General features: G+C 47.8%; 51 protein-coding genes, 9 tRNA genes, 1 rRNA gene, 1 other RNA gene and 1 riboswitch (1 of these 63 running past the window's edge). Of the genes, 53 read left to right on the forward strand and 9 right to left on the reverse strand.

The window, feature by feature from the left end; all coding sequences use genetic code 11:
* Window positions 1-78: 78 nt before the first annotated feature.
* The 9 genes from ACKTT9_RS01250 (at window position 79) to ACKTT9_RS01290 (ending at window position 3,958) form a co-directional block, all read left to right on the forward strand.
* Window positions 79-2,996 (forward strand): 23S ribosomal RNA (locus ACKTT9_RS01250).
* A 117-nt stretch (window positions 2,997-3,113) separates the two neighbouring features.
* Window positions 3,114-3,205, forward strand: a tRNA-Ser gene (locus ACKTT9_RS01255).
* Between the two features lie 29 nt (window positions 3,206-3,234).
* Window positions 3,235-3,311, forward strand: a tRNA-Met gene (locus ACKTT9_RS01260).
* A gap of 16 nt (window positions 3,312-3,327) precedes the next feature.
* Window positions 3,328-3,403: transfer RNA gene (locus ACKTT9_RS01265), tRNA-Val, on the forward strand.
* A 46-nt stretch (window positions 3,404-3,449) separates the two neighbouring features.
* Window positions 3,450-3,525, forward strand: a tRNA-Thr gene (locus ACKTT9_RS01270).
* Between the two features lie 27 nt (window positions 3,526-3,552).
* A tRNA-Asp gene (locus ACKTT9_RS01275) sits at window positions 3,553-3,629 on the forward strand.
* A gap of 45 nt (window positions 3,630-3,674) precedes the next feature.
* Window positions 3,675-3,747 (forward strand) — tRNA-Phe (locus ACKTT9_RS01280).
* A 47-nt stretch (window positions 3,748-3,794) separates the two neighbouring features.
* A tRNA-Tyr gene (locus ACKTT9_RS01285) sits at window positions 3,795-3,876 on the forward strand.
* A 9-nt stretch (window positions 3,877-3,885) separates the two neighbouring features.
* Window positions 3,886-3,958: transfer RNA gene (locus ACKTT9_RS01290), tRNA-Lys, on the forward strand.
* A 111-nt stretch (window positions 3,959-4,069) separates the two neighbouring features.
* On the opposite strand, the gene ACKTT9_RS01295 is transcribed toward ACKTT9_RS01290, so the two are convergent.
* The 4 genes from ACKTT9_RS01295 to ACKTT9_RS01310 form a co-directional block, all read right to left on the reverse strand.
* Complete coding sequence (locus tag ACKTT9_RS01295; RefSeq protein ID WP_127458386.1) at window positions 4,070-4,372, reverse strand: MTH1187 family thiamine-binding protein; 303 nt, start codon at window positions 4,370-4,372, stop codon at window positions 4,070-4,072.
* 93 nt (window positions 4,373-4,465) lie between these two features.
* The gene (locus ACKTT9_RS01300; protein ID WP_407870204.1) at window positions 4,466-6,028 is read right to left on the reverse strand and encodes a GMC family oxidoreductase; all 1,563 of its coding nucleotides are present in this window, start codon (window positions 6,026-6,028) and stop codon (window positions 4,466-4,468) included.
* Window positions 6,025-6,621: a gluconate 2-dehydrogenase subunit 3 family protein gene (locus ACKTT9_RS01305; protein ID WP_407870205.1), complete on the reverse strand. Its 597-nt coding sequence runs from the start codon at window positions 6,619-6,621 to the stop codon at window positions 6,025-6,027. The genes ACKTT9_RS01300 and ACKTT9_RS01305 overlap by 4 nt, the downstream gene beginning before the upstream one ends.
* A gap of 6 nt (window positions 6,622-6,627) precedes the next feature.
* Window positions 6,628-7,020: a hypothetical protein gene (locus ACKTT9_RS01310; protein ID WP_407870206.1), complete on the reverse strand. Its 393-nt coding sequence runs from the start codon at window positions 7,018-7,020 to the stop codon at window positions 6,628-6,630.
* Between the two features lie 235 nt (window positions 7,021-7,255).
* Between ACKTT9_RS01310 and ACKTT9_RS01315 the strand changes: the two genes are divergently transcribed.
* The 24 genes from ACKTT9_RS01315 to ACKTT9_RS01430 all read left to right on the forward strand — a co-directional run bounded on the left by ACKTT9_RS01315 (window position 7,256) and on the right by ACKTT9_RS01430 (window position 31,170).
* A complete protein-coding gene (locus ACKTT9_RS01315) occupies window positions 7,256-8,107 on the forward strand; it encodes a C40 family peptidase (RefSeq protein WP_315955111.1) in 852 nt (283 codons plus the stop codon).
* Between the two features lie 131 nt (window positions 8,108-8,238).
* Window positions 8,239-9,354: a PucR family transcriptional regulator gene (locus tag ACKTT9_RS01320; RefSeq protein WP_407870207.1), complete on the forward strand. Its 1,116-nt coding sequence runs from the start codon at window positions 8,239-8,241 to the stop codon at window positions 9,352-9,354.
* Between the two features lie 113 nt (window positions 9,355-9,467).
* Complete coding sequence (locus ACKTT9_RS01325; RefSeq protein ID WP_157323753.1) at window positions 9,468-10,589, forward strand: ABC transporter ATP-binding protein; 1,122 nt, start codon at window positions 9,468-9,470, stop codon at window positions 10,587-10,589.
* Window positions 10,590-10,781: 192 nt separating this feature from the next.
* Window positions 10,782-11,723 carry an HPr(Ser) kinase/phosphatase gene (gene hprK, locus ACKTT9_RS01330; RefSeq protein WP_145668175.1) on the forward strand — a complete coding sequence of 314 codons (942 nt, stop codon included), beginning with the start codon at window positions 10,782-10,784 and terminating at the stop codon, window positions 11,721-11,723.
* 42 nt (window positions 11,724-11,765) lie between these two features.
* Window positions 11,766-12,743, forward strand: a complete 978-nt coding sequence (gene lgt, locus ACKTT9_RS01335) for a prolipoprotein diacylglyceryl transferase (protein ID WP_407870208.1) — start codon at window positions 11,766-11,768, stop codon at window positions 12,741-12,743.
* Window positions 12,721-13,380 (forward strand): pyrophosphatase PpaX, encoded by a 660-nt coding sequence (gene ppaX, locus ACKTT9_RS01340; RefSeq protein ID WP_407870209.1) that lies wholly within the window; start codon window positions 12,721-12,723, stop codon window positions 13,378-13,380. Before lgt ends, ppaX begins: the two co-directional genes overlap by 23 nt.
* Window positions 13,377-13,853: a DapH/DapD/GlmU-related protein gene (locus tag ACKTT9_RS01345; protein ID WP_127458376.1), complete on the forward strand. Its 477-nt coding sequence runs from the start codon at window positions 13,377-13,379 to the stop codon at window positions 13,851-13,853. Before ppaX ends, ACKTT9_RS01345 begins: the two co-directional genes overlap by 4 nt.
* A 232-nt stretch (window positions 13,854-14,085) precedes the next feature.
* Window positions 14,086-15,297, forward strand: a complete 1,212-nt coding sequence (locus tag ACKTT9_RS01350) for an ATP phosphoribosyltransferase regulatory subunit (protein ID WP_407870210.1) — start codon at window positions 14,086-14,088, stop codon at window positions 15,295-15,297.
* A 73-nt stretch (window positions 15,298-15,370) separates the two neighbouring features.
* A complete protein-coding gene (hisG, locus tag ACKTT9_RS01355) occupies window positions 15,371-16,009 on the forward strand; it encodes an ATP phosphoribosyltransferase (RefSeq protein ID WP_127458374.1) in 639 nt (212 codons plus the stop codon).
* 18 nt (window positions 16,010-16,027) lie between these two features.
* Entirely contained in the window at window positions 16,028-17,314 is a 1,287-nt protein-coding gene (hisD, locus tag ACKTT9_RS01360; RefSeq protein WP_407870211.1) for a histidinol dehydrogenase, read from the forward strand.
* The gene (hisB, locus tag ACKTT9_RS01365) at window positions 17,315-17,923 is read left to right on the forward strand and encodes an imidazoleglycerol-phosphate dehydratase HisB (RefSeq protein WP_407870212.1); all 609 of its coding nucleotides are present in this window, start codon (window positions 17,315-17,317) and stop codon (window positions 17,921-17,923) included.
* A gap of 1 nt (window position 17,924) precedes the next feature.
* Complete coding sequence (hisH, locus tag ACKTT9_RS01370; protein ID WP_407870213.1) at window positions 17,925-18,530, forward strand: imidazole glycerol phosphate synthase subunit HisH; 606 nt, start codon at window positions 17,925-17,927, stop codon at window positions 18,528-18,530.
* A 48-nt stretch (window positions 18,531-18,578) separates the two neighbouring features.
* Complete coding sequence (gene hisF / locus ACKTT9_RS01375) at window positions 18,579-19,337, forward strand: imidazole glycerol phosphate synthase subunit HisF (RefSeq protein ID WP_127458370.1); 759 nt, start codon at window positions 18,579-18,581, stop codon at window positions 19,335-19,337.
* A complete protein-coding gene (hisIE, locus tag ACKTT9_RS01380; protein WP_127458369.1) occupies window positions 19,334-19,990 on the forward strand; it encodes a bifunctional phosphoribosyl-AMP cyclohydrolase/phosphoribosyl-ATP diphosphatase HisIE in 657 nt (218 codons plus the stop codon). Before hisF ends, hisIE begins: the two co-directional genes overlap by 4 nt.
* A gap of 26 nt (window positions 19,991-20,016) precedes the next feature.
* On the forward strand, window positions 20,017-20,823 hold the full coding sequence (hisJ, locus tag ACKTT9_RS01385) for a histidinol-phosphatase HisJ (RefSeq protein ID WP_127458368.1): 807 nt from the start codon (window positions 20,017-20,019) through the stop codon (window positions 20,821-20,823).
* A gap of 75 nt (window positions 20,824-20,898) precedes the next feature.
* On the forward strand, window positions 20,899-21,849 hold the full coding sequence (locus ACKTT9_RS01390; RefSeq protein ID WP_127458367.1) for a ribose-phosphate pyrophosphokinase: 951 nt from the start codon (window positions 20,899-20,901) through the stop codon (window positions 21,847-21,849).
* A 103-nt stretch (window positions 21,850-21,952) separates the two neighbouring features.
* On the forward strand, window positions 21,953-23,689 hold the full coding sequence (locus ACKTT9_RS01395) for a tetratricopeptide repeat protein (protein WP_407870214.1): 1,737 nt from the start codon (window positions 21,953-21,955) through the stop codon (window positions 23,687-23,689).
* 101 nt (window positions 23,690-23,790) lie between these two features.
* Window positions 23,791-24,738: a thioredoxin-disulfide reductase gene (gene trxB, locus ACKTT9_RS01400; RefSeq protein WP_157323739.1), complete on the forward strand. Its 948-nt coding sequence runs from the start codon at window positions 23,791-23,793 to the stop codon at window positions 24,736-24,738.
* 154 nt (window positions 24,739-24,892) lie between these two features.
* On the forward strand, window positions 24,893-25,840 hold the full coding sequence (locus ACKTT9_RS01405) for an ROK family glucokinase (RefSeq protein WP_157323796.1): 948 nt from the start codon (window positions 24,893-24,895) through the stop codon (window positions 25,838-25,840).
* 83 nt (window positions 25,841-25,923) lie between these two features.
* Window positions 25,924-26,811 carry an RNase adapter RapZ gene (gene rapZ, locus ACKTT9_RS01410; protein WP_127458363.1) on the forward strand — a complete coding sequence of 296 codons (888 nt, stop codon included), beginning with the start codon at window positions 25,924-25,926 and terminating at the stop codon, window positions 26,809-26,811.
* Between the two features lie 31 nt (window positions 26,812-26,842).
* A complete protein-coding gene (gene yvcK, locus ACKTT9_RS01415) occupies window positions 26,843-27,826 on the forward strand; it encodes a YvcK family protein (protein WP_127458362.1) in 984 nt (327 codons plus the stop codon).
* A 5-nt stretch (window positions 27,827-27,831) separates the two neighbouring features.
* Entirely contained in the window at window positions 27,832-28,764 is a 933-nt protein-coding gene (gene whiA / locus ACKTT9_RS01420) for a DNA-binding protein WhiA (RefSeq protein ID WP_127458361.1), read from the forward strand.
* 148 nt (window positions 28,765-28,912) lie between these two features.
* A complete protein-coding gene (locus ACKTT9_RS01425) occupies window positions 28,913-29,182 on the forward strand; it encodes an HPr family phosphocarrier protein (RefSeq protein ID WP_028555561.1) in 270 nt (89 codons plus the stop codon).
* Window positions 29,183-29,400: 218 nt separating this feature from the next.
* The gene (locus ACKTT9_RS01430) at window positions 29,401-31,170 is read left to right on the forward strand and encodes a stalk domain-containing protein (RefSeq protein ID WP_407870215.1); all 1,770 of its coding nucleotides are present in this window, start codon (window positions 29,401-29,403) and stop codon (window positions 31,168-31,170) included.
* Between the two features lie 434 nt (window positions 31,171-31,604).
* Here the strand turns inward: ACKTT9_RS01430 and clpP are convergent, their stop codons facing one another.
* The gene (gene clpP, locus ACKTT9_RS01435; RefSeq protein ID WP_157323735.1) at window positions 31,605-32,186 is read right to left on the reverse strand and encodes an ATP-dependent Clp endopeptidase proteolytic subunit ClpP; all 582 of its coding nucleotides are present in this window, start codon (window positions 32,184-32,186) and stop codon (window positions 31,605-31,607) included.
* A gap of 225 nt (window positions 32,187-32,411) precedes the next feature.
* Window positions 32,412-32,483, reverse strand: a tRNA-Arg gene (locus ACKTT9_RS01440).
* A gap of 233 nt (window positions 32,484-32,716) precedes the next feature.
* Between ACKTT9_RS01440 and ACKTT9_RS01445 the strand changes: the two genes are divergently transcribed.
* The 18 genes from ACKTT9_RS01445 (at window position 32,717) to ACKTT9_RS01530 (ending at window position 52,977) form a co-directional block, all read left to right on the forward strand.
* Entirely contained in the window at window positions 32,717-33,739 is a 1,023-nt protein-coding gene (locus ACKTT9_RS01445) for a sugar-binding transcriptional regulator (protein WP_407870216.1), read from the forward strand.
* 78 nt (window positions 33,740-33,817) lie between these two features.
* The gene (gene gap, locus ACKTT9_RS01450; protein WP_127457105.1) at window positions 33,818-34,822 is read left to right on the forward strand and encodes a type I glyceraldehyde-3-phosphate dehydrogenase; all 1,005 of its coding nucleotides are present in this window, start codon (window positions 33,818-33,820) and stop codon (window positions 34,820-34,822) included.
* Between the two features lie 136 nt (window positions 34,823-34,958).
* Window positions 34,959-36,140, forward strand: a complete 1,182-nt coding sequence (locus tag ACKTT9_RS01455) for a phosphoglycerate kinase (protein WP_407870217.1) — start codon at window positions 34,959-34,961, stop codon at window positions 36,138-36,140.
* Between the two features lie 26 nt (window positions 36,141-36,166).
* The gene (gene tpiA, locus ACKTT9_RS01460) at window positions 36,167-36,919 is read left to right on the forward strand and encodes a triose-phosphate isomerase (RefSeq protein ID WP_407870218.1); all 753 of its coding nucleotides are present in this window, start codon (window positions 36,167-36,169) and stop codon (window positions 36,917-36,919) included.
* A gap of 1 nt (window position 36,920) precedes the next feature.
* Window positions 36,921-38,459, forward strand: a complete 1,539-nt coding sequence (gpmI, locus tag ACKTT9_RS01465; protein WP_407870219.1) for a 2,3-bisphosphoglycerate-independent phosphoglycerate mutase — start codon at window positions 36,921-36,923, stop codon at window positions 38,457-38,459.
* A 37-nt stretch (window positions 38,460-38,496) separates the two neighbouring features.
* Window positions 38,497-39,789 (forward strand): phosphopyruvate hydratase, encoded by a 1,293-nt coding sequence (gene eno, locus ACKTT9_RS01470; RefSeq protein WP_127457101.1) that lies wholly within the window; start codon window positions 38,497-38,499, stop codon window positions 39,787-39,789.
* 88 nt (window positions 39,790-39,877) lie between these two features.
* The gene (locus ACKTT9_RS01475; protein WP_407870220.1) at window positions 39,878-40,594 is read left to right on the forward strand and encodes a M50 family metallopeptidase; all 717 of its coding nucleotides are present in this window, start codon (window positions 39,878-39,880) and stop codon (window positions 40,592-40,594) included.
* Between the two features lie 112 nt (window positions 40,595-40,706).
* Window positions 40,707-40,943: a preprotein translocase subunit SecG gene (secG, locus tag ACKTT9_RS01480; RefSeq protein WP_029196004.1), complete on the forward strand. Its 237-nt coding sequence runs from the start codon at window positions 40,707-40,709 to the stop codon at window positions 40,941-40,943.
* Between the two features lie 75 nt (window positions 40,944-41,018).
* Window positions 41,019-41,816, forward strand: coding sequence for an alpha/beta hydrolase (locus tag ACKTT9_RS01485; protein ID WP_407870221.1), 798 nt, complete (start codon window positions 41,019-41,021; stop codon window positions 41,814-41,816).
* A gap of 44 nt (window positions 41,817-41,860) precedes the next feature.
* Window positions 41,861-44,833 carry a ribonuclease R gene (gene rnr / locus ACKTT9_RS01490; protein WP_407870222.1) on the forward strand — a complete coding sequence of 991 codons (2,973 nt, stop codon included), beginning with the start codon at window positions 41,861-41,863 and terminating at the stop codon, window positions 44,831-44,833.
* A 94-nt stretch (window positions 44,834-44,927) separates the two neighbouring features.
* The gene (gene smpB, locus ACKTT9_RS01495) at window positions 44,928-45,410 is read left to right on the forward strand and encodes an SsrA-binding protein SmpB (protein WP_167053092.1); all 483 of its coding nucleotides are present in this window, start codon (window positions 44,928-44,930) and stop codon (window positions 45,408-45,410) included.
* Window positions 45,411-45,584: 174 nt separating this feature from the next.
* Window positions 45,585-45,949, forward strand: a transfer-messenger RNA (tmRNA) gene (gene ssrA, locus ACKTT9_RS01500).
* A gap of 347 nt (window positions 45,950-46,296) precedes the next feature.
* Window positions 46,297-46,399, forward strand: a riboswitch (purine riboswitch).
* A 215-nt stretch (window positions 46,400-46,614) separates the two neighbouring features.
* Window positions 46,615-47,430, forward strand: coding sequence for a 5'-methylthioadenosine/S-adenosylhomocysteine nucleosidase (locus ACKTT9_RS01505; RefSeq protein WP_407872936.1), 816 nt, complete (start codon window positions 46,615-46,617; stop codon window positions 47,428-47,430).
* A gap of 192 nt (window positions 47,431-47,622) precedes the next feature.
* Window positions 47,623-48,372 carry a hypothetical protein gene (locus tag ACKTT9_RS01510; protein ID WP_407870223.1) on the forward strand — a complete coding sequence of 250 codons (750 nt, stop codon included), beginning with the start codon at window positions 47,623-47,625 and terminating at the stop codon, window positions 48,370-48,372.
* 160 nt (window positions 48,373-48,532) lie between these two features.
* The gene (locus ACKTT9_RS01515; protein ID WP_407870224.1) at window positions 48,533-50,275 is read left to right on the forward strand and encodes an SWIM zinc finger domain-containing protein; all 1,743 of its coding nucleotides are present in this window, start codon (window positions 48,533-48,535) and stop codon (window positions 50,273-50,275) included.
* Between the two features lie 31 nt (window positions 50,276-50,306).
* On the forward strand, window positions 50,307-51,119 hold the full coding sequence (locus ACKTT9_RS01520) for a helix-turn-helix transcriptional regulator (RefSeq protein ID WP_407870225.1): 813 nt from the start codon (window positions 50,307-50,309) through the stop codon (window positions 51,117-51,119).
* 120 nt (window positions 51,120-51,239) lie between these two features.
* Window positions 51,240-52,253: an ABC transporter substrate-binding protein gene (locus tag ACKTT9_RS01525; RefSeq protein ID WP_407870226.1), complete on the forward strand. Its 1,014-nt coding sequence runs from the start codon at window positions 51,240-51,242 to the stop codon at window positions 52,251-52,253.
* 190 nt (window positions 52,254-52,443) lie between these two features.
* Entirely contained in the window at window positions 52,444-52,977 is a 534-nt protein-coding gene (locus ACKTT9_RS01530) for a DUF3231 family protein (RefSeq protein ID WP_407870227.1), read from the forward strand.
* Window positions 52,978-53,061: 84 nt separating this feature from the next.
* On the opposite strand, the gene ACKTT9_RS01535 is transcribed toward ACKTT9_RS01530, so the two are convergent.
* The 3 genes from ACKTT9_RS01535 to ACKTT9_RS01545 all read right to left on the reverse strand — a co-directional run bounded on the left by ACKTT9_RS01535 (window position 53,062) and on the right by ACKTT9_RS01545 (window position 56,156).
* Window positions 53,062-53,925 (reverse strand): DNA-primase RepB domain-containing protein, encoded by an 864-nt coding sequence (locus ACKTT9_RS01535; protein WP_407870228.1) that lies wholly within the window; start codon window positions 53,923-53,925, stop codon window positions 53,062-53,064.
* A 171-nt stretch (window positions 53,926-54,096) separates the two neighbouring features.
* Window positions 54,097-54,504: a CHRD domain-containing protein gene (locus ACKTT9_RS01540; protein WP_127457095.1), complete on the reverse strand. Its 408-nt coding sequence runs from the start codon at window positions 54,502-54,504 to the stop codon at window positions 54,097-54,099.
* A gap of 383 nt (window positions 54,505-54,887) precedes the next feature.
* A complete protein-coding gene (locus ACKTT9_RS01545) occupies window positions 54,888-56,156 on the reverse strand; it encodes an MDR family MFS transporter (protein WP_407870229.1) in 1,269 nt (422 codons plus the stop codon).
* A gap of 233 nt (window positions 56,157-56,389) precedes the next feature.
* Between ACKTT9_RS01545 and ACKTT9_RS01550 the strand changes: the two genes are divergently transcribed.
* Both ACKTT9_RS01550 and ACKTT9_RS01555 read left to right on the forward strand, forming a co-directional pair.
* On the forward strand, window positions 56,390-56,881 hold the full coding sequence (locus tag ACKTT9_RS01550) for a CcdC protein domain-containing protein (protein ID WP_157323701.1): 492 nt from the start codon (window positions 56,390-56,392) through the stop codon (window positions 56,879-56,881).
* Window positions 56,882-57,058: 177 nt separating this feature from the next.
* Window positions 57,059-57,671, forward strand: the 5' portion of a protein-coding gene (locus tag ACKTT9_RS01555) for a response regulator (protein WP_407870230.1). The gene runs 2,042 nt beyond the window's last position; only the first 613 of its 2,655 coding nucleotides appear in the window; it begins with the start codon at window positions 57,059-57,061; its stop codon lies off the right edge, out of view.

The following is a 57,671-nucleotide window of genomic DNA, read 5'->3' on the forward strand; positions in this document are numbered from 1 at the left end:
AACGAAATGAAACGTAAAGTAAGAACTTAGGTAGCATGATCTTTGAATCTTGCGAAATTTTCAAATGTATTTTTTCTAGGTTAAGCTAGAAAGAGCACACGGAGGATGCCTAGGCACTAGGAGCCGAAGAAGGACGTGGCGAACGACGAAATGCCTCGGGGAGCCGTAAGCAGGCTTTGATCCGGGGATGTCCGAATGGGGGAACCCAGCTGTGGTAATGCGCAGTTACTCAATAGTGAATACATAGCTATTGTAGAGGCAGACCCAGGGAACTGAAACATCTAAGTACCTGGAGGAAAAGAAAACAAAAGTGATTCCGTCAGTAGCGGCGAGCGAAAGCGGAATAGCCCAAACCAAGGAGCTTGCTCCTTGGGGTTGTAGGACCTCATCATGGGGTTAGTTTGGTAGGCGAAGTGATCTGGAAAGGTCCGGCATAGAAGGTAAAAGCCCTGTAGCCAAAATCGAACGAATCTCCTAGAGGTATCCTGAGTACGGCGGGTCACGTGAAACCCCGTCGGAATCCGGCAGGACCATCTGCCAAGGCTAAATACTCCCTAGTGACCGATAGTGAAGCAGTACCGTGAGGGAAAGGTGAAAAGCACCGCGGAAGCGGAGTGAAAAAGAACCTGAAACCGTGTGCTTACAAAAAGTCAGAGCCCTCTATATGGGTGATGGCGTGCCTTTTGTAGAATGAACCGGCGAGTTACGTTCCCGTGCGAGGTTAAGTCGAAAAGACGGAGCCGCAGCGAAAGCGAGTCTGAATAGGGCGCTTGAGTACGTGGACGTAGACCCGAAACCGTGTGATCTACCCCTGTCCAGGGTGAAGGTGAGGTAACACTCACTGGAGGCCCGAACCCACGAATGTTGAAAAATTCGGGGATGAGGTGGGGGTAGCGGAGAAATTCCAATCGAACTCGGAGATAGCTGGTTCTCCCCGAAATAGCTTTAGGGCTAGCCTCGGATGTTGTGAGTTGTGGAGGTAAAGCACTGATTGGGTGCGGGGCCCGCCAAGGGTTACCAAGTCCAGTCAAACTCTGAATGCCACAAACTTAAATCCGGGAGTCAGACAGTGAGTGCTAAGATCCATTGTCAAAAGGGAAACAGCCCAGACCATCAGCTAAGGTCCCCAAGTGTGTGTTAAGTGGGAAAGGATGTGGAGTTGCACAGACAACCAGGATGTTGGCTTAGAAGCAGCCACCATTGAAAGAGTGCGTAATAGCTCACTGGTCGAGTGACTCTGCGCCGAAAATGTAACGGGGCTAAACACGCCACCGAAGCTATGGCTTGCACGTATGTGCATGGGTAGGGGAGCGTTGTATGTACGTTGAATTCTGACCGTAAGGACAGGTGGAGCGCATACAAGTGAGAATGCCGGTATAAGTAACGAAAAGATCAGTGAGAATCTGATCCGCCGAAAACCTAAGGGTTCCTGAGGAAGGCTCGTCCGCTCAGGGTAAGTCGGGACCTAAGGCGAGGCCGAAAGGCGTAGTCGATGGACAACAGGTGGAAATTCCTGTACCACCGTAGCCGTTATGAGCAATGGAGTGACGCAGAAGGATAGTGACGCGAGCTGATGGATGCTCGTCCAAGCAGTGAGGCTGGTTAGTAGGCAAATCCGCTAACCGTAAGGCTGGGCTGTGATGGGGAGGGAAATTTTAAGTACCGAAGGTCATGATTTCACACTGCCAAGAAAAGCTTCTAGCCAGGCGAAGGTGCCCGTACCGCAAACCGACACAGGTGGGTGAGAAGAGAATTCTAAGGCGCGCGGAAGAACTCTCGTTAAGGAACTCGGCAAAATGACCCCGTAACTTCGGGAGAAGGGGTGCCTCGGTAGGGTGAATAGCCCGAGGGGGCCGCAGTGAAAAGGCCCAAGCGACTGTTTAGCAAAAACACAGGTCTGTGCGAAGCCGCAAGGCGAAGTATACGGGCTGACGCCTGCCCGGTGCTGGAAGGTTAAGAGGAGTGGTTAGGAGCAATCCGAAGCTATGAATTGAAGCCCCAGTAAACGGCGGCCGTAACTATAACGGTCCTAAGGTAGCGAAATTCCTTGTCAGGTAAATTCTGACCCGCACGAATGGCGTAACGACTTGGGCGCTGTCTCAACGAGAGATCCGGTGAAATTTTAATACCTGTGAAGATGCAGGTTACCCGCGACAAGACGGAAAGACCCCATGGAGCTTTACTGCAGCTTGATATTGGACTTTGGTACGATCTGTACAGGATAGGTGGGAGCCTTTGAAGCCTGAGCGCCAGCTTGGGTGGAGGCGCCGTTGGGATACCACCCTGATCGTATCGGAGTTCTAACCTGGTACCGTGATCCGGTATGGGGACAGTGTCAGGTGGGCAGTTTGACTGGGGCGGTCGCCTCCTAAAATGTAACGGAGGCGTTTAAAGGTTCCCTCAGAATGGTTGGAAATCATTCGCAGAGTGCAAAGGCATAAGGGAGCTTGACTGCGAGACCTACAAGTCGAGCAGGGACGAAAGTCGGACTTAGTGATCCGGTGGTACCGAATGGAAGGGCCATCGCTCAACGGATAAAAGCTACCCTGGGGATAACAGGCTTATCTCCCCCAAGAGTCCACATCGACGGGGAGGTTTGGCACCTCGATGTCGGCTCATCGCATCCTGGGGCTGAAGTAGGTCCCAAGGGTTGGGCTGTTCGCCCATTAAAGCGGTACGCGAGCTGGGTTCAGAACGTCGTGAGACAGTTCGGTCCCTATCTGTCGCGGGCGTAGGAAATTTGAGAGGAGCTGTCCTTAGTACGAGAGGACCGGGATGGACGTACCGCTGGTGTACCAGTTGTCTCGCCAGAGGCATCGCTGGGTAGCTATGTACGGAGGGGATAAGCGCTGAAAGCATCTAAGCGCGAAGCCCCCCTCAAGATGAGATTTCCCAGTATGTAAGACCCCTTGTAGACGACGAGGTTGATAGGTTCGAGGTGGAAGTGCGGCAACGTATGCAGCTGACGAATACTAATCGGTCGAGGGCTTAACCTAATATAGGGATCTTTAATCGAAGATTAAAGTCTCTCTGCTTGAAACCTAAGAATTCAACTTTACGCAAGTTTCGTATCTAGTTTTCAGGGAATAATAATTCCTGAGTATATATGTCTTGGAGAGATACCCAAGTGGCTATAAGGGGACCCTCTGCTAAGGGGTTAGACTGCGTAAGTGGTGCGAGGGTTCGAATCCCTCTCTCTCCGCCAGTTCCAAACATATATAACACCTTTTATGTGGCGGCGTAGCTCAGCTGGCTAGAGCGTACGGTTCATACCCGTAAGGTCGGGGGTTCGAGCCCCTCTGCCGCTACCATAAAACCATTCCAGATGGAGGCTTAGCTCAGCTGGGAGAGCATCTGCCTTACAAGCAGAGGGTCGGCGGTTCGATCCCGTCAGCCTCCACCACTTTACTCTAAAAAGTGAATTGTTTCCAAGTTGGAGTTTCCGATACGCCGTTGTAGCTCAACTGGTAGAGCAACTGACTTGTAATCAGTAGGTTGGGGGTTCAAGTCCTCTCGACGGCACCATTCACTTGGTGCAAATTGAATTGTCATGGAGCCGTGGTGTAGAGGCCTAACATGCCTGCCTGTCACGCAGGAGACCGCGGGTTCGAATCCCGTCGGCTCCGCCATTCATCTTTTTCGTTGAATGGGACAAACTAAAAAGAAGTACATAAGGCTCGGTAGCTCAGTCGGTAGAGCAGAGGACTGAAAATCCTCGTGTCGGCGGTTCGATTCCGTCCCGAGCCATTGAGATGGTTGTGCTGCTGCAACGCAGCACGGTTATCTCGCAATCTGGAGGCTTAGTGAAGTGGCTAAACACGGCAGACTGTAAATCTGCTCTCTCCGAGTTCGGTGGTTCGAATCCATCAGCCTCCATTTTCCTAAGAGCCATTAGCTCAGTTGGTAGAGCACCTGACTTTTAATCAGGGTGTCGTAGGTTCGAATCCTACATGGCTCACTTTTATAAGCAAACACTCAAGGCCGCGAGGGTCTTTTTTTGTTTTTACAATACTGATTACTTTTAACCGCTCATAATACAAAAAAGCATCCCTGGCGAGGGATGCTTTTTTTATTTCAACTTTTCTGCAACCGACTGCATTTTTTGAGACATGGAGGCCGCTTTATCACGGCGATCGTCGATTTTAATGGAGGTGGATACACGCTGTGCGCCATTCGTGAAAGGAACCTCATGTACAGCACGAATGACCTCCAGAATTCGATCTAAGGAGCCTTCTAGAATAGTTCCCATGGGTGTCATTTCGAAGGTAATATCCGCGTGTTTTTCTAGTTCTTTGTGAAGATCAGCCACATATCCGCTAAGACTTGTTGTTGCTGTCCCGATTGGGATAATCGTGAATTCTGCAATAGCCATGTATGTTGACGCGCTCCTTTCGTCTTGCCTGCTATGCTCTATTGTAGATGTTGGAAGATAGGAGATGCAACTAAACGATAGAGCAGCGCTGTCTTAAATGCTTGCAAGTTCTATAATATAATCCGCAGTCCTTGCAGCAAGGGCCATAACCGTGTTGGTCGGATTGCAGCCACTGGAGGTCACGAAGAGACTTGCATCGCAGATGAAAAGATTCGGTATATCATGGCTTTGGCCGTACGTGTTGACGACAGATGTAGCCGGGTTATTTCCCATGCGGCATCCCCCCATGAAATGCTGCGTATCCGGTACAACGAAAGCAATTTCGCCTCCAGCTGCTTTGAGGATAAGCTGCATGTTGTCTACTGCGTGATCAATGAGTTTGCGATCATTATCTCCGTAATTAAAGGTGACAGCGGCACGTGGCATACCGTAGTCATCTTTTTCGTCAGATAAGGAGATATGGTTATCCCATTGAGGAAGAACCTCTCCTACCATCGTGAGCCGTCCGTAGTGATTGTAGTTAAGCATAGCTTGTCTTAGCCCTGATCCCCAAAGAGGATCTTGTGTCGATTTGCTGATCCCTTCGGCCATATCTATAGGTCTGGAACCGTGAGAATGAATCGTATAGCCGCGAGCATAACCACGCCGAGGATCCGTCTCATAGAAATCCTGAGTAGATGCTAGCACAGGAGTCCCTTTATAAAGACGAACCTCTTGTTCAAATTTGGCATACACATCGTTGCTGCTATGCGTCATAATAGCACGGCCTACCCATCCGCTAGAATTAGCTAGACCGTCAGGAAATTGTGGAGACGCGGAATGAAGCAGCAAACGAGGTGTTTCGACGGCATGTGCGGATAAAATAACCGTTTTGGCACGCTGCCTGTACTCCGTTCCCTGGTGGATGAAGAGCACACCGCTGGCATGACCGTTTGCGTCAACTTCGATCTGCGTGACCATGCAATCGGGGAGGATCTCTGCGCCAGCTTTCACAGCTTTGGGGATATGTACGGTCAAGGTGCTGAATTTGGCATTCGGCATGCAGCCTTGGATGCAGAAACCGCGGTTGATGCAGGGAGGACGACCGTCAAAGGGAGCAGACAGAATGGCAAGCGGAGTAACTGCAGATTGAATGCCGAGTGCTTCACAGCCCTTTTGAAACAGATAGGCGTTGGGACTTAAAGGGTCTCGCTCCGGATAGGGATAAGGCCCCCGAAAGTTGCCCCATGGAAAGTGTTTAGGTCCGGAAACGGCAATTTCTTTTTCAATCCGATTATAGTAAGGTTCAAGATCTTTGTAATGAATGGGCCAGTCTTCTCCTACCCCATCGATGGATTTGGTTTTGAAATCCGATTCATGAAATCGTAAGAAAACGCCCGTAAAGTTTTGCGTTCCCCCGCCGACTCCTCGTCCCGAATTAGAGTAACCCATGCCTAATGGAACTGTCCCGTCTACAAGCCGGGTATCTTCCCATCCCAACTGCCGCATACTCAACTCGTCACTAGCAAAATTCTTCTGAGGATCTCGCCAAGGTCCGGCATCCAATACAACGACACTGAGACCGGCTTCACTCAGTTCTTTGGCCAGAACGCCGCCAGCGGCGCCTGCTCCCACGATTAAGATATCAACCTCGTCTTGCTCGTATCTCCTCTTCATTGCTCCTTCACAGCCTCCCAGGGGTCAAGCTGGCCTGTTTCTGCGCGAACATAACCACGCGGATAGGCAGGACCGCCAAACCCAATCTCCGACCATACCAAAGGATGAGAATAATAAGCCTCGACACTGAGCTTCAGCAGTTTTTGAAACAAAGCTTTCTGCGGTACGCCTTCCCAATTTTCAGTCAGAGGGTAACTGTCGCTGCTGATTTGCAGCATAATGTGTCGCTGAGACGTCTCATCCAGTTGAAAAAAAGGTTTGCTGCTATCAATCCAGCCAGTCTCATCAATGGCTTTAAGCCCTTGACGTAAAAGTGTGCGCGAAGGGGGGACATTCATTTTTCGCTGCCCCTCGCCTTTGTCCTGTGTGAGAACCTCGTCGATATGACAGAGGACGTACTGAATGATTTCACCTCGATTATCATCCATAAGCAGCGAACACCAAGTCCGCAATGTTTCTGCCTCTACCTGTGTGAGGAACTGATACATGGTTTCACGCTGTAAACGTGCATTTACAATAGCCCGAGTGTTGGCATCCCATTCCTTTTGCTCATCCATGACGTTATAAGTCGGATAATAGCTATGATTTGTCATCGTCAATCAACCTCCATAAATGGCAGCAAGACCAAGAATACTTAAAAAAGAAAATAGTAGAGGCATCAGCACCGGCGGTCCTGTGAGAAAATTTCGTAAAGCAAAGCCGCCTACTCTTTTACGTACACCACTTAGATGAAAAGCAAAGCCGATTAATCCTTGAAGGACCCCAAGCCAAAAGATGAGATGCACAGCCGTATACCAACCATGGCGATTGACCAGCGTGCACAGAATGGAGACAAAACTGATAAGAAAAGACAGAATGACTGGACTCCACATTATTTTCTTATGAAAGTTTTGACGATAGTGCGATAAAGTCACTTGAATCCATAAGAGGAGATAGGCGACCCCAATCAAGAGTATAATGACTCGGTCCAAAGACCATTGCGTCCAAACCATATGTAGTACCTCCCTATAGGACGAATATCCCTTGTACAATTATTTCCAAAAAAACGAAGTTTATGAGCACGTTGTCCTTAATGACGCACGGATGAAAGATTTGTTAGCATTACCAATCATGTGTGTGTAAGGAAACATTTTAGGAATGAAAGTCTTTTCATAGACATGGTAATCTTGTACTAGATTAAATGGACTTTTCCATATCTACTAACAAATACGTACTGGAGGATTTAAGATGATAAAGATTCTTGCAAGACGCACAGTTGGAATAACGGCAGCGGTAACGATTGCACTGTCAGCAACAACAGCTATTTCCGCATACGCCGCTAATGATGATATGGATGCAGTTTCACTAGCGAAGAAAATGGTAGGAGTCGATTATTCCAAAGGTAGCGAAACGCCTGGTGCGGGGTTTGATTCCTCGGGCTTGATTTATTATGTCTACCAAACGCTGGATTACTCGATTCCAAGAACGCTTGCGGATCAATTTAAAATGAATAAAAAGACAATCACGGATATGTCCAAAGCGGAACCAGGTGACGTCTTGTTCTTTGGCAGTGGTAAGAATCCATCTTTTGCTGGGATCTATGTCGGTCAAGGGAAAATGGTTATGTCTTCCCAAAGCAAAGACGAAGTCGTCACTCGTAGCGTAAATGACTATAAGAGCAGTTTCATTGGCGGTAAAAGTCTTCTTTCCTCCAAGGATCGGTTGAAAGCTGAACTTATTTTGACTGCTCAGAAATACTTGGGTACACCATACGTTTTTGGTGCGAAATATGGACAAACCAAAACGATGGATTGCTCGTCATTTGTGAAAACCGTATTTGCTGAGTACGACATCACGCTGCCGCGGGTTTCTCGCGATCAAGCAAAAGAAGGTAAGTTTGTCAGCAAAAGCGACTTGCAGACCGGCGACTTAGTTTTCTTTACAACTGTGGATTCAGGTAAAAATATTGGACATGTCGGGATTTATGTAGGGGATGGCATGATGATCCATACGTATGGTGAAGGCGGCGTGAAATTCACCTCGATTAACAAAGAGTGGTGGGCGGATCATTACGTGACGGCACGTAGGGTTTTAAACTAGAAGAATAGCTACCATTGAATGGAACCCTTATGCAGCCTAGTTGCAGGAGGGTTCTTTTCCATGAAACCTGCCAAATATGGTACAATAGGGAGATAGAGATAGAAGAAAGCTAGGACTAAGGAGAGACGCAGATGGATTGGGAGCGCATAAAAGAACGTTTGGAAGCGGTTTTACAGACACCTATGCACATTGGTTTGATCTCTGAAGCAGATTGGTTGCACTTATCCGAAGAACAAGCCGAACACCCGGCGAGCTTTTGTCGAAGTATTGAACGTGGGCAAGATGTGTTGTTTTATTTAGCTAAGGAACATAAGGATATACGCGTTTTACAGATTGCTGGAGGCAAGCTGACGGCATCTGAGCGTAAACTCGTTGAAATGACAGTTGAGTCCAAACAAACACAGGAAAAGAAACAACGTGGTATTTATCTGTCTGAAGATGAAAGAAGAGCTCATCAGTTAAGGGATTGGCTGCTTCAGCAAATGGAACTCGGTTCAACTTACGCGGAGCTTCCAGATGCGCTTGCTTCACAATCCTCACTGTATTCAACGAAAATTCCGCTGCTTTTGTACGGGGATTACTCTCAAAGCCAGAGCGTTTCTTACGCGGAGCTGAAGAAGCTGCTGGAATCTTTCTTTGAATCGGAGATTATTCTGATTCCTCTCATGGATAAAGAATGGCTGATTCTAGCGCCGGAAGGTTTGCTAGCGAGCGGGAGCGAGGAGCGCGAGGGTGACGAAGAAGAAAGTGTAGAACAAATTCTAGATGCCCTGGGTTCAGGTTTATATGAAATGCTCGCGAATGAGTGGGTGGGAGAATGCCATCTAGCCATCGACTATCCGGTGAAACCCGCGAAATCGCTGTTTGCTACGATTCTCAAACTAAGGGAAACGATCATGCTGGGACGCTCTTTTCACGTAGGCAGCTTCATTCATCTTCGATGGGAGCTTCGTTTGGAAAAGCTTCTGCATCTGATTGAGGAAGAAGAGAAAGCGGAATTCCTGGAGCAGGTGCTGCGCGGCACCGACCATGCGTTGGACGCAGAGACGGTTACAACCCTTGAACATTTCTTCACACTAGACTGCAATGTTAGTGAAACGGCGAAGAAGCTTTATATTCATAGGAACACACTATTATATCGGTTGGACAAGTTCAAAAATGAGACCGGACTGGATGTTCGAACGTTTAATCATGCGGTATTAGTGAGACTTGCACTATTATTGTACAAAGTAACGAAAAGAAAGTGATTTTTTTGTAGGTATTGTGCATAGTCAGTCCGGGCTTCGTGGGGTAAGATGAGTATAGTCAAAAGTTGATGAACAAGTAGTGTACATCGATAAACCGTAGGGGGAATGAACACATGGCAGGCGTACGTTTAAATCATATCGTTAAAAGATATTCTGGTGCAGAAGAATCTACAGTTAAAGATTTCCATCTTGAAATTGCAGATAAAGAGTTCGTCGTATTGGTTGGAGCTTCCGGTTGCGGAAAATCCACAACTCTTCGTATGATCGCAGGATTAGAGGAAATCACTGAGGGTGAACTTTACATCGGAGACCGCCTAGTTAATGATGTCGCTCCTAAAGACCGCGATATCGCGATGGTTTTCCAATCCTATGCCCTTTACCCGCATATGACTGTTTATCAAAACATGGCATTCGGTTTGAAACTTCGTAAATTCAAAAAAGCTGATATCGATGCTCGCGTTCGCGAAGCAGCGAAAATCTTGGATATCGTTCACTTGCTGGACCGCAAACCAAAAGCTCTTTCCGGTGGTCAACGCCAACGTGTTGCTTTGGGTCGTGCGATCGTTCGTGAGCCACAAGTATTCTTAATGGATGAGCCGCTTTCCAACTTGGATGCGAAACTTCGCGTACAAATGCGTGCGGAAATCACAAAATTAACAAAACGTCTTGGTGTTACGACAATCTACGTAACGCATGACCAAATCGAAGCAATGACAATGGGCGATCGCATCGTTGTTATGGATAAAGGTATCATTCAACAAGCAGCTACACCTGAAGAAATCTACAACTTCCCAGTGAACATCTTCGTTGCGGGCTTCATCGGATCCCCATCCATGAACTTCATGACAGGTACACTTTCACAAGAAGGAAGCGGAATCTTCTTCAAAGCAGGTTCTGTTAACGTTGAAGTTCCAGCTGGTAAAGCACAAGTACTGAAAGACAAAGGATATGTTGGTAAAGAAGTGATTCTGGGAGTTCGTCCAGAAGACATTCACGAAGAGCCAGTATTCTTGGAAGCTTCCCCGAACACAGTATTCAACGTTAACGTTGAATTAACTGAGAACTTGGGTCACGAAATGTACTTGTACCTGAACGGTATCGGCGCTAACACAGTTATCGCACGTGTAGATGGCCGTTCCGGAATCAAAGAAGGCACAAACGTGAAATTGGCTTTGGATATGAACAAAGTTCATTTCTTCGATAAAGAATCCACATTGTCCATCTTAGCGAAATAAGTTGGAACTGAAGGAACTGAAAGGCCAGCCCTAATCGGCTGGCTTTTTTGCTGTTTGGGGAGAAACAGGGAGTTTGCGAACACTTTAGTTGATTTCAGTATCGTATTCCTTTACGATGAAACTATTGGATAGAAATGAGTATGAGCAGATGAAGCAGGTTTTGCTCAGGCAAAACGCAGAGGAGATAGGACGATGGCCAAAAAGGTGAAGGTTTCCGAGTTAGTGGAACAACTCCATATGGAGGTTCTTGCAGGTGAATCTGGGCTCAAACGTGCGATAACAACCGGAGATTTGTACCGTCCGGGTCTCGAGATGGCGGGTTATTTCAATTATCATCCGAGAGAACGTATCCAAATGCTAGGGAAGACAGAAATCACCTTCATGGAGATGTTAACGACAGGTGTTCGCAGAAACCGGGTAGAGCAGCTATGCGCTCCGGAGGAAACACCTTGTATCATCGTGACACGAGGGCTGGATATTCCAACGGAGCTGTTGGAAGAAGCGACAAAACGTGATCTTCCCGTGCTTCGCAGTCAAATGTCGACAACCATTTTCGCAAGCCGATTAACAGGGTTTTTGGAAAATAAATTAGCGCCAAGCACGACGATTCATGGCGTACTTGTCGATGTCTATGGAATCGGTATGCTCATTACAGGCAGCAGCGGGATCGGAAAAAGCGAAACAGCGCTTGAGCTTGTAAAAAGAGGGCATCGCTTAATTGCCGATGATGCCGTTGAAATACGTCAAAACGGAGATAAAGTGCTGACAGGGAACGCGCCGGAATTGATCCGGCATTTGCTCGAAATCCGCGGCGTCGGTATTATCAATGTGATGACATTGTTCGGAGCTGGAGCGGTACGAAATGTGAAGAAAATTTCCGTTGTGGTGAAATTGGAGAATTGGCAGCAAGACAAGCAGTATGATCGCTTAGGCTTAGATGAGGAGCTCACACGTATCATTGACACCGATTTACCGCTCGTAACGATTCCAGTACGACCTGGACGAAATTTAGCGGTTATCGTAGAAGTGGCGGCGATGAACTACCGTTTGAAGCGGATGGGATACAACGCGGCGCTGCAGTTTACGAATAAACTGACGGAATCGCTGAACGAAGATTATGAGGATTTTGATTGAGATCTGGCTAGAAAGATAGTTAACATCTGAAGGAGTGAAACTATGTTAGAAAGCGTTGCGTTCTCCCTTGGACCGATTCATGTCCGATGGTATGGCATTATTTTAGGTACAGCAGCATTAATCGGGCTACTATTGGCCATTCAAGAAGGAAAACGATTCAAGATTATTCCTGATTTTTTCATGGATTTGTTGCTGATTGGCGTGCCTTCTGCCATTGTTGGGGCAAGAATATATTATGTGGCCTTCCAGTGGTCGGATTATAAGAATAACTTGGCTGAAATTTTCATGATCTGGCACGGTGGGATCGCTATCTACGGGGCGTTAATCGGCGCCATTATCGGTGTGTATTTCTATGTTAGAGCAAAAGGCTACGGTTTCTTGCGGATTGCGGATATTTGCGCGCCAGGTTTAATCGTTGGCCAAGCGATTGGGCGTTGGGGCAATTTCATGAATCAGGAAGCACATGGGGGCCCTGTTTCGGAGTCATTCCTGCGCGACACGCTGCATTTGCCTAATTTTATTGTGAATCAAATGAATATTGAAGGCACGTTTTATCACCCGGCGTTTCTGTATGAATCTTTGTGGAACATTGTAGGATTGTGTGTGCTTCTATGGCTTCGCCGCAGACCATTCTTACGAGCTGGAGAGCTCTTCTTCGGTTACTTCATCTGGTACTCCATAGGAAGATTCTTCATTGAGGGCTTACGCACGGATAGTTTGGATTTCACAGGTCCTGCATGGCTGGCTTCGTTTGTTAATGCACTTTGGTCGCCGATGAAAGTTGTTTTTGAGCCGGGTGTAATGACGTATGGCGGCAACGTGAGATTCTCGCAGCTGTTAGCGCTTTTGCTTGTCGTAGGAATGGCCATTTTAATTATCGTTAGAAGGAAAAAAGGGTATGCCACTGTTCGTTACGCGGACCCGATTGTTTCCTCAAAAATAGTAGATAAAAATAGCGTAGTGCAAGATCAAGAGCAGCGAGATAAAGGAGCAGATTATGATTCAAACCGTACTGTTTGACCTGGATGGCACCATTGTGGATACTAATGAACTGATTGTGCAGTCCTTTTTGCATAGCTTGGAAGGCGAGACGCCAGAACCCGTAGGCCGGGAGTTAATCATTCCGAATATGGGGCGGCCGCTTGTCGAGCAAATGGAGTTTTTTACAGGAAGAAAAGAAGTGGAAGAGCTAATCAAGAAATATCGAACATTCAACCTGTCCAAACATGATGAGCTTGTTAGAGAGTTCCCTAACGTGCGAGCGGTTATGAAGAAATTGCATGAGAATGGGATTAAAATCGGCATCGTGACCAGCAAAATCAGACAAACGACGCTAATGGGCTTGAAATTGTGCGGATTAGACGAGTTCGTGAGCACGATCGTAACTGTAGAAGATGTGAAGGAAGCGAAACCGCACCCGGAAGGCATTCTCGCTGCACTTAAGGTACTGGGAGGAACGCCGGATCAAGCCGTGATGGTGGGAGACAGCCATTATGACATTGAAGCCGCGAAAAATGCGGGTGTGATATCAGTTGGCGTGACCTGGTCATGGAAAGGCCGCTCTTACTTGGAGGAGTACAGTCCGGATCACCTGATTGACGATATGTTCGATCTGCTGCCTATCGTGGGTCTCACGTCGGATGTGGATGCTCATTGAGAAAAACGGACAGGTACCCGGTTGAGGGTCCTAATGCCCTGTGGCAGATCTATCATACCGTCAGCAAATGGAAGGCGATTCGTAATTTCGTATTCATACAGATAACGCGATATTCGCCTTCGCTGCGGATGAAAAACTGGATCTACCGGCATATCCTTGGGATGACGGTGGGAGAACACACAGCATTTGCCTTGATGGTCATGGTGGATGTGTTTTTTCCAGAGAAGATACATATTGGCAATAATACGATTATCGGGTATAACACGACGATATTGGCTCATGAATATTTGACCAAGGAATATAGGCTTGGCGATGTTCATATCGGGTCCCATGTGATGGTAGGGGCGAATACGACGATTCTGCCAGGTGTAACGATCGGGGACTACGCAATCATTGGCGCAGGTTCGGTCGTGCACAAAGATGTTGCTCCGCATAGTTTTGTCGCAGGAAATCCACTGCAAACCATACGTTAATTTCAAATTGAGAAATAAGAGTTGTGCGCTATTGAGCTGTACAGCTCTTTTTCTTTGTGAAGGTAAAGAAATTGTAAATGTAAGGAACTAGTGAAAGAGGCAATTGACGGTCCTAGGGTTACGTGATAAAATAGCCGTACATTCTTTATTTTGGTAGTATGGTAGCACGTTAACGCACTAAAGTGACAAGAAAGAAAAACAGAACTGAATTTATAGATGTTGAGGTGAGACGGTGTCAAAGCCAAAAGTATTTGAAAAGCCGTTAGGGGTCAAGGATTACTTGCCTGAAGCGGTCACGAAGCTGCGCAACATAGAATACCGTGTATTGGCTTGTATGGAACGTTGGGGATATAACCAGATTCTTACACCTACACTTGAATATTACGATACCGTTGGGGTGGCAAGCTCCACAGAAGATAAGAAGCTTTTTAAACTGTTAGATCGCAAAGGTCAAACGCTGGTATTGCGTTCTGAATTGACAGCTCCTATTGCACGTGTAGCTTCATCTCTATTGAAGGAACATGCGTTCCCATTGCGTTTATCCTATCATTCGAACGTGTTTCGCGCGATAGAGGAGGAAGCAGGACGGGATTCGGAGTTTTACCAAACAGGTGTTGAACTCATCGGGGATGCTTCGTCAGAGGCTGACGCTGAGGTTGTGGCCTTGGCAGTTGCTTCGCTGCAAGCGGCTGGCGTTGGTACATTCAAGATTGCACTCGGCCATGTAGGGTTCTTGAACGGATTGTTCCAGGAAACACTGGATGGCCGCAGTGATGCGCAGCTGAGCTTGAAGGAACATTTGCTCGCTCGTGATTATGTCGGATACCGTGAAGCCATCAAGTCACTGGCTCTTACGCCAGAGGTGGAGCGGGAGCTAATCGGCGTGTTAAGACTTAGAGGCGGAGATGAGATTTGCGAGCAAGCTCGGATGGTCTCTCAGCACCCTATCGCGCAGGATGCAATTCGACATCTATGTGAAGTGTGGGATGTTCTGAAAGCTTATGGCGTAAGCGAACACGTTGTTATCGATTTAACGATGATTGGAGATTTCTCCTACTATACAGGCATGACATTTGAAGGATATGCGGCAGACCTTGGCTTCCCTGTGTGCAGCGGTGGCAGATACGATAATCTGCTGAGCCAGTTCGGGCGGCCTGCGCCGGCGACGGGTTTTGCGCTCAAGACGAACCGCATTCTTGAAGTGAACGGCGGAGAAGCTGTAGCGACACCTAAGCGCGTGTTGATTGCTTACGATGCTGAGCATCGCGAAGAAGCGCTCCAACTAGCCAAAGCTAAGCGGGGCAGCGAGGAGACGGCTGTGGTCATTACGCAGCTGGTGAGCGAACCAGGAGCTTGGTCGAAGGCACGACTTGCGAAAGAAGACGGTACTTATGAGGTGCGTGGCATCGCATATCAGGAAGTTATAGCGCTGTTAGCGCAATAAGGCAAACACAAAGCAGGTAGGAGAGCGCAGATTAAGCGCTTTTCCTCCAGCGATCGGAAGGTAGGTTGGAACGGTGGATGAAATACTTAAAGTAGCGATGCCGAAAGGCCGTATTTATAAACAGGCAGCGAAGCTTTTTCATAAAGCGGGGCTGCCGATTCCCGAGGATTTGGAAGAAGGACGCCGGTTAATTATTCCCGTACATGAAGCGAAAATGGAATTCATTTTGGCTAAGCCTGTGGACGTTCCGACTTATGTCGAATATGGAGTGGCGGATATCGGGGTTGTCGGCAAGGATGTGTTAATGGAGGAAAACCGTAACGTTTACGAGCTGCTGGATCTGGGAATTGCGCGCTGCCGCATGTCGGTGATCGGGCTGCCGGATTGGAAGCAAGTCATCAATCCAAGAGTGGCGACGAAGTATCCGAACGTGGCGTCACAATATTTCCGCGAGCAAGGGCAGCAGGTAGAGGTCATTAAGTTGAACGGCTCTATCGAGCTGGCGCCGCTTATCGGTCTTGCTGACCGTATTGTGGACATGGTGGAGACGGGACAGACGCTCAAAGAGAACGGACTTGTGGAGCAAGAGGAGATTTTTCAAATTACGAGCCGCTTAATTGCGAATCGGGTTAGCTACCGCATGAAGAACGAATCCATTCAGCGGTTGTGTGATATGTTGCAGGCAGTGCTTCCTGCGCTGACGAAGGTTTAGAAAGAAAGGGAGATAGCTATGCGGATACTACCCGCCTCGGAATTTGAATTGAAACGCGAGGTCGAATACGGTTCACCGGAGCAAAATGAAACCGTCCGCCGCATCATCGATGAGGTGCGGCAGGACGGCGACGCCGCGCTGCGGCGCATGGCGCGGGAGTTCGACCGCGTCGAAGTCGCTGAGCTACGTGTCAGCGACGAAGAGATCCAGGCGGCGTACGCACAGGTCGACGCCGAGTTCTTGGCGGCGCTGCGTCAAGCGGCCGCTAATATTCGTGCGTTTCATGAGAAGCAGAAACGCACGTCATGGATGGACCTGCAGCCGGACGGCAGCCTGCTGGGCCAAATCATCCGACCGCTGAAGCGGGTCGGCTTGTATGTGCCCGGAGGGAAGGCGGCGTACCCGTCCTCCGTGCTGATGAATGCCATCCCCGCGATCGTGGCGGGGGTGCCGGAGATTGCGATGGTGACGCCTCCGGCCACCGCTGGGGAAGAGGGCATCAACCCGCATATCCTCGTGGCGGCAGCCGAAGCGGGTGTGAAAGAGATCTACCGCGCAGGCGGGGCGCAGGCAGTAGCCGCGTTGGCCTACGGCACGGAATCGATCCAGCCGGTCGATAAAATCGTCGGCCCCGGCAACATCTACGTCGCGCTGGCGAAGCGCTTCGTGTTCGGCGTCGTCGATATCGACATGATCGCCGGACCAACGGACATCGTCGTACTGGCGGATGAGCACGCCGATCCTGAATACGTGGCGGCGGATTTGCTGGCGCAAGCCGAGCATGATGAGATGTCACCGGCCATTCTGGTGACACCGTCACAGGAGCTAGCCGAATCGGTTCGGCTAGAGCTATGGCGGCAGCTGGATGTGCTGCCGAAGAAAGCGATCGCTGCTGTTTCTACAGCGACCAGAGGAGCGATTCTCCTCGTGGACAGCTTGGACGAGGGCGTTGACGTAGTCAACCGCTTGGCGCCTGAGCATTGCGAGTTGTTGGTGCAGGAGCCTTTTAACCTGCTGCCGCGCATTGAGAATGCTGGTGCTATTTTCTTGGGCGCGTACAGCACAGAGCCTGTCGGCGATTATTTCGCCGGGCCGAACCACGTGCTGCCGACGAACGGCACAGCCCGGTTCTCATCCCCGCTGAATGTGGACGATTTTCTGAAAAAATCAAGTGTTATTCACTATAGCAAGGAAGCGCTCGTCGCGAACGGCGAGATGATTATGACTTTGGCCCGCAATGAAGGGCTGGAAGGTCATGCGAGAGCGGTGGAAGTACGACTCAAGAAGGAAGGGAAGTTGAAATAAATGGCTGAACTGGATAATGGGAAGGGCCGCTCGGCGAGTGTAGCCCGCAAAACGAATGAAACGGATATCAAACTTTCGTTCCAAGTAGATGGGACGGGGATTTCGGAAATTCAAACAGACGTTCCTTTCTTGAATCATATGTTGGATTTGTTCACGAAGCATGGACATTTCGACCTGAACGTTGACGCTAAAGGCGATATCGAAATCGACGATCATCACACGGTTGAAGATATCGGGATTTGCTTGGGTCAAACGTTACGCGAAGCGTTAGGTGATAAAAGAGGGATCAAACGTTATGCAAGCGTGTTTGTCCCTATGGATGAGGCGCTCGCGCAGGTCGTTATTGATATCAGCAACCGACCGCATTTTGAGTATCGCGCTCAATATCCTACGGCCAACGTGGGCAGCTTTGAAACGCAGCTTGTTCATGAGTTCCTATGGAAGCTGGCGCTGGAAGCCCGCATCACGCTTCATGTCATCGTACATTACGGGCACAACACCCACCACATGATTGAAGCGGTGTTTAAAGCGCTAGGTCGCGCAATTGATGAAGCGACAACGATTGATCCTCGCGTTCAGGGGGTTCCTTCGACGAAGGGGGTGCTGTAGAATGATCGCGATTATCGATTATGGCATGGGGAATTTACATAGCGTCAGCAAAGCCGTTGAGCGGCTTGGTTATGAAGCTGTGGTTACAGGCGATGCGGAACAGATTCTTGCTGCTGAGGGAGCGATTCTGCCAGGAGTAGGAGCGTTCGGCGATGCGATGGAGCAACTTCGCGAGTCCGGTCTGGGCGACGTGGTGAAACAGTATGCGGCGTCCGGCAAGCCGCTGCTCGGCATTTGCCTCGGCATGCAGCTGCTGTTCGCTTCCAGCGAGGAGCATGGGGATCACGAAGGGCTGGGTCTTCTGCCCGGTTCGGTTGTGCGCTTTCGCGGCGACTATAAGGTGCCGCATATGGGTTGGAACAAGCTGAGCTATAAGCAAAGCTCGAGTCCGATTTTCCAAGGGATTGAAGAAGGACACGTGTACTTTGTGCACTCTTACCACGCGAAGCCGGAGCGCGAAAGCGATCTACTGGCAGTGACGGACTATTATCAGCCGGTGACGGCGATTGTGGGTAGAGACAACGTGTACGGCATGCAGTTCCACCCCGAGAAGAGCGGAGATATCGGCATGCAGCTGTTGAAAAATTTTCTGGCGATGTGCAAGTAGGCGGATAGGTTTTCTTTCTTTCTGCTAAGTTAAGAAGGAGGTGCCATCATGTTAGCCAAAAGAATTATTCCTTGCCTCGACGTCAAGGATGGCCGGGTGGTCAAAGGCGTAAATTTTGTGAATTTACGTGATGCGGGCGATCCCGTGGAGCTAGCAGCGATTTATGATAAAGAGGGCGCGGATGAACTCGTTTTCCTCGACATTTCGGCTTCCGTCGAAGGCAGAGCAACGATGGTGGAGGTTGTCCGGCAAACGGCGGGGGAAATCACGATTCCTTTCACGGTTGGAGGAGGCATCTCCAGCGTAGACGATATGAAGCGCCTGCTGCGTGCAGGAGCGGATAAAATCGGTATCAACACGGCGGCGGTTCGCAATCCTCAGCTAGTGTCCGATGGAGCGCGCAAATTCGGCTCCCAGTGTATCGTCGTGGCGATTGATGCGAAGTTCAACGCGGAGTGGGGCGAGTGGGAAGTGTTCACACACGGTGGGCGCAATGCGACTGGCATTAAGACGCTGGAGTGGGCGAAGCGCATGGAAGAGCTTGGCGCCGGCGAAATCCTGCTGACGAGCATGGATGCGGACGGTACGAAGGATGGGTTCGACTTGAAACTGACACGCGCTGTTTCCGAGCTGCTCACCATTCCTGTCATTGCTTCCGGGGGAGCGGGCAGAACGGAACATTTCTACGACGTATTCACCGAAGGAAAAGCTGATGCAGGGCTCGCTGCTACGATTTTTCACTATAAAGAGCTATCGATTCAAGGGGTCAAAGCTGACCTGAAAGGTAAAGGGGTTGAAATTCGATGACATTTTCACTGGAACAGATTAAATATGATGCACACGGACTGGTACCTGCCATTGTACAGGATGCCGTCAGCAAAGAAGTTCTTATGCTGGCCTATATGAACAGCGAATCTTTGCAACGTACGATTCAAACCGGAGACACTTGGTTTTGGAGCCGCTCCCGTGAGGAGTTATGGAACAAAGGCGCTACTTCGGGTCATACGCAAAAAGTTAAGGCGCTGCGCTACGACTGCGATGCGGATACGCTGCTAGTGCTTGTAGAGCAAGTAGGACCGGCTTGCCACAACGGCACTTACACTTGCTTCACGGAAAGCATTCCGGTCGAAGGGGCGGCACAAGAAGGAACGGAGCCTGCGGTATCCGGAGATCGATTTGCCATCCTTGGCGAGCTGGAAGCCGTTATTGCTTCACGTGATGCTGAGCGTCCGGAAGGCGCTTATACGACCTACCTTTTCGAAAAAGGTGTCGATAAGATCCTCAAAAAAGTAGGCGAAGAAACGGCGGAAGTTATTATTGCTGCCAAAAATAAAGACAACGACGAGCTTCGCTATGAAGCTAGCGATCTCATTTTTCACTTAATGGTCCTTTTACGTAATAATAAATTGCCATTGGATGATATTATGAAAGAGCTTGCGAATCGGCATGTTAAAAAATAAATAAGACGACCTGGAGTGATATCACGATGTTGATTGATTATCATACACATCATGTGCGCTGCGGTCACGCCTCTGGGGAACTAGAGGAATACGTCAAACGCGGCATCGAGATCGGGCTCACGCAATTAGGGCTGTCTGATCATATGCCGCTTTTGCATGTGGATCCGCAGACCTATTGGCCAGAGATGGCTATGCCGATGGAGGAACTGCCTCGTTATGTCGAGGAGTGCCTGCATCTGAAAGAGAAGTACAAGGATCAAATTGATATTCGTGTCGGTCTCGAAGGCGATTATATTGAAGGTTATGAGTCAGAAATAGAGGCCATTATTAAAGCGTATCCATGGGATTACGTGATTGGCTCCGTCCATTTTTTGGGCGAGTGGGATATTTCTGATTTTCGTCAGATCGCAGGTTGGGAAGGTAAGGATATTTATGAGGTTTATACCCAATACTACGAGGCAGTGAAGAAAGCAGCCCGTACAGGACTGTATGATTACCTGGGTCATCTCGATATGATCAAGCGATTTGGTTATGTGCCGGATCGCGATACTTGGGAGTTGGAGAAAGCCGCGCTGGACACGGTGAAGGAGTGTGGGCTTGCGATTGAGTTGAATGCATCCGGACTGCGTCATCCTTGCAAAGAGATGTTTCCTAGCCGCCGTATGCTGGAATATTGCCATAAGGTGGGAATCCCGGTGACGCTTGGATCGGATGCTCATCAGCCGGAGCGGTTAGGCCAATATTTGGATGAAGCAAGATCGCTGCTCAAAATGATTGGATTTAACGAAATAGCCACATTTCATGCACGAAATCGACAACTTGTGACTTTTTAAATTCGACACCTTTCATGTATAATGAGTAGGGCGTGAACAATCTATTTAATGAACCTTCGGAGGTAACCATTAACCATGCATAGCGACAATGTTAAAATTTTTTCCGGATCTTCGAATCCGAAGCTTGCGGAACGTATTTGTAAAGAGCTCGGCCAGCCGCTTGGACAAATCAAATTATCCCGTTTTAAAAGCGGAGAAATCTACTGTCTCTACGAAGAAACGATTCGTAACTGTGACGTATTCCTGGTACAAACCTTCTCCCATCCGATTAATGAACATATGATGGAACTCTTGGTCATGATGGATGCGGCAAAAAGAGCTTCTGCAAAAACGATCAACCTTGTCATCCCATATTATGGTTACTCTCGTCAAGAACGCAAGGCTGCTCCGCGTGAGCCGATTTCTGCTAAATTAGTCGCTGACTTGTTCAGTGCGGCAGGCGCACACCGTGTTGTTACGATTGACCTGCATGCACCGGCGATTCAAGGCTTCTTCAATATTCCAGTTGACCATCTGACGGCACTTGACGTTATTAGTGATTGCATTAAAAAGAAAAATCTGCATAACCCGATCATCGTATCTCCAGATGCAGGCCGTGCAACAACGGCTGAGAAAATGGCGAATATCCTGGATGCGCCTTTCGCGATGATGATCAAGAAACGTCCGGAACACAATGAGTCCGTGATTACTCACGTCATTGGTGATGTTGTCGGCCGTACACCGATTATTATCGAGGATCTGATCGATACAGGAACGACGATCGTTAATGTTGTAGAAAGCTTGAAAGAAAGAGGCGCGCACGACGTTTACATCTGTGCAACGCATCCTGTCTTCTCAGGTCCAGCTCTGCAGCGCTTGGATCACCCGAACATCAAAGAAGTGATCATTACGGACTCCATCGCGATTCCGGAAGGACACTCCGATAAATTTAATGTGCTTTCCGTAGCTCCATTGTTATCCGATGCAATCCGCATTATTAATGATGGCGGTTCCTTGTCTTCCTTGTTTAAATACGGCGGCGTATAGGTAAATTGTATAGACCAGATCTTACCTTCGGATAATGTTTTTGGCTTCCAAGCGATCTATGGTATAATTTGAGTTGTAATCAAATTGCCGGAGGTGTCTTGCTATGGAAAAGATTAAGCGTGTGTCCGAAGCGCCAAAACCTAAAGTAATCTCAATAAATATGGATGCCGCATTCTTTTTCGAGAGAGCGGTTCAATCTTTGGATCGGTTTCATTATGATAAGGCATTGAAATATTTCCGGCGGGCTGCGGAGTATGAGCAGGATAACCCTGTGAATCACTGCAACCTCGCGGGAGTTCTCTCCGAAATGGGCAATTACGACGAGTCGAACCAGATTTTGCAGCATATCCTTGAAACGATCGATCCCGAGATGACGGAATGTCACTTTTATATGGCGAACAACTACGCCAATATGGAAAATTTCGAGCAGGCAGAACAAGCATTAGTTCGGTATTTGGAAACGGACCCTACGGGTCAGTTTATGGACGAATCCGAAGAAATGATGGAAATGCTGAGCTACGAGCTTGAACGGCCTGCCCCTCTCACTAGCATCAAGAGTCGAGAAGGGCTCTTCGAGCATGATAAAGCCCGCGCTCTTCTGGAAGAAGGGAAGTTCGCCGAGGCCGTGAGACAGTTGGAGAAGCTGGTGAAGAATCAGCCTGAATTTACGGCAGCACGGAACAACTTGGCCCTCGCCTATTATTATATGGGCCAATTCGATAAGGCGATGGAAACCATCCGCGCGGTGCTCGAAATTGATGCTGGGAATTTGCATGCCCTGTGTAACATGGCCATCTTCCATCAGCATTTCGGTAATAAGAAAGAGCTGGCGGAGTTAACGGAGCTCTTATGCAAAACGTATCCGTTTCAGCAGGATCATGTCTTTAAGCTTGCTACGACGATGGGGATTCTTTCTCAACATGAGAAAGCGTACCATCTGTTCAAGCGTCTGCTGAAGGCTGGTGACGGTGCAGCAGATCCCTGCTTGTACCACTATGCAGCGGTAGCGGCTTGTCATCTGGGGCGGTTCGATGAAGCCTATCGGTACTGGAAGCAAACACAGAAGCTGGATCCCGGCGCTGAGATCTCCAAGTTTTACTTGGATCAACTGCGTACAAGAGAGAAGGCGGAAGGTCCATTAACTTGGAGCTATCATTACCATCTGCCCTTTGAAGAGCAGTTCCGTGTGTTGGAGAAATCCTCGCAAGGCATTCCTGATCAATTGAAGAAAGATCCACTTGTGCGCTCCTCCTTCTTCTGGGCATTACGTCATGGAGATATCGAAACGAAGCTGCAGGTTATTCAGGCCTTTGGTCTGATTGCCGACGGTGAAGTGAGAGATGCGCTGCAGGACTTCATTCTTGATCGCCATGAAGATGACTATTTGAAGAAAGTAGCCATTTTTGTGCTTCGCAGCATGGGGATTCGGGAGTCCATTCCCGCTTTTCTTGAAAATGAAGAGATCATGGTTGAGGCTTCACCATACTCGCCGCACTTGCCTATTTGGGATGTCAAATGGCAAAGCGTCATGGAAACAGCGCTTTCCCACATGCATAAGCGCTACGATATGGTGCAACAGTATGATTTAGAAATCCTGTGGGTGGAATTTCTGACGAAGATGTATCCGTCTGTGCCCAAAATTCAGAAATCGGAAGGCTGGGCAGCGGCATTAGAATACTTGATTGCCAAGATGCATCGCCGCGCAATTTCGTATCAAGAGGTTTCTGCACGTTATGGCGTGACGGTCTCAACAGTCAGCCGGAACGTGAAACTGATTGATGATACTTGCGGCCTACGCGAGAAGATGGAAGCCATTTTCGACAAATTTACGAGCATTTGATAGCTGGGTTTTTGCCGTGTCGTGAGACCCGGCTTTCATACATAGATGTATGCATACTAAAGATAGCTTTCTTGGTGGAAAGCAACTAGGAGGGAAACCAAATGTACAAATCAGTCGTCGTAGGAACAGGACCATCCGGTCTAACAGCAGCCATTTATCTAGCTCGTGCTAACCTTAGCCCACTTGTTATTGAGGGTCCGGAGCCAGGCGGGCAATTGACCACTACCACCGAGGTAGAGAACTTCCCAGGTTTCCCTGAAGGCATCATGGGTCCTGAATTAATGGAGAACATGCGCAAACAAGCGGAACGCTTTGGCGCTGAATTCAAAACAGGTTGGGTCAATTCCGTTGAGCTAACCAATCGTCCATTCAAATTGCAAGTTGAAGGTCTGGGCGAGATTGAAACAGAAACATTGATCATTTCCACCGGCGCTTCCGCTAAATTGCTCGGGATCGGCAATGAGAAAGAAAATATCGGACGCGGCGTAAGTACTTGCGCAACGTGTGACGGCTTCTTTTTCCGCGGCAAAAAGATTATCGTCGTTGGTGGCGGAGACTCCGCTATGGAAGAGGCGAACTTCTTGACTCGCTTTGCTTCCGAGGTACGCCTGGTTCATCGTCGCGATGAGCTGCGCGCTTCCAAAATCATGCAAGATCGCGCGCGCGGTAACGAGAAAGTGAAATGGGCGCTGAACAATACACCACTTGAAGTTGTATCCGGCGAGAAGGGTGTTACAGGTCTGAAAGTGAAAAATAATACCACTGGTGAAGAAGAAATTATCGAAACAGATGGTATTTTCGTAGCGATCGGTCATACACCGAATACGAAGTTCCTAGGCGGACAAATTGATACCGATGAGCTTGGCTACATCATTGTGAAGCCAGGCACGACGGAAACGAATATTCCTGGCGTTTTCGCTTGCGGCGACGTACAAGATACCAAATATCGCCAAGCGATCACAGCAGCGGGAAGTGGCTGTGCAGCAGCCCTTGAAGCTGAGAAATTCCTTGAAGGCCATATCGTACACGATTGGAGTCAATCGCTGTAAGAGGGTACAGAAAACGTGGAAGGCTATGCTTTCCACGTTTTCTCATTTCATTGGGGAATAGTTGAATCTTGACCTGTATACAGGGTTGTCTTATAGTTTAAACAGGAGCATATGCCCGAAAATTTTAATGATTATTCATGAGGTGACCTTGCAAATGTCAAATCAGATTTATATCGGTGTAGATTTAGGCGGTACCAACATTAAAGTCGGTATCTGCGACGAGCAGGGGAAGCTGCTGCAAACGTTAGAAGGGCCTACAGGCGCAGAGAATGGCGCTGAGTCAGTCATTGGTCGAATTGCGGCGCAAGTGCGACAAATTGTCGAAGAATCCCCTTATGAGTGGGAGCAAGTTGCGGGTATCGGCGCGGGGTTAGCCGGATTCATGGATATTCCGGAAGGATTCGTCAAATTCTCTCCAAATTTGAATTGGCATAATGTCCCTGCCAAGAAAATGTTGGAAACGCTTCTGGGTAAAACCGTGAAAATCGATAACGATGCCAACGTGGCAGCGTTAGGCGAAGCATGGGCTGGAGCAGGTGCGGGGATCCCGAATGTAGTTTGCTATACGTTGGGAACAGGTGTTGGCGGCGGTATTATTATTAACGGTAAAATCTATCAAGGTTCTGCGGGTATGGCTGGCGAGCTTGGACACATGTCGGTTGTGCCGGATATCGAAGCGATTCAATGTGGATGCGGACAAATGGGTTGTTTGGAGACGGTATCCTCTGCAACAGGTATCGTTCGTATGGCCAAAGAAGCGGTTGAACGCGGAGAGCGTACTTCTCTTGCGCTTCATGAAAAAATTGAAGCGAAGCATGTCTTCGACGCTGCAAAAAGCGGAGACGAAGTGTCTCTTCGCATCGTGAACCGTGCTGCTTACTATCTTGGACGCTCTATGGCGGCACTCGCTGTCGTTGTTAACCCGAAACGTTTCATCATCGGCGGTGGCGTATCCAAAGCAGGCGAAATTCTGTTCCAACCAATCCGCGATACATTCAAGAAATACACGCCGGAAGCAGCCGCTGAAGGCGTTGAGATTGTTGCCGCTACACTTGGTAATGACGCTGGTGTCGTAGGCGCTGCCGGTTTGAACTTGCGTTAGAATGCTAGACTGACAAGTACGGTTCGCATGGCTGATGGCAGGGACTTCGGCCTGCGAAAGCACTCCAAAGGAAGGTGTCATTCATGGAAGAGAACCACCCTTTAGCGAAACTGGTCATTATTACAGGAATGTCGGGTGCTGGAAAGACAATTGCGGTGCAGAGCCTCGAAGATCTCGGATTTTTCTGCGTCGATAATTTACCGCCTGTCCTTATTCCGAAATTCGCTGAGTTGATCGTACAGTCGATGGGGAAAATCGGCAAAGTCGCACTGGTGATTGATTTGCGGGGGCGTGAATTTTTCACTGCACTTCAGGAGTCGCTTCGATATATCCATGAGAATTACACGCTAAGTTATGAAATTCTTTTCTTAGATGCTACCGATGCGACACTTGTTCAACGCTACAAAGAGAGCCGACGCCGGCATCCGCTTGCGCCCGAAGGTGCACCACTCGAAGGCATTGGGCTTGAACGCAAGTTGCTGGAGGAGCTCAAAGGTCTGGCTACACAGGTTATTGACACCAGTACTTTGAAACCAGTGCAGCTCAAAGAAAGAATTATTTCCCGGTTTACCAATTTGGAAACCAACCGCATATCTATAAATGTAATCTCTTTCGGATTTAAGTATGGTGTACCCATTGATGCTGATTTAATCTTCGATGTTCGCTTCTTGCCGAATCCCCATTATGTGGAACAGCTTCGCCCGCAGACAGGTCAAGACCCCGATGTGTACGACTACGTGATGAAATGGACCGAGACGCAAGAGTTCCTGACAAAATTGCTTGATATGCTGAACTTCTTAATGCCTCAATACAAGAAAGAAGGCAAAAGCCAGGTTGTTGTGGGAATAGGCTGTACAGGAGGGAAACATCGTTCCGTAGCCATTACCGAATACCTAGGTAAGGTTCTGGGGAACAGTGAAACGGAAGCTGTGCGTTTGAGTCATCGAGATGCCGAGCGGGACCGGGTATAAGCGTCCTAACGATTAAGAGGGTGAATGAAGGATGAAATATGAAAAATCACAGCGCACTCCCAGAATAGTCGTAATCGGCGGCGGCACAGGTCTTTCAGTAATGCTTAGAGGTTTGAAAGAAAAGCCAGTTGATATTACTGCTATCGTTACGGTAGCGGACGACGGAGGAAGCTCCGGCATTCTCCGCAATGAGATGCAGATGCCCCCACCGGGCGATATTCGCAACGTATTGACCTCGCTTGCTGATGTCGAGCCGCTGCTGTCTTTAATGCTGCAGTATCGATTTCAGGTGGGAACAGGTTTAGCTGGGCACAGTCTGGGAAATCTAATATTAGCGGCACTCACTGACATTACCGGTGATTTTGTAACGGCCGTGCAAGAGATGAACCGGGTATTCGCGGTTCGGGGGCGGGTTATTCCGGCTTCCAACCAAGCGATCGTGTTGAAAGCGATAATGGAAGATGGTACTTTAGTCATAGGGGAATCCAAAATTCCCAAAGCGGAAGGGCGCATTAAGCAAGTGTTCATAGAACCCGCGAACGTGACGCCGCTGGCGGACGCAATTCTTGCAATCCGCGATGCGGATGCGATTCTTTGCGGACCAGGGAGTTTATACACGAGTTTGCTGCCTAATCTGCTTGTTCCGGGTATTGCGGAGGAGATCGCCAAATCGAAAGCAGTGAAAATGTTCATTTGCAATGTCATGACACAGCCCGGGGAAACCGATGACTACTCCGTCAGCGATCACCTTGATGCGGTATATGATCATCTCAAGCGGCATTTGTTCGATTATGTGATCGTAAACAATGGCGAAATTCCACCGCAAGTTCAGGCGAGATATGCCGAAAAAGGTTCAAAAGCGGTTCACTTGGATTTGGATGAAGTCACGAAAAGAGGGTATCGGGTCATTGCTGACCGTCTCGTGCTATTCCGCACGTACCTTCGACATGACGCTGAGAAATTGAGTGACCATATTTATCAGCTTGTCGAAAGCTGGATGTCAAGGAAGAAGTGAGTCTCATGTCCTTTGCGGCAACAACCAAAAAAGAATTGACCTTAATAACCGAAGCGGAAGCGTGTTGTGAAAAAGCGGAGTTATCTGCTTTAATTCGCATGAATGGATCGGTTCAGTTAACGAACCAACGCGTTGTTCTCGATATCTCTACCGAAAACGCTGCTATCGCCAGACGTATATACTCCCTCATCAAAAAGACGTACAAACTGCACACTGAACTGCTCGTGCGCAAGAAAATGCGTTTGAAGAAGAATAATGTATATATTGTTCGAGTACCTGGTCAAGTGCAAGAGCTGCTCAGTGATCTGAAAATCGTTTCTGAAGGATTTATCTTTACGACAGGAATCAACAAAGAGATTATTAAGGGCAACTGCTGCAAACGCGCTTATCTCCGCGGAGCTTTCATGGCCGGCGGCTCGGTGAATAATCCCGAAGGATCTTCCTATCATCTTGAAATTGCCTCGATCTATGAGGAGCATTGCAAGGCGCTGGCGCACCTAGCTAACAAATTCGACTTGAATGCCCGCTTTATCGAGCGTAAGAAAGGGTTCGTCCTGTACATCAAGGAAGGCGAGAAGATCATTGAATTTCTGAGTATCATTGGGGCTCATCAAGCGCTGCTGCGCTTCGAGGATGTCCGGATCATGAAGGATATGCGGAACTCGGTGAATCGGATTGTCAATTGTGAAACAGCGAATCTGAACAAGACGATCGGAGCAGCGGTGAGGCAGATCGAGAACATTCGGCTTTTGCAAAGAGAGGTTGGACTTGACAGTTTGCCAGAGAAATTGAGAGAGGTTGCCGAAATCAGACTTCAGCATCCCGATTTGAATCTCAAGGAAGTTGGCGATATGCTTAAGGGCAATGTCAGTAAATCCGGCGTCAATCATCGCCTGCGAAAAATTGACGAATTGGCTGAAAAACAGCGGAATTCTTAGTTTTTACGGGACTGAACACGATGTAAATAAGTTTTTCTCATTTTTTCTAGTGTACTTGAGGGAAAAATGGTATAATGTTATAACATAAGGAATAGCACTGTTATCAGTAGTAATTCATATAAGCGCCACACTAGGGGGAATTAGTTCCATGTCCAGACGTCCAGTCGTTGTGAAGTTGAGAACAGGACTTCATGCCAGACCTGCGGCATTGTTTGTTCAAGAGGCGAATAAGTTTTCATCTGAGATCTTCGTTGAGAAAGATGAGAAGAAAGTGAATGCCAAGAGCATCATGGGAATTATGAGTCTCGCGATCAGCACAGGGACCGAAGTCTTCATAAGTGCAGAAGGTTCGGATGCAGAGCAGGCTGTAAACGCTTTAGTCACGTTAGTTAGCAAGGAAGAATTGGAAAACCAATAATCCTTCAAAAGCTTCCTTTCGAGGAGGCTTTTTTGCAATTGACCGCTGCTTTTGGCAGTTACGGTAAATAAGTGTCAAACTTGTTAACATTTGAATAGACTAGCAACCTTTTTCTCTTGGCGGCGTCTAATGAACGTGGTCAATGAAGGAAAGGGCTATTTGCTTTGCCCTCTATCTCGCATACCTCGCATACTAAGGCAAAAGGAGTTAGAGAGAGAATGAAATGGAATGCTTTAAGGAAAGAGATTACTGTTATGCTCGCTTTACTAGTGTTTCTGGCTAGTGCGATTTCAGCACCAGCAGCGCATGCCGTATCGGCGAGTTCGTCCTTTATTTTACTTTATATCGATAAGTCAGAAGCTTTCGTGAATGAGGATCAGATTCATTTGGAGTCGCCAGCTACGATTATCAACGGGAGTACTTTTGTTCCTGCCAAGTTCCTGGGCGATACCATGGGCTTCAAAGTAGAGTGGAATAACGATTCCCGGACGATTCAAATGACACCTCCAGGCTACAACATCGTGCTGGATGCTGACCATAAGACAGTTACGACCAATGGCGTGGATACGCCTTTTAACTCGGTTGCTGCGATTGTGAACGGGAAGCTTCTGGTCAAGCTGACATGGCTTGCGGATTACATGGGCGCGAAGTACACGTACAACAGTGAATTGCGTCGTGTAGAGATTGTCCACTTTAAGACGCCTGAGGGCATCTACATTGATCAAGACAGCAATTCCCGACCTGTAGCCAAGTTTGCAACTGCGAAGCCTACTTACCGCCTTGGAGAGCCTGTGAAGTATGTGGATTTGAGCTACGATCCAGATGCGGAAGGTATTGCATCCTACGATTGGGTTGGCAAAGAAGAAGCGTTCTTCAAACCAGGCAAGTATCCGGTCACTTTGACCGTGAAGGATCGCCATGGACACGAAAGTAAATTATTCAAAAGTTATGTAACGGTTGAAGACGTGCCTTATTTGAGTCAAGTGGAGTACCCGATTTATACAGCTCCTGTGGGCAGTTTCATCAAATCGGATTGGGGAACTATTTGGTCCCATTTCAACGAGCTGCCGATGCTTCCAAAGAAAGTTACAGAGCTGACTGACCGCACATTGCTGGTAAGCGATAGTCCCGAAGAGTTTACGGAAAAAGGCATTCTGTATCAGGACAAAATCAATGGGAAAGCGCGTTTGTATGCTGACCATATCAACGGCACGAAGCAAATCATGACGATGGCGATTTTCGCCACGAATAATACGGATAAACCGGTAACCATCAAAACGACGAATAAAGGTGAGGTATATCCTTCCGTTTATGCTAATTTGATCGGCAGCGAAGCTTCTGTAGACTTCTTGTTGAACAATGTGTACACAGATACAATGACGGTTGCTCCTCATGAGACTTATGTCTATGCGAAGCTTCCAGACTTTTATCCAGGGCAAGGCGTGAACTTGTTCTATGATGTCGAAACAGATGGCGAGTTACAAATGTCTTTCGCTGTAACGGATCAAAGGTTAACGTCGAATACCGTGAAGGAACTTCCTTTGTTGGCTTTCAATGGTCATGTGAGGGGGACTTTCCCGGTATCCGAAATCAAGTGGGACATTGATGCGGCGAGTTTCGCCAAAACATCGGTGCTGACGATAGGCGATAATAAGACCGACCCGTTCGTCAAAGGTTATGACGTGATACGCAAGGAGAACGTAGAGAACGGCGGAAACTATGGTGTGGTTTATAAAATCCATTCGGATAAGCCGCGCAAAATGGCCGTTATGATTATGGCTAGAGGCGGCGTTTTCAAAGGGCCGTTCAAAATTAACGGCGAGATCATTCCGGTTCCGAGCTCCGGTGTTATTACCGCGTTTGACGGCATGGAAGTGCTGGCTCGCACGACGGGCAAGGAAGACGCGCTGGATATTGAGTTCACGCCTCCGGCGGGCTCAGCGTTCCCGATTGACCTTATTTTCTACCCATTGGATGAGAAAAAGTAAGTGATTGTTAAGAGCCTTGGAGATCCTATTGCTTCGCTTGGAAAATCGGAAGATTTTCGGGTGGATAGGAGCCTCTGGGGCTCTTTTTTTGCATTTGCTGCAGGGTAACGGGCGGCTTGCTTGCAGCTGGTAGCGGTAGTCGAACGCGGGGCGCGGCAGGGAATTCGTTGTGCAACGGACACACGGGCCGTTATTCTTTGCTATTTGCCTGCAGCTAGACAGCTAACGGACTGTGGTGACGTTATTTAACAGGTTTTCTCCGTTGCTGGGGCTATTTATGGCAATTAACGGCTCTGGAGTCCGTTAAATTGAATTTGGAGCCTAAAATCGATAAATAGAGGCTGTGGAGTCCGTTAGAGGGCAATCAGCCCACCAATAAAAAAACCAGCCGCAAGGCCGCTCAGAAGAGCAGTCATGCAAGCTGGTTATTTGTATTAGACGCGCTCGATTACTTTATCGATGAGTCCGTAGTCGGCTGCTTCAGCAGCACTCATGAAGTTGTCGCGGTCTGTATCTTTTTCGATGCGTTCGAACGTTTGTCCTGTGCGCTCTGCAAGGATTTTGTTCAGGTTGTCTCTCATTTTCAAAATGCGCTTCGCGCGAATTTCGATGTCGGAGGCTTGGCCTTCAGCGCCGCCAAGCGGTTGGTGAATCATGACTTCGCTGTTCGGAAGCGCGTAACGCTTGCCTTTGGCGCCAGCTGTTAGCAGGAATGCGCCCATCGAAGCAGCCATACCAACGCAAATCGTGGAGACGTCCGGCTTGATGAACTGCATCGTGTCGTAGATCGCCATACCGGCTGTGATGGAACCGCCAGGGCTGTTAATGTATAGCGAGATATCTTTATCAGGATCTTGTGCGGCCAAGAATAGTAACTGAGCAATGATGGAGTTTGCCACAACATCGTTGACACCCGTGCCTAAGAAAATAATGCGGTCTTTCAGCAAGCGAGAGTAGATGTCATATCCTCTTTCACCGCGTGCGTCCTGTTCGACGACCATAGGGATAAAACTCATGAGAATGACCTCCTTGGGGTGGGTAGATGGTTTAAAAGTTTGGTGCCTGGGGCCAATGTCATGCTATGAGTTATGAAATTGATCTCCCTCGTACATACTATTTACAGTATCTACAAGTATGATAACGAAAAAACCTTCGAAGGTCAAGAAAGGTCAAACTAACAATAAAAAAAATCAGTCAACCGACTGATTTCTCTAATGTTTCCCTTATTTCCATGTCATTTACGCGCCCGAAAGGAATCGAACCTTTATCTCAGGCTTCGGAGGCCTACGTCATATCCATTGGACCACGGGCGCATGTTTCAAAAAAGCGAAGCAAGGGTTATTATATGTCACCTCCGCGCAAAAAGCAATACCGTAAGCCCTTACAGCACATTTTGTTGAAATTGTTTGAACAATTGTTGAATGTTCAAACGTTATTGGTTATAATAAACGTGTAAGGCCATTTTTTTTCACCCGGGTGGGACGCAAAATGTATACCCGGGACATAAAACGTCCATCACTGGATCAGGAGCGTCGAACGTCGTTATATGAGAGAAATTCTAGACATTCAGAAAAAGCTCTTGCCGGATCTCATGGACATCATGAAGAAGCGATACTCGATTCTGCATCATATCTTAATCTCTGGTGTTGTCGGACGTAGAACGCTAGCTTCTTCGCTCGATATGACGGAGCGGGTGCTCCGCGGAGAAGTAGACTTCCTTAAGGAGCATGGGCTTTTGGAATCGGACGCCTCTGGGATGAAGATCACGGAGTCCGGCCGTCAACTGCTCGAGGATATGCTGCCGATCATTAAGATCGCTTTTGGATTGACGGATTTGGAAGAAAGCATCGCGAAAGCGTATGGTCTATCGCAAGTCATTGTGGTTCCTGGCGATACGGACACTTCGGTCTTCACGAAGAAGGAGCTTGGACGCGCCGGCGCAGCGGCACTGCGCAAATATGTGGCCAAGGGCGACATTATTGCAGTAACCGGCGGCTCAACAATGGCACAAATTGCGAATAACCTGACGATTTCCTCTTCCATGAAAGGCAATTGGTTCGTACCGGCTCGCGGTGGACTCGGCGAAAGCGTGGATATGCAGGCAAATACAATCGCGTCTATTATGGCCAAGAAGACAGGCGGGAAATACAGACTGCTTCATGTGCCGGATCATCTAGGCGAGGAAGCGTATCAGACGCTTATCCAAGATCCGCAGATTCAGGAAGTTGTTGACGCTGTTCGCAGTTGTCGCATCGTAGTTCACGGTATCGGAGATGCTATGGTCATGGCTCGAAGGCGCAAGGTGGACGCCGAAACGACTCGCAGCTTGCAGGACGATGGCGCTCTGGCAGAGGCATTCGGGTACTATTTTGACCGTCAAGGAAATGTCGTGCACAAGATGCCTACAGTCGGGCTTCGTCTGGAGGATCTGCATCGGACAGAAGTCGTGATTGGCGTAGCAGGCGGTAAAAGCAAGGGTGAAGCGATCGCTTCCGTTCTAAGGCACGGGCAAGAAGATGTGCTGGTCACGGACGAAGCGGCGGCACTTGAAATTATGAAACATGTGTAATTGGACATCATAACGTGGGCTTGTACCAGCTGCGTTTTGAAATAAATAAATCTTTTTTAATCTTAGGAGGAATTCGCTATGGTAAAAGTAGGTATTAACGGTTTCGGACGTATTGGTCGTAACGTGTTTCGCGCAGCTTTGAACAGCTCAGAAGTACAAATCGTTGCAGTAAATGATTTGACTGACGTTAAAACATTGGCTCACTTGCTTAAATATGACACAACTCACGGTAAACTAGACGCAACAGTTGAAGCTGGCGAAGGCGAATTGATCGTTAACGGTCGTTCCATCAAAGTTTTTGCTGAGCGTGACCCTGGGAACCTGCCATGGGCATCTGTAGGCGCAGAAATCGTTGTTGAATCCACTGGTATCTTCACAGCGAAAGAAAAAGCATCCCTTCACTTGAAAGGTGGAGCTAAGAAAGTTATCATCTCCGCTCCTGCTTCCGACGAAGATATCACAATCGTACTTGGCGTAAACGAAGACAAATACGATCCAGCAGCTCACACAATCATCTCCAACGCATCTTGTACAACAAACTGCTTGGCTCCTTTCGCGAAAGTTATCAACGATAGCTTCGGAATCGTAAAAGGTATGATGACAACTGTTCACTCTTACACAAATGACCAATCCGTGCTTGACGTTCCTCATAAAGACCTTCGTCGTGCTCGTGCAGCAGCTGAGAACATCATTCCTTCCAGCACTGGCGCAGCAAAAGCAATCGGTCTGGTTCTTCCAGAACTTAAAGGCAAATTGAACGGTATGGCTATGCGTGTTCCTACACCTAACGTATCCGTAACTGATTTGGTTGTTGAGCTTAAAGTTAACGTAACGGTTGACGAAGTAAACGCAGCTCTGAAACAAGCTTCCGAAGGCCCTCTTAAAGGCATTCTGAACTACACAGAAGAGCCGCTTGTATCCAGCGACTTCAATGGTGACCCAGCATCTTCCACAGTTGATGCATTGTCCACAATGGTAGTTGGCGACAACATGCTGAAAGTAGTTTCCTGGTACGACAACGAGTGGGGTTACTCCAACCGTGTAGTTGACTTGGCTGCTTTCATCGCTAAAAAAGGTCTGTAATTTCATACAACACACACTAACAACCACATGAAGAGGAGAAGCGATTCTCCTCTTTATGTGCGATTGTTGCCTATATAAGTTGATCGGAAACAGGAAGTACGGAAGTAAACCATATACGTTCAGGAGGCTTTAACTTATGAGTAAGAAAAGTGTTCGCGATGTTGAAGTAGCTGGTAAAAGAGTATTCGTTCGCGTTGATTTCAACGTACCTGTAGAGAATGGTCAAATCACGGACGATACACGTATCAGAGAAACGCTCCCTACGATTAAATACTTGGTAGAGCAAGGCGCTAAAGTTATTCTTGCTGCGCATTTTGGCCGTCCAAACGGACAAGTGGTTGAAGAGCTTCGTTTAACACCGGTTGCTGTAAAATTGGCTGAGCTGCTTGGCCAAAACGTGATCAAAGCGGATCAATCCGTTGGTGAAATCGTGAAAGCACAAGTGGATGCGCTTGAAAATGGCGACGTTCTCTTGCTTGAAAACGTACGTTTCAACGAAGGCGAAGAGAAAAATGATCCTCAATTGGCAAAAGCTTTCGCTGATCTGGCTGATCTGTTCGTAAATGATGCATTCGGTGCAGCTCACCGTGCGCATGCTTCAACTTCAGGCATCGCTGCTTACATACCGGCTGTTTCCGGTCTTTTGATGGAGAAAGAGCTTGATGTTCTAGGCAAAGCGCTGAACAACCCTGAGCGTCCTTTCACAGCGATCGTCGGCGGTTCCAAAGTGAAAGACAAAATCGCTGTCATCGAAAACCTCCTGAACATTGCAGACAACGTCTTGATTGGTGGCGGTCTGTCCTATACATTCCTGAAAGCACAAGGCTACGAAATCGGTAAATCGCTTCTGGATAATTCGAAGCTTGATTTGGCGCTTAGCTTTATTGCGAAAGCCAAAGAAAAAGGTGTTAACTTCCTGCTTCCTGTAGATATCGTTGTTACGGATAAATTCAGTGCAGACGCGAACACGCAAATCGTTGATATTGACAGCATTCCTGCAGATTGGGAAGGCATTGACATCGGACCTAAAACACGTGCACTTTATGCTGACGTTATCGCGAAGTCCAAACTGGTTGTTTGGAACGGACCGATGGGCGTATTTGAAATCGAGCCGTTCTCGCATGGTACACGTGCGGTTGCTGAGGCTTGCGCAAAAACAGAAGGCTACACAGTAATTGGCGGCGGCGACTCTGCTGCAGCAACGGAGAAATTCCACTTGGCTGAGCAAATGAACCACATGTCCACAGGCGGCGGAGCTTCCTTGGAGTTCATGGAAGGTAAAGCATTGCCAGGCGTTGTAGCTTTGAACGATAAATAATTTATTATCAAAGGAGAGCATTCCGAATGAGCAGAAAACCGATTATCGCGGGTAACTGGAAAATGTTCAAAACTGTTTCCGAAGCTGTTAGCTTTATAAACGAAGTAAAAGGCAGCACGGTAGAAGGTGTAGAAAGCGTAATTTGTTCTCCTTTCACAAACCTGCCGGCACTGGTTGAAGCTGTAAAAGGCACTGACTTGCACGTAGGCGCACAAAACCTGCATTTCGAAGACAATGGCGCGTTCACAGGCGAAATCTCCGGCGTTATGCTGAAAGATCTCGGTGTGGAGTACGTCATTATCGGTCACTCCGAGCGTAGAGCATACTTCGCTGAGACGGACGAAATCGTGAACAAGAAAGTCGCTGCGGCTTTCAAACACGGCTTGAAACCGATCCTTTGCGTAGGCGAGAAGCTGGAAGAGCGCGAAGCGGGTCAAACCAAAGATGTTTGCAAAGTGCAAACAGAAGCAGCTTTTGCTGGTCTTAGCGCAGAGCAAGCAGCACAAGTGGTTATCGCTTACGAGCCAATCTGGGCTATCGGTACTGGGAAATCCTCCACAGCTGCTGATGCACAAGACGTTATCGGCTACATCCGTGAGCTTGTGAGCGGTCTTTACGGCGCTTCCGTAGCAGACGCGGTTCGTATCCAATACGGCGGCAGCGTGAAGCCTAACAACATTGCTGAATACATGGCGCAACCTGATATCGATGGCGCACTTGTTGGCGGAGCAAGCTTAGAGTCTGCTTCCTACATCCAACTCGTCCAGGGGGCGAAGTAATATGTCCAGACCGAAACCGGTAGCACTCATCATTCTCGATGGCTTCGGACTTCGTTCGGAAGAGCAGGGGAATGCCGTTGCTCATGCCAAAAAGCCGAACTATGACCGTTACTGGTCAAGTTATCCACATACAACTTTAACGGCTTGCGGTGAAGCTGTAGGTTTGCCTGAAGGACAGATGGGGAATTCTGAAGTAGGACACCTGAATATCGGCGCAGGCCGTATCGTTTATCAGGATCTGACGCGGATTTCAAAATCGATTCGTGACGGTGAATTCTACGACAATGAAACGATCGTAGGCGCTGTACGTCATGCCAAAGAGAACGGCAAAAAGCTGCACCTTTACGGGCTGCTTTCCGATGGCGGCGTGCACAGCCACATTGAGCATTTGTTTGCTTTGCTGGATCTGGCTAAGAAAGAAGATTTCCATGAAGTGTATATCCATGCGTTCCTCGACGGCCGCGACGTAGCTCCGGATTCTGCGAAGAGCTACATGGAGCGCCTTCTGAAGAAAATCGCCGAAGTCGGCGTAGGTAAAATTGCGACTGTTCAAGGACGTTACTATGCAATGGATCGCGATAAACGTTGGGAGCGTACGGAGAAATCCTACCGCGCCATGGTTTACGGTGAAGGTCCAGCCTACACCGATCCGATGAAAGCTATTGTTGAATCTTACGAAAAATCCATCTTCGACGAGTTCGTTATGCCAACGGTTATCGTTGGTGAGGATGGCAAACCGGTAGGTCTTGTTGAATCCGGAGATGCCGTCATCTTCTTCAACTTCCGTCCGGACCGTGCGATCCAGCTTTCGCAAGTCTTCACGAATGAAGACTTCCGTGGTTTTGACCGTGGTCCTAAAGTGGCTAAGAACTTGTACTACGTATGTCTGACGTTGTTCAGCGAGTCTGTTGACGGTTTCGTAGCGTACAAACCGAAGGATCTCGACAACACACTTGGTGAGGTGCTCGCTCAGAACGGTCTGAAGCAGCTTCGTGCAGCGGAAACGGAGAAATATCCGCACGTAACGTTCTTCTTCAGCGGCGGACGCGATGCGGAACTACCAGGCGAAACTCGCTTGCTGATCCCTTCCCCGAAGGTTGCAACCTATGACCTGAAGCCAGAGATGAGCGCTTATGAACTAGCTGATGCTGTTGTTAAAGAGATTGAAGCGGAACGTCATGACGCGATCATCCTGAACTTCGCAAACCCTGACATGGTTGGCCACTCCGGCTTGCTGGAGCCAACGGTGAAAGCGATCGAAGCGACAGACGAGTGTCTGGGTAAAGTGGTGGAAGCGATTCTTGCCAAAGGCGGAGTTGTCTGCATCACAGCTGATCACGGGAATGCCGATGTTGTCACGAATGCGGACGGTTCACGCAACACGGCTCATACAACGAATCCGGTCCCTTTTATTGTTACGGACAAATCTGTTACACTAAGAGACGGCGGAATTTTGGCAGATATTGCCCCAACATTGCTGGACTTCTTAGAGGTTAAACAACCGGAACAAATGACCGGGACTACAATCCTTAAGAGATAGCAACCAAATTAATTATATAAAAGGAGTGTTTTCTACAATGACTATTATTTCTGATGTTTATGCACGCGAAGTATTGGATTCCCGCGGTAACCCGACGGTTGAAGTTGAAGTCTATCTAGAGTCCGGCGCATTTGGCCGCGCTATCGTTCCATCTGGCGCATCCACAGGCGCGTACGAGGCTGTTGAGCTTCGTGACGGTGACAAAGGTCGTTACCTTGGTAAAGGCGTTCTGAAAGCCGTTGACAACGTTAACGAAATCATCGCTCCAGAAATCATTGGCTTGGATGCACTTGATCAAGTTGGCATCGACACTAAAATGATCGAGCTAGATGGTACTCCAAACAAAGCAAAATTAGGAGCTAACGCAATCCTAGCTGTTTCTATGGCTGTAGCTCGCGCTGCTGCTGACGCTTTGGATGTTCCTTTGTACACATACCTTGGTGGATTCAATGCCAAAACACTTCCAGTTCCAATGATGAACATCATCAACGGTGGGGCGCATGCCGACAACAACGTTGACGTTCAAGAGTTCATGGTTCTGCCAGTTGGCGCACCTACTTTCAAAGAAGCTCTTCGCATTGGCGCAGAGATTTTCCATAGCTTGAAATCCGTATTGAAAGACAAAGGCCTTAACACAGCTGTTGGCGACGAAGGCGGATTCGCTCCTAACTTCACATCCAACGAAGAAGCGATCACAACTATTCTTACAGCGATTGAAAAAGCTGGTTACAAACCAGGTGTTGATGTATTCTTGGGTATGGACGTTGCTTCCACAGAGTTCTTCAAAGACGGTAAATACGTACTTGAAGGCGAAGGCAAAACATTCACATCCGCTGAGTGGGTTGACTTCCTTGCTGCATGGGTTGATAAATACCCAATCATCACAGTTGAAGACGGCTGCTCCGAAGATGACTGGGAAGGTTGGAAATTGCTTACTGAGAAATTGGGTAACAAAGTTCAACTCGTTGGTGACGATCTGTTCGTTACGAACACTGAGCGTCTTTCCACAGGTATCGAGCAAAACATCGGTAACTCCATCTTGGTAAAAGTAAACCAAATCGGTACGCTTACTGAGACTTTTGATGCGATCGAAATGGCAAAACGCGCTGGTTACACAGCGGTTATCTCCCACCGTTCCGGTGAGAGCGAAGACAGCACAATCGCTGACATCGCGGTTGCTACAAACGCTGGTCAAATCAAAACAGGCGCTCCTTCCCGTACAGACCGCGTTGCGAAGTACAACCAACTTCTTCGTATCGAAGACGAGTTGTTCAGCGTAGCTCAATATGCGGGTAAAAAAGCTTTCTACAACTTGAGAAACTTTAAATAAGTTGCTTCGTAGTAAATAACTAAATAACAGCAGAGCCGGATAGTGACTTGTGTCATTATCTGGCTGTGCGACCGAGGGGGTCATTGTATTGAGCAATTGGGTGAAGACTATTTTATTTCTGATAGGTTCCGCCTTGCTTACACATTGGATCCCCTCATCTTTTTTTCGTAACCTGGATACAATGGTTCACGAGTTTGGGCACGCGGTGGTAACGTTGGCGCTGTCTGGTCAAGTGCAGCGAATTGAGCTGTACGCCAACCACAGCGGTGTCACGCTTTCGGCGATTTCTCAAGCCAGATCGTGGTCGATCATTCCTGTAGCTTTGGCCGGATATACGACAGCTTCCGTATTTGCTTGGTTCCTGTTCTCAGCCTTTGCCAGAGGGAAGCAGCAGGTCGGTTTTCTGGTCATGATCACTATATCGGCCATTTCATTGCTCCTATTCGTTCGGAATGGTTTCGGCATCATGTTCTTAATCGGATTTATTGCCTTGACGATCATTATGATGGCTATTCCTCTTAAATGGCTGCGCAATTTTTATTACTTGCTGCTCGCTTTTCTATGCTTGGAGGAGTCCGTGTTCGGACCGATTTATTTGATCCAAGCTGCGTCGCGAGATGCGCGGCAAGCTGGGGACGCCACGAATTTGGCGCTTCATACAGGGGTTCCGACCATGGTGTGGGCGATTATCTTTACACTCTTTGCGTTATGGTGTGCGAAGCAAGCGGTTCAGGCTTTTCTTGGGGGAAATAAGCGGTCAAGAAGCGCCAATCGCCAATCATCTGCCTATTCCTACCGTGATTAAAACGTAGCAAAACGTCCAAACACCTCTTTTGTTGTTTTCTAGGACGAACTGTGTTAAAATACTCATGCTAGTCATATAAGCAAAAGTACAGGCAATTGGGGTGCTAATAAACATGGTAATCTTTATGAAAATTTTGTTAATCATAGCTTCAGTCGGATTAATTGCGATTGTTCTTCTACAAAAAGGTAAAAGCGCAGGGTTGTCCGGTGCCATCTCCGGTGGTGCGGAGCACTTATTTGGTAAACAAAAAGCACGAGGTTTAGAACTTTTCTTGTCCCGTTTCACGATGGGGCTTGCTGCTGCATTTTTCATTCTTTCCATTGTCGTAGCATACGTAGTGAAGGCCTAACACACATAAAACGATAACAGCAGGGGAAATCTACTCCTGCTGTTTTTTCATTTTAAACGGGCCTATAGGTAGGAGATGTTTACCATCGAAAGCAGAGTTTACAAATCCACGGAGCCTTTTTTCTGGACAGGCAAGGGGACGAAGCAAACAACAGGCATATTAATGATTCACGGGTTCACGGGATCGCCCTCCGAATTTCGACGGATTGGGTATGAGCTGCGGGATGAGGGCTACACGATTCAGGCAGTGAGGCTTCCCGGACATGGAACGTCACCGGAAGATATGCTACGAACCGGATGGACGGATTGGTATGGGCATGTGCTGGAGAATTATGATGAGCTTGCGGCGAAATGCAAAAGTGTCGTCGTGATGGGGCATTCGATGGGTGGCCTTTTGGCCCTGAAGCTGGCGGTTGAGCGTCAAGTGGCAGGTGTGATCTCGCTGGCTACACCGATCTTTCTGACGTCAAGAAAATCAGCGTTGGCGGTCATTATGCAGTATTTTATCAAATACATAAATAAGAAGCCCAAAACACTCTCCACGCTATTAGATGAGTCATGTGCATATACCAAAACGCCGATTCGCTGCGTCGTTAGTTTGCGAAAGCTTTTGAAACATGTAAAAGGTTTGCTGCCTCAAGTAAAAGCGCCGATATGGATCGGGCAGGGGGGCAGGGATGGTGTCGTCCATCAGGGAAGCGCAGCGTTTTTATATGAACGCACTCGCTCTGAAAGCAAAGAGCTTCGTTATTATGCGAAATCATCGCACGGTTTGCTGCTGGATCAAGAAAGAGAGCTTGTTTATGCCGATATTGCGGCGTTTATCCTTTCTCTACAAGTGGCATACTATGGAGTAAAGGAACGGATACGGTGAGTGTAGGACGAAGCTCAACAACAACAAGAAGGTGAAGAGTGTATATGATAACAGATCAAGATATTATTAGTTTGATGCGAGATGAGGCTTATAAGCCTATGTCTTATAAAGAGCTCGAAAAGCATTTCAGGATTGCAGGAGCGGAAGAGTTCAAGGATTTTATTAAATTATTGAATCGTTTAGAGGAAAGCGGTCACGTGGTTCGAGGCGGGAATGACCGTTATGGCGTGCCGGAGCGCATGAACTTGGTAAGAGGAAGACTGCAAGCCCATGCGAAAGGATTCGCGTTCTTGATTCCGGAAGACCGGGAGCACCCGGATGTGTATATTAATGCGCATGATTTGAATACGGCTATGAACGGTGACATTGTTTTCGTAAAAGTAACGTCCAGAAGCCAAGGCGGGGGCCGCTTGGAAGGCGAAGTTGTGCGGGTCATTACTCGCGCTAATACACAGATTGTGGGCGTTTTTCAGGGACAGGATACGTATGCTTTCGTTATTGCTGACGATAAGCGGATGACGAGAGATATTTTCATTCCTCAGCATGCTTTTAATGGGGCAGTTACGGGGCAAAAGGTCGTAGTAAAGATTGTGAACTATCCAGAAGGTCGCTCTGCGGCTGAAGGGGAAGTTATTGAAATCCTCGGCCATAAGGACGATCCAGGTGTTGATATTCTGGCGATTGTGCGCAAGTTCCAGCTGCCGGAGGCTTTCAAAGAGGAAGTACTGGAAGAAGCAGATGCAGCACCGGATTCGATTACGGAAGATGAGATTGTTAGCCAGGGGCGCCGCGATCTTCGCTCGAAGCGGATCGTCACCATTGATGGTGAAGATGCCAAGGATTTGGACGATGCGGTTAATGTAGAGCTTTTGGAGAACGGCCATTATAAATTAGGCGTTCATATCGCTGATGTAAGTTATTATGTTCGGGAAGGCACGGCGCTGGATATCGAGGCTTATAACCGCGGGTGCTCCGTCTATTTGACGGATCGTGTGATTCCTATGCTGCCGCATCGGTTGTCGAACGGGATTTGTTCGCTTAACCCCAAAGTAGACCGCTTGACGATGTCTTGTGAAATGGAGTTCGATGAGAATCTCAAGGTCGTTAATCATGAGATTTTTACGAGTGTAATTAAGACTAGCGAGCGAATGACCTATACGAATGTGCGTAAGCTTTTGACGGGTGAGGCTGAGCCTGAGCTTGTGGAGCGTTATGCGTATTTGATGGAAGATTTTAAGCGGATGGAAGAGCTGGCAGCTAGACTTCGCGGCAGACGGATGAAGCGCGGTGCGATTGATTTCGATTTTGAAGAGTCTAAAATTCTGGTAGATGCAGACGGTAAACCAACCGATATCGTGAAAAGAGAGCGCTCTGTCGCGGAAATGATGATCGAAGAGTTCATGCTGGCTGCGAATGAAACGGTTGCTGAGCATTTTTCGTGGATGAAAGTACCTTTCTTATACCGTGTCCATGAAGATCCTGATGCTGAGAAGTTGATGAATTTCATGGAGTTTGTGACGAACTTCGGGTATTCGGTCAAAGGGAAGGGCAATTCCGTACATCCACGTGCGCTGCAAAGCTTGCTAGAGGACATTAAGGGGACGCCAGAGGAGACTGTGCTTAGCAAAATTATGCTTCGCTCGATGAAACAGGCTCGTTATGATGCTCAGAGTTTGGGGCATTTTGGCTTGGCGGCGGAATTTTATTCCCACTTTACCTCACCGATTCGTCGTTATCCCGATCTAATTATTCACAGGGTCATTCGTGAAGTGTTGGAAAGCGGTACTTTGTCTGATACTCGTCATGAATATTTGGCTTCCCGCATGAGTGATATTGCGCAGCAATCATCGGAACGCGAGCGTGTAGCTGTAGATGCAGAGCGTGAAACAGAGGCACTCAAGAAAGCTCAATATATGCTGGATAAAGTGGGCGAAGAGTTCGAGGGCATTATTTCGAGTGTAACCGGCTTCGGGATGTTCGTTGAATTGGACAATACCGTTGAGGGCTTGATCCGTTTGAGCGATTTGACCGATGATTACTATAACTTCCATGAGAGACAGTTTGCTCTCGTTGGAGAGCGCACGTCCAAGATCTACCGAATTGGCGATGAAATTAAAGTCCGTGTGGCTCGCGTAAATATGGAAGAGCATACGATTGATTTTGAGTTGCTGGATATGAAGCCTCGCAAAGAGGGTAGTTTTAGCCGTGGCGGTGGAGGCGGCAAGCCGTTCAAAGGAGCGGCAGGCTTCAAGGGCTTCCGTGGCGGCAAAGGCAAGCCGGAGAAGGGCAAGGGCGGCTATACCAAAGGTAAAGGTGGCTTTTCGAAGTCTCAGGGTGAGAGTGCGGGGCGCCGGCGAGGAGAAGGTAGTGCTGTTGGTGCAACTGATGGGGCGCGTGCGGGCCGTGATGGTGGGGCTGCTGGGCGTGTGAGATCGGGTCAAGAGCGTATAGAAGGCGCGGCTAGACGTGTGAAAGAAGGGCAAGATGGAACTAATGGAGCAGGGCGTTTAAGGGCAGGGCAAGAGCGCGGTGAAGGTCGCGGTCGTGTGGAAGGGCAAGAAGGAAGAGCGCCTCGTGATGGCGCTGAGGGGCGTGCGAGAGCAGGTCAAGAGCGTGGTGAAGGCGCTGGTCGTGCGAGAGCAGGTCAAGAGCGTGAAGGCGCTGGGCAGGGCAAATCGCGCCGCGGGAAAGGCGGTAACACGCCGTGGAGCGAAAACCGCGGCAAAGCCGGCGGTGGTCGCGGGAAGGCGCGTGGTCCTAAGCTGAGCGAAGGCGGCAGCTTGAGCTCAAGGCTGGAATCTGTCGGCGCAGGCCGGACAGATAGCGGTGCTGGCCGCGGCGAGAGCAAGCGCGGCCGCGGAGGTATTGCGCTTGGGGGCGAAGCCCAAGCGGGCGGTGGCTCCGCTGCTGAGCGCAGCAGCGGCAGTGATTGGGCGAGCGGCGTGAACGCGCTCGCTAAGGGTGGTCGTCGCCGGAGTGACGGCGACGGCGGCGGTAGCAAGAAGCGGCGGAGATAACGCCGCTTCTTGCATTTCGGGCTTGATCTTGCTACAATAGGATGCACATTGTAGCAGTATTTACCTGCTGGAAATTGCGGGAGGAGGATCTCACGTGGCAACGAAGAAGGCAGATGGCAAGGTGCTTGCCCAGAATAAAAAGGCTTCACACGATTACTTTATTGAAGAAACGTACGAAGCAGGTCTTGTCTTGACCGGCACGGAGATCAAATCCTTACGGGCAGGTAAAGCGAACATTGGCGATAGCTTTTCGACGATTCGTAATGGAGAAGCTTTTGTCCATAACATGCACATTAGTCCTTTTGAGCAAGGTAACCGAAGTAATCCAGAGGATCCGACACGGACGCGGAAGCTGCTTTTGAAGAAAGTACAGATCGCCAAGATGTTGGGCCAGGCAAAGCAAGAAGGTTACACCCTTGTGCCGTTGAAGGTGTATATCCGCAATGGATATGCTAAGCTTTTAGTCGGCATTGGTAAAGGGAAGAAGCAGTACGACAAGCGTGAATCGGCAGCCAAAAAAGATGCACAACGCGACATTCAACGTGCGCTGCGCGAGAAGCAGAAGATTGCCAGATAACGTGGCAAAGGTATTGGTAAGCAGCACCTAGACTTCCACAAACCTGAGCGTTCATTTTTGCACAGCTTGTGTTATACTAGGTCTACAGCAAATGATTCAGTTTTAAAGAGCAATTTCGCTCTAACAGCTCGTCTTTTACCTTCTCCGTTCTATGGGCGGAAATGAAGGCAATCCGGGGGTGTTCTTGGATTCGACGGGGATAGTTCGAGCGCGGGTTGCGGGTAGTGGGGACGCGTCCGCTTTAACAACGCTAAAGCCTATTAAATGGCAAACAAAACAACAACTTAGCTTTCGCAGCTTAATAACCTGTGAGCTAGCTCCTCCCTCGCATCGCCCATGTGCTAGGATAGGGGCCCAACCTTAGTGGGATACGACGTTTGGTCTCCGCCTGGGGTCGGACGTAGGAAGACAATCAGGCTGACCCAACGCAGAGCGGGTTACGGCGCGCTGCTCGGGTGACATCAAAACTGTGACTACACCCGTAGATGCCTGTGTGGCGATATTTTCGGACAGGGGTTCGACTCCCCTCACCTCCATACAAGTACAGAAAAAGCACCCTTCGAGGGTGCTTTTTTCTTTTGTATTAGGAGGTACGGGGGGAGAAATCCTGGAGGGAGCACGCCATTGAAATGTACCGCTAGGGTAGTCGTAGTTGAGTGTGCTTCGTTAGCAAATTAGATGGACATTTCAGTACTCCCCTCAGTTTTTTTCTTTTGTACAAGGAGGACGGGGACTGAGATACTTACCATTGAAAAAATGGTGAGTTTTAAACATATTCTCTATTTTTCCCTTTGAATTCAATAACATTTACGAACATTTAACAAAACTTCGCGAATATCATTCGCCTTTTCCTTGAGATTCCTCTGTGAGTTTGCTATACTTTCAACATAATAAAAAATGGATAACTCGTATATGCTCGGTAATATGGTCTGAGCGTCTCTACCCGGCTCCCTAGAATGAGCTGGACTTCGAGTTAAAGTATAGGGTATTTGGTTTGTGACCAACGCATCATTGAATTTGGCAAAGCTTTATTTTGCTTTATTTTATACTTTTGCTCTCTAAGTCTAGCTCCGGTTCCGGGTCTAGTGTAGAGAGCATTTTTTATTTGTAGATTTTTGTTGGGCTTAATTCATCGAGTGTATCGAACATCAAGGGGGAAATTAATTTGTTTAAGAAGTTTGGGTTGTTAGGAGTAGTTGGCACATTGCTGGTAACAGGAGCTGTAGGCTGTAGCTCTGCTCAAAAGACTAGCGCACAAAAACCTATTATTATTGAGGGTCCAATGCCAATTGAAGCTGAGAAGTTTGCTAAAAGATTGGAAAATGTTTCGGAAGAACAATCGGGAAGTTTTGTATTTTATAAAGGGACTGTAGATAATTATCCTGTTATCGTTGCAAAAACAGGAAAAGGAATGGAAAATACGGCTGCTGCTACGGCATTGGCTATTGAAAAATATAACCCTATAGCTATTGTTAACCAAGGAACATCAGGGGGACATGATCCAAATTTAAATGTTTTTGACATCGTTCTAGGACAAAGAACAACCAACATCGGTTCATTTAAAGCGGCAGACAAGGGTGCAAATCAGGGCATTGATCCAACATTATGGAAACCTATGGATTTGATGGCCTCTGAAGGAAGTGCAGGGGAAGATCCGAACGCTGAAAAACCTCGTTTTTATGAGGGAGACAAAAATCTACTGGCAGCAGCGAATGCCGTTAAAGATAAGTATACGAAGGGTAAGGTCGTTGAGGGTACAATTGGTTCAGGGGACTTCTGGAATAACGAGGTAGACCGAATTAAATGGCTGCATGACAAATTCGGTACGTCCGTGGAGGAAATGGAAGGTGCCTCGGCAGCACAAATTGCTAATTCATATGGTGTACCATTCCTGGGAATTAGAGTTCTCTCTAACAATAAGACAAACGGTGGAAAATATGATCCAACTACAGCAGAGGGATGTCAGGAATATGTGTATGAAGTGGTCAAAAAATACATTTCCACATTGCCGAAGAAATAATAGTACAAAACAAAGATACCAGAGGGATAAATGATAGATATGAATCATAAACAACAGTTGTAAATAATTGGTTAAATGTGATATGATTTCATTATATAATATCTAATAAAACGGAAGCACCGTGCCTGCAGAAGTCTGTTATCTGCTCGCATGTGTGCTTTTTTTTATCTGCAATTAGAGGAGGAAGATATCGTGTATCCGCAAGTTAGCTCACCCCAAAAAGTAACGGAGAGATGGCTTAATCAGGCATTTGCCCCGCTGAGTGATTATTTGGACCGGGAGCACCCGGAAGAGGCCCGCAACATTATGGCTTATATGACATTCATGTGCAATGAAGATCAGCGATTTTATTACAAAAATTGCATATCAAATGATTCTATAGTTCTCAATCAGTTAGGGGAGCTGGTTTTCTGCGGCAGGGAAGCACTTCGCTATAAATTCGAGTACCCGGAAAGCACTTGGGTGGAGCGTCCTTCAAAAGAAGAGCGTTTTGTTCACCCGAACGTTACGAAATGGATGGCAAAAAGCCTTAACAAGAAAGTTGAGGAGAAATACGGCGAGGAGGTAGGCATTTTTCTTCAGGAGCTGTGGGGACCGATTGTGAACTTTGATTTTAGCGATCTGAAAGTAGGCTATCCTATAAAACGAGCTAAAACACGCTACTGTCTCTACCTTTACCCCTCTGAATTCCTTACGAAAATTGCTATCCAATTCGTTGGAGACGAAATCGTAGAGAGAAGATGCAGTTACTCGCAATATTCCGAATACGAGAAACAAGTACGTAACCTGAACTATGAGGGATGGCAGGTGATTACTGTCATTCGGGAGTTTCTCGATAGGAATCTCGACCAATTCCGGCTGTATATATCTAAAGCGGTTGAGATGGCTGAGCCTAGGGATCAGATGTATATGTTAACGGAATTAGGCCGGAGGGAACAATAAAAGTAGCCCGTAAAGATTTTTGATTTAGCGGTAGTGAAGTAAGATGAACAAATTGAACTTCTCTCTGGAACAGATCATGGATATATGCATTGGAAACACTTTTGTGGTTTGATATAGTGATTGTAACGGCAATTGTGTTTACCAGGAGGATGATTCACGGATGCATATTCTATCATTTGAAGATCAAATAAGCCGTGTTATTATAAACCACGGTTACAATTATTACATGGATGATCTTGTTTCTACTATAGAAGAAATTAATGAGAATCTCTTTGCAGCAACTGTTGAGGGAAGTGATGACTATAATGTTGTCATCGCCTTGAAGGAAGATGGCGAGATACACTCTCATCATTGCACATGCCCGTTCGAGGGGCCAGTTTGTAAGCATCAGGTTGCTGTGTTTTATGAACTGCGTGCTGAGTGGGAAGAAAATATGTTTGACGGAAAGGAGAGTCAAGTCGAGACGACTTTCTCCAATAAGAGCAAGGAAAGTGCTGTCAACGACGGTAAAGATACAAAGGTGAAACGGGATATCCGCTCGATTTTGGCAGAGCAAAGCAAAGAAGACCTGGTTGAATTTATACTCTTGATGATTCAGGAGGATCAGGATGTTGCAAAGCAAGTCCGGCTGCACTTTGAGCGTGGTGATGTTAAGACAGAACTATCGACTTGTTATGAGTTGATCCGCAGCCACATCAAGAAGCATGTAGATCGTCACGGGTTTATCGCTTATGGGAAAGTCTCCCAAGCCATTCGTGGTGGGGAACTTGTGTTGGAGCGCGCAATTAATGATTGGCGAGCTGACGACCCACTGTCTGCTATTCATTTCTGTTTTTGTGTCATGCATGAAATGATTGATCTGCTGCAGGGTGCGGATGATTCGGATGGAGCTATCGGAGAGTTGATTGAGGACAGCTTGGAGACGGCCACTCGTTTAGATCTCGATGCCATGACGCCGGACAAACAGGCGGAAATCTTCCGTGTTTTGCTGGCGGAAGCGATGGCATCTCGCTACGACGAGTGGTCCGATTGGCGTCATTCGTTGCTCGACGCTTGTGCGGAGTTGTCGCAAACACGGGAATTGTGCGAGGCGCTGAAGCAGGCCATCACGCAACTCGAATTGCGCACAGTTCACTCGGATTACGAATGGTCAGCCAATCATGAGCGTGAGGCGCTCGCTAGACTGCGTTATAAGTTGCTAGATGAGGCGGAGAAAGAGGCTTTCCTTCTTGCGCAATTGGATAAGCCTTCCTTTCGCGAGGAGGCCATACGGCAAGCGATAGAGGCACAACGCTATGACGATGCCATCCGCTTGGCAGAGCAAGGTGAGCTTTCTGATCAGGAGCGAGGTCTGCCAGGACTTGTGACGAAATGGAAGATGCTGCGCTATGAGGCATGTGCAGCTGCGAGTTACACGGAACAGATGAGAGAACTGGCTTTCGATTTGACGGTTGACGGGGATTATACTTACTATCTTGAGCTAAAACAGCTTTATTCGGAGGCGTCCTGGCAAGAGGTGTACGAACGGCTTATGCAGCAAATGGGACAGAAAGATTATAATTTTAATAACGTGTACATTCGGATCATGCAGGATACCAATGATCATGCCCGTCTCCTTAAGTATGTACAGGGGCGGCCTTACGAAATAGTGGATTATTACGCCGATTTGGCGAAACATTATCCGGATGAAATGCGTCAACTATTCCGCGGGTATATCGAACTACGAGCGAGTAATGCGAATAATCGTAGTCAATATAAGCATGTGGCCAAGTTGCTTGTCACATATAAGCAAGCCTGCGGACCTGACCATGCAGAAGCGCTGCATCGGCAGTTTTTAAGCGGATATGTACGGAGGACGGCGTTTTGTGAGGAGTTACGGAAGATAACCTCAAAAATCGTGTAAGTTAGGATATGTCCAAGAAAGGGGGATCTGTGTGGGAAATCAATACGATGCGTTAGCCGGATTTTTTCTGCAGGTGCCCATCGACATATTCGGTGTATTTCAAACAAATCTCCAGCATGGCAGGTATCAAGGCCACAAGGCGCAGCCGACTACGAAGGGCGGAGTTCTCATCGCGTTAAAGGGTGAAGCCAATTTTGCCTACGATGGGGTAAGCTATCTGATGAGTCCGGGGAAGGCCATCATCGGCGGGTATAACCGGCACTTTGAAATTGCTGTAAACTCTGCGGAGTTTGAATATTTTCTTGTTCATTTTTTACCGGTGGCTCCTAAAGAGGACAAGGCTAATCTGGTGAGAGAGGTACATCTGCTTCATATCGACATGGATGCGGGGCTGCTGCAGGTGATGAAGCAATTGAGGCGGTACTCCACTGAACTGGGGCAAATTGAGCTGCTTGAGAAGAAAACATTATTTTACCAGCTAGTGAATAAGACATTGACGTACGAGCGCTACCTGCAAAATAGAGAGAGCCATTCGATGATGGAGCAGACGATTGAGCACATTCGGCAGCATTATATGGAGCCGATCACGCTGGAAGGTTTGGCGGAGCAGCATGGGATGAAGGGGAAATATTTTTCGCATCTGTTTCAAAAATATACAGGAATCGGTCCTATTCATTATTTGATTGAATATCGCATGAAGGTTGCTTATGAACTTCTGGTGACGACCCCTTTTGCTGTGAGGGACATTGCCCGAAATGTGGGGTACCCGGATGCGTATTATTTTAGCAGGCTGTTCAAAAAGCATTACGGCATGTCACCAACCGCGTTGAAAAGGGGTGAATGAGGAATAAATCCATCAGCACATCGGGAAAATCTCTATTTGCGGAAGTCGGTCAGAGTGGTAATATTAACTCGATAATGATAATCGTTATCACTGACTTGGTTCACGAGAGGAAGATTCCTGATGAAAAAACAGTATATGCCGCTGCTGACAGCGTGCTTGATGATCGTATTTCTTTTACTAGCCAGCGCATGTTCCGGCAGCTCTAAATCTAACACAGCGAGCAACAGCCCTAGCCCGTCCGCGACACCTGCAGCTAGTGCATCGACGGCGAGTGCCAGTTTTCCAAGAACGATAACGAGCGCCAAAGGCGAACAAGTGACGATTGCGAAAAAACCGGAAAAGGTTGCGCTTGTTCATTGGGGATTGACGGAGGATCTATTGAGTTTTGATATCCCATCCATCGGCATCGCGCTTCCATTTGCGGAGAAGCAGTCCCTGCTGAGCATCGACTTGTACAAGCCTTACATGGATAAGCATAAGGAAGTAACGATTGTCGGTGAGAATACGGATGTGAATATGGAAAGACTGCTGCAATATGGTCCTGATCTCATCATCGCAGGTACAGAGACGAATCAAAAGGTTACGGACCAGTTGACGAAGATTGCGCCGACGATTTTCATTGATGAAACGAAGACGGATGTTTGGAATGACTGGCCGGGCGTGATGACGAAGTTCGGTGAAATCCTTGGACAAGAAGATATTGCAAAGCAGAATATCGACAAGTTCAACAGTAAGGTTACGGAAGCGAAGGGCCAACTGAAAGGTGTGCAAGGTAATGTAGCCTATCTTCAGGTGAGGGATAAAACGATGTGGCTGCAGGGTACCCAATACGCCGGTCATTACTATGAGCCGCTGGGTCTAAAAGCGCCGGAACAAGCGAAAGGCGAAGGTGCAGCGATTACGCTTGAAGGACTGGTTCAGATCAATCCGGATTATATTTTCCTGGGTTACTTTAATTACAGGGATAAATCTCTGCCTGCTCTTGCAGACGAGTGGGAGAAAAGTGATGTTTGGAAAACGCTGAAAGCTGTGAAGGATAATCATGTGTATAAAATTGACGGGGAAGTTGCTTATGGATTTGGTCCGATCAGCAGGATGTTTGGGACGGACGCCATTGTGAAGGCATTGAAGTAACTGCTAAGTCGTAGATTTGCAAAAATGAAAGGAGCTTGTCACTGAAATTCAGTGCAGGCTCCTTTTTGAGTTACACGTTGTAATCGTCGCGATCTGTCCACATATTCCAGTGGAAGCTAGGGAGACTTCTGTTAGCGCCCTTATAAAATAGATGCCAATGGGTACGCTATAAGCAAAAGGAGCTGGGAATATGAATATTATGGAGGTATTCGGCGATGCGATAAAGCCGTTTCTGGATGGCGAAAAGCCTCCTTTAAATGTCGGAGAAGTCATGAATCTGTGGTTTTACTTCACGGCAACCGATCAAACGATGCGGGGTGAGCAGGTCTCTTTTAATATTACGGAGGATCCTGAACTGAAAGAAAAGCTGCAAGAGGTCATTAATGATGTGCATCGGCCGATACTCGACGAGATAACGGCATTTTTGAAAAAGGAAGGTATCCCGATGCCAGAGGCGTCGCCGGATAAGCCGGTTGGCGATTTTCGACATATTCCTGTGGGGTCGAAGTTGTCAGATGAGGAGATAGCAAGTTTGCTCAGCTTTAATTTAGTATTGGGAATCAATTATGGCAGCCGGGGATTGACAGAGGCGGTTCGGCCGGATGTGGCTGCACTTTTTGCCAAGTTTCAGATGAAAAAGATGATCTTTTCGTTAACGTTTAAGGATTTATTGATGCGAAAAGGGTGGTTGAAGACCCCGCCGTATTTTAGACCGGAAGCATGAGACGATCGGAAAGCGTCAGAGAAGCCGCGGCCACTGCTATATAAAGAAAGAAGCACCTGTGTAGGGGGTGCTTTTTTGCAATCCTTATGGTCTTAACATTAGGGTCTGGATAAGCTCCTCTTGTGTGTAAGGCTGCTTCCTTCCTGAATGAATGACCCTGACTAGGTAAGGCTTATCCGGATTTTTCATATGGTAAAATCCAGGAATACGCATGACCCTCGACAGGTTTGTAATCATAGGATCTGATCCGAATTTGCTGGCTAGCGCCTTTTGAATAGGAACGAATTTGGATATGGAGCCGTTTTGAATGACCCAATAGATGTGATAGCCGTTTTTTGTTTCGACGATCATGGCATTTTTAATCTGCGACCAGTGCTTCTTGAGGAAGGTTTTTTTCAATTGAGCAACCTGCTCTTCAGCGCGATGAGCTCTAAGCAGGTATTGCCCTTGTTTCCCTTTTTTAATTGTGATGGATTGGATCCGCTCTAAGGGGTCAGATTTAAGTTGTTTGATTCGTGCTTTTAATTGTTCTTTGGTTTGGAATTGTTCAGATATTTTATTGAGATCGACATCGATAAACTGTGCTCTGATTTCTTTGATTTCGCGGCTCTTTTCATCTCTGCGGTTAATTTCCATGAATACGGCGTAGCCTTTGGCATTTTGACTGAGCAAATGAATGGATTTGTTGTTTTTAGAGATCAGCTCGATGTGAGGGACTTGTTTTTCCAACAGCAAGAGGGGTTTATGCAGCAGGATGGCTTGTTTGTCGTTGGATGAATTCAAAGAGTGTGCAGAATTAGCGTTAGTTGGCTTCGAGCGTTCAGCATCATGAACTAAGATAAAATGAAGTTTTTCGTCTCCTTTACGGCAAATTTTATGAAGAAATTGATGCATATGGCTGGAACTGAGCTGAACCAGGGTGGAGTATTGCGTGGGTTTATTTTTCATCTGGCCACATCCCTTTGTCTAGGTTTCCGACACCAAAGTGATTGGTATTCTAAACATTCATATTCTGAAAGGATAAGCCAAGTGTAAACTTTTGCACCTATTTTCATGGGGAGTAGGGAGGTTCGAAAGTGAAAAGAAGACACCTGGAGAGGGTGTCTTTTTTTCATAACTTTAAGGCTGTTTGACTTGGCCGCGAATTTCACCTTCCGAATTACGGTTGGTGTGCACGTTGACGTAGGCATTACCGCTTTCGAATTCAGTGATTAAATCTTTAAGCGTCTTTCCTTGCAGTGGACCGACTAAGTCTTGATTCGTTAAAATGCCGCGAATGGCGCCTCGTCTGACAGAAATGCCGAATTGGTTGGGGCCAAACAGGCAAGCAGCAATGGGACCGCCCCGTCCTGGTCGCGCAAGATGAATATGGGCTTGGGTGGCGCGGGACATATTTCGCATGATCAAGGCGAATCTTAACTGGCTGCCGCTGCTGTTCAACTCGAATATGGCATCTCCGGTTGATAAAGTTTGTACGGGGGGCACTTCATTTTTACCGTTTAGAAAGGCTTTGTATATGGTTGGAATAGGTCTTCACTCTCCTTATCTAGTAATACTTCTATGTATTCATAGATTGAGAGATTTGCTTGTTGATAGGCCTAAATGACAAGAATTTCATCATGCGAGAGGGCGATAGGGGGTGCTTGGGAAACTATAGTCCGTTATTTTGGCGGGAAATGGAGTCTTGGCTAAGTCAAGGGAACCGTGTTCCTCTATTTTGCTGTTTTTGCCTGAAAAGGGCGGATCCAAACACAAATAAGGCCCAGTAGTTCCGCTAGAAGAGGAAATTACTTAATTTCCTTCAAATAGCGGCCTTCAGTTCCTTTAAATTAAATCTTAGAAGACTCACCACCAGGTTCTATGAATGTATGGGAGGTTAGCTGAATGGTGAGTACGATAATCAGATATCTTTAAGCAGCCGTCTGACGGTCATACAAGTTGAACATGATGTTGTACAGGACTGCGGAAATCACAGCTATGCCCGCAAGCAAAATGAACGTCCATGTGAAGCCAATCCACGACGAGATCGGGATGGAAAGCGGCGCTAGGGTGCGCCCAAGCGTATATCGCAAGCTGCCTGCGGCAAAATATTGGCCGCGCATATGCTCGGGAGCCAGCCGGGAGACGAAAGCTTGCTGAGGGCCCGCGGACATTAGCTCAGCCAGTGTGAACACGGCAATCGCGAGGGTGAAGCCCCAGAAGGTGGACATGTGGCCGAACAATACAATGCCAAGTGCGTAGAAAAGCGCACCGCCAATGAATACGTAGCGGTCACGATAAGCGAGCATCCACTTGGTCACAAGGACGGTAAATAAGGCTACGAACAGCCCGTTCTCGGATACAATCAGGCCGAACAACTGCTTGCCGGATAATTGCAAACTCCAGTCCCCGTAGGAGAAGATCGTCGATAACTTCACGGTTTCCTCCATAAAAACAGGGAACAGCAAATCCAGCTGCATGAAGGTTTGAGACAACAGCACACCGGCCAGGATGAACAGCAAGAAGACGCGGTCAGCTGCAATGATCTTGTAGTCGCGCAGCTGCGCGGCCAGGAACCGGTACCAAGGTTCACCGGTTGTGGAACGGTTGTGCTCGGCTAGCTTCTCGGGCAGCGTTTCGTGTAAGGTGCGGCTCATCGTCAAAGAGAGGAGAAGACAGAAGACAGAAGCAGCGAAAAGCACAATATACGGATTATCATCGTAGGTGATAGATCCGAGCAGCGGGCCGACAACGACAGACACGTTCGCGGCTGTATAGAAGATGGCAAAAACGCTGGAGCGGTGCTCCTCTTTCACAACGTCCGCGACCATTGCTTGGCTGGCAGGCCAATAGATGGAGCCGGACATGCTGGCGAAGCTGAACCCGATGAAGCCAAGAACGGGCATCGCGATCAGAGGCGAAGCGGCAAGAGCGAAGACGCCGTAACCGACGCCTTGTCCGCACGCCGCGAGGACCATCATCCGTTTGCGTCCGAAACGGTCAGCGCAGTAACCGCCCATTAAGTTGGCGAAAACGGACAACGTTTGTGACAAAATCAGGAGAACGCCCGTCCAGCCTTTGCCGAAGGAATTGGCAAAATAGATCGATAGAAACGGAAAAAAGGTCCAAAAAATAACGTTAAAAGCAGTCTCTCCGCCAAGGCGGATTTTTAAATTAATATCCCAATCTCTCATTCTCATCTGGCTGTTACCTCTAGTTGATAGTGTTTACTTACATACTACCATTCTTGCTACATAAACAAAACGAAGGAAGGACATGCGGATAATCGGATTATCGCAGCGACAATGAAGGGTTTGATCCGGGAAAACGTATCCGCCTGAAGACCGAGAAGGAATATGACCTGCGTCTGAATGAATTCCGTGATTGATCGTGTATACTGATATAAAAAGCAGCAACAGGAGGAAATTTTATCATGAATGCTGGAACATGGATCGGGTATGGCATTGGCGCACTGGTTATCATACTGGTAATATGGCTCAGAACCCGTGGCAAAACACGTCCGATCAAAAATAAAGGTCTGGGAATATTAATTCCCGTCATTATACTGCCTATTCTATTTGGTTTTTCCATCTACTCGCTAACGAAGATCCCTGATCATCCTTTTCATTTACCTGTGATCTGGGAGATGTTATGTGCGATGCTGCTGGGCGTCGGGTTAGGCAGTATTATGCTGTATCATACGGGCTACGAGAAGCGGGAAGACGGGTATGTGTACGCGAAGCCAAACAAGAATTTCAAGTATGTCATCATTGCCGTGCTGGTCATTCGTATCGCGCTTTCGCAGTATTTCAAAGGGCTGGATTATACGGAATTTACCGTTCTTACGATGTTAATGGCGTACTTATACATTTCAGTTTGGCGAATTGGCAGTTTCATGAAATACCGCAAAGCGAGTGTGAACTAAATTACGATAGAAAAGTACCTAGGCTGCAAGCAGCTTGGGGCTTTTTTATTTTGGCGAAAAGGTCAGGCTCTCACGATATATCAGTAGAAGATCCGAACTGAATGTTGTAATATATAATAGACAAGAAATGACAATTTTTTCACGCAGTGAGTAGGTAAAATGGGGGTGAGGTGTCACATGAAATTTCTGTTCTATTTTGCACAATGCAGTGCATTGATCGTGACTTTTGTTTTTCTATTAAGATGGCTGTACCCCTATTATGTAAAATGCTCTAAAAGAGCGCAGTCGCTCATTTTCGGAATCGCTTTCGGAATCTTCGGTCTGCTTATTATGCAAATGCCGTTACATGTCGCGCATGGGTTGCATATGGATGTCCGCTTTGTAAGCGTTATATTTTCGGCTGTTTTTGGCGGTCCACTATCTGCAATCGTTACAACTCTGATGGTTGGCGCTTATCGCATCATGCTTGGCGGAGATTTGCTTTTTCCACTAGGTTCTCTTGTGACTACGACGTTGATCAGTATAGTTGTCCATCGATGGTCTGTGAAACGTAGAAAGCTTATGGAGAGATACGGTTGGCTGCTAGGGCTGGTTATCAGTTTGCAGACAGTAGGCTGGGCGCTGCTTGCCCCTCAGGAAACGATGGACTATTTTATGACAGAATTTGCAATAAGTTATGTGATTTTTCATACGGTAGCCATCCCACTTTACTACTCATTGATTGCTTATGAAATTAGAAGCTATGAAACGGAGATCAAACTGCGCGAGAGCGAGAGCCGGTATCGGACGC

The organism is Paenibacillus sp. P36, from assembly GCF_045866505.1.
In the GTDB taxonomy this organism is placed as follows: domain Bacteria; phylum Bacillota; class Bacilli; order Paenibacillales; family NBRC-103111; genus Paenibacillus_E; species Paenibacillus_E chondroitinus.

Coding starts and splice junctions, on each gene's coding strand:
- ppaX (WP_407870209.1), top strand. CDS start 12,721: ATGATTCAAACCGTACTGTTTGACCTGGATGGCACCATTGTGGATACT.
- ACKTT9_RS01455 (WP_407870217.1), top strand. CDS start 34,959: ATGAGTAAGAAAAGTGTTCGCGATGTTGAAGTAGCTGGTAAAAGAGTA.
- ACKTT9_RS01485 (WP_407870221.1), top strand. CDS start 41,019: ATGTTTACCATCGAAAGCAGAGTTTACAAATCCACGGAGCCTTTTTTC.
- ACKTT9_RS01530 (WP_407870227.1), top strand. CDS start 52,444: ATGAATATTATGGAGGTATTCGGCGATGCGATAAAGCCGTTTCTGGAT.
- ACKTT9_RS01545 (WP_407870229.1), bottom strand. CDS start 56,156: ATGAGAATGAGAGATTGGGATATTAATTTAAAAATCCGCCTTGGCGGA.
- hprK (WP_145668175.1), top strand. CDS start 10,782: ATGGCCAAAAAGGTGAAGGTTTCCGAGTTAGTGGAACAACTCCATATG.
- gpmI (WP_407870219.1), top strand. CDS start 36,921: ATGTCCAGACCGAAACCGGTAGCACTCATCATTCTCGATGGCTTCGGA.
- yvcK (WP_127458362.1), top strand. CDS start 26,843: ATGAAATATGAAAAATCACAGCGCACTCCCAGAATAGTCGTAATCGGC.
- ACKTT9_RS01295 (WP_127458386.1), bottom strand. CDS start 4,372: ATGGCTATTGCAGAATTCACGATTATCCCAATCGGGACAGCAACAACA.
- ACKTT9_RS01405 (WP_157323796.1), top strand. CDS start 24,893: ATGTCAAATCAGATTTATATCGGTGTAGATTTAGGCGGTACCAACATT.
- hisF (WP_127458370.1), top strand. CDS start 18,579: ATGTTAGCCAAAAGAATTATTCCTTGCCTCGACGTCAAGGATGGCCGG.
- secG (WP_029196004.1), top strand. CDS start 40,707: ATGGTAATCTTTATGAAAATTTTGTTAATCATAGCTTCAGTCGGATTA.
- hisH (WP_407870213.1), top strand. CDS start 17,925: ATGATCGCGATTATCGATTATGGCATGGGGAATTTACATAGCGTCAGC.
- eno (WP_127457101.1), top strand. CDS start 38,497: ATGACTATTATTTCTGATGTTTATGCACGCGAAGTATTGGATTCCCGC.
- ACKTT9_RS01445 (WP_407870216.1), top strand. CDS start 32,717: ATGAGAGAAATTCTAGACATTCAGAAAAAGCTCTTGCCGGATCTCATG.
- rapZ (WP_127458363.1), top strand. CDS start 25,924: ATGGAAGAGAACCACCCTTTAGCGAAACTGGTCATTATTACAGGAATG.
- hisIE (WP_127458369.1), top strand. CDS start 19,334: ATGACATTTTCACTGGAACAGATTAAATATGATGCACACGGACTGGTA.
- ACKTT9_RS01550 (WP_157323701.1), top strand. CDS start 56,390: ATGAATGCTGGAACATGGATCGGGTATGGCATTGGCGCACTGGTTATC.
- ACKTT9_RS01315 (WP_315955111.1), top strand. CDS start 7,256: ATGATAAAGATTCTTGCAAGACGCACAGTTGGAATAACGGCAGCGGTA.
- hisB (WP_407870212.1), top strand. CDS start 17,315: ATGGCTGAACTGGATAATGGGAAGGGCCGCTCGGCGAGTGTAGCCCGC.
- hisJ (WP_127458368.1), top strand. CDS start 20,017: ATGTTGATTGATTATCATACACATCATGTGCGCTGCGGTCACGCCTCT.
- ACKTT9_RS01525 (WP_407870226.1), top strand. CDS start 51,240: ATGAAAAAACAGTATATGCCGCTGCTGACAGCGTGCTTGATGATCGTA.
- trxB (WP_157323739.1), top strand. CDS start 23,791: ATGTACAAATCAGTCGTCGTAGGAACAGGACCATCCGGTCTAACAGCA.
- clpP (WP_157323735.1), bottom strand. CDS start 32,186: ATGAGTTTTATCCCTATGGTCGTCGAACAGGACGCACGCGGTGAAAGA.
- ACKTT9_RS01300 (WP_407870204.1), bottom strand. CDS start 6,028: ATGAAGAGGAGATACGAGCAAGACGAGGTTGATATCTTAATCGTGGGA.
- ACKTT9_RS01390 (WP_127458367.1), top strand. CDS start 20,899: ATGCATAGCGACAATGTTAAAATTTTTTCCGGATCTTCGAATCCGAAG.
- ACKTT9_RS01305 (WP_407870205.1), bottom strand. CDS start 6,621: ATGACAAATCATAGCTATTATCCGACTTATAACGTCATGGATGAGCAA.
- lgt (WP_407870208.1), top strand. CDS start 11,766: ATGTTAGAAAGCGTTGCGTTCTCCCTTGGACCGATTCATGTCCGATGG.
- whiA (WP_127458361.1), top strand. CDS start 27,832: ATGTCCTTTGCGGCAACAACCAAAAAAGAATTGACCTTAATAACCGAA.
- ACKTT9_RS01320 (WP_407870207.1), top strand. CDS start 8,239: ATGGATTGGGAGCGCATAAAAGAACGTTTGGAAGCGGTTTTACAGACA.
- ACKTT9_RS01325 (WP_157323753.1), top strand. CDS start 9,468: ATGGCAGGCGTACGTTTAAATCATATCGTTAAAAGATATTCTGGTGCA.
- ACKTT9_RS01395 (WP_407870214.1), top strand. CDS start 21,953: ATGGAAAAGATTAAGCGTGTGTCCGAAGCGCCAAAACCTAAAGTAATC.
- ACKTT9_RS01425 (WP_028555561.1), top strand. CDS start 28,913: ATGTCCAGACGTCCAGTCGTTGTGAAGTTGAGAACAGGACTTCATGCC.
- hisD (WP_407870211.1), top strand. CDS start 16,028: ATGCGGATACTACCCGCCTCGGAATTTGAATTGAAACGCGAGGTCGAA.
- ACKTT9_RS01310 (WP_407870206.1), bottom strand. CDS start 7,020: ATGGTTTGGACGCAATGGTCTTTGGACCGAGTCATTATACTCTTGATT.
- ACKTT9_RS01515 (WP_407870224.1), top strand. CDS start 48,533: ATGCATATTCTATCATTTGAAGATCAAATAAGCCGTGTTATTATAAAC.
- gap (WP_127457105.1), top strand. CDS start 33,818: ATGGTAAAAGTAGGTATTAACGGTTTCGGACGTATTGGTCGTAACGTG.
- ACKTT9_RS01430 (WP_407870215.1), top strand. CDS start 29,401: ATGAAATGGAATGCTTTAAGGAAAGAGATTACTGTTATGCTCGCTTTA.
- rnr (WP_407870222.1), top strand. CDS start 41,861: ATGATAACAGATCAAGATATTATTAGTTTGATGCGAGATGAGGCTTAT.
- tpiA (WP_407870218.1), top strand. CDS start 36,167: ATGAGCAGAAAACCGATTATCGCGGGTAACTGGAAAATGTTCAAAACT.
- ACKTT9_RS01535 (WP_407870228.1), bottom strand. CDS start 53,925: ATGAAAAATAAACCCACGCAATACTCCACCCTGGTTCAGCTCAGTTCC.